45 protein-coding genes, 1 pseudogene and 1 riboswitch (1 of these 47 cut by a window edge) are annotated in these 57,553 nt (G+C 72.6%); of the genes and pseudogenes, 24 read left to right on the top strand and 22 right to left on the bottom strand.

All coding sequences use genetic code 11. From position 1 onward, the window contains the following. The 3 genes from GAK38_RS07425 to GAK38_RS07415 all read right to left on the bottom strand — a co-directional run. A protein-coding gene (locus GAK38_RS07425) for a DUF481 domain-containing protein (RefSeq protein ID WP_325342825.1) crosses the window boundary here: on the bottom strand, positions 1–603 show its 5' portion. It extends 171 nt beyond the left edge of the window; only the first 603 of its 774 coding nucleotides appear in the window; its start codon is at positions 601–603; the stop codon falls past the left edge of the window. 102 nt (positions 604–705) lie between these two features. Beyond that, positions 706–1,275, bottom strand: a complete 570-nt coding sequence (locus GAK38_RS07420; RefSeq protein ID WP_325342823.1) for a phosphatase PAP2 family protein — start codon at positions 1,273–1,275, stop codon at positions 706–708. Next, positions 1,262–1,987 carry a phosphatase PAP2 family protein gene (locus GAK38_RS07415; protein ID WP_325342821.1) on the bottom strand — a complete coding sequence of 242 codons (726 nt, stop codon included), beginning with the start codon at positions 1,985–1,987 and terminating at the stop codon, positions 1,262–1,264. The genes GAK38_RS07420 and GAK38_RS07415 overlap by 14 nt, the downstream gene beginning before the upstream one ends. Positions 1,988–2,086: 99 nt before the next feature. Here GAK38_RS07415 and GAK38_RS07410 point away from each other — a divergent pair, with 99 nt between their 5' ends. From GAK38_RS07410 to GAK38_RS07395, 4 genes are all read left to right on the top strand, one after another. Then, positions 2,087–2,767, top strand: a complete 681-nt coding sequence (locus GAK38_RS07410; protein ID WP_325342819.1) for a response regulator — start codon at positions 2,087–2,089, stop codon at positions 2,765–2,767. 2 nt (positions 2,768–2,769) lie between these two features. Further along, a complete protein-coding gene (locus GAK38_RS07405; protein WP_325342817.1) occupies positions 2,770–4,209 on the top strand; it encodes a histidine kinase dimerization/phospho-acceptor domain-containing protein in 1,440 nt (479 codons plus the stop codon). A 115-nt stretch (positions 4,210–4,324) separates the two neighbouring features. Further along, positions 4,325–5,218 carry a fructose bisphosphate aldolase gene (locus GAK38_RS07400; RefSeq protein WP_325342815.1) on the top strand — a complete coding sequence of 298 codons (894 nt, stop codon included), beginning with the start codon at positions 4,325–4,327 and terminating at the stop codon, positions 5,216–5,218. A gap of 97 nt (positions 5,219–5,315) precedes the next feature. Next, the gene (locus tag GAK38_RS07395; RefSeq protein WP_325342812.1) at positions 5,316–6,221 is read left to right on the top strand and encodes a phosphoribosylaminoimidazolesuccinocarboxamide synthase; all 906 of its coding nucleotides are present in this window, start codon (positions 5,316–5,318) and stop codon (positions 6,219–6,221) included. Between the two features lie 66 nt (positions 6,222–6,287). On the opposite strand, the gene GAK38_RS07390 is transcribed toward GAK38_RS07395, so the two are convergent. Genes GAK38_RS07390 through trxA form a run of 3 tightly spaced genes read right to left on the bottom strand, consistent with a single transcriptional unit; the run spans position 6,288 to position 8,393 of the window. Continuing rightward, the gene (locus tag GAK38_RS07390) at positions 6,288–6,575 is read right to left on the bottom strand and encodes a hypothetical protein (protein WP_325342810.1); all 288 of its coding nucleotides are present in this window, start codon (positions 6,573–6,575) and stop codon (positions 6,288–6,290) included. 35 nt (positions 6,576–6,610) lie between these two features. Next, positions 6,611–7,462, bottom strand: coding sequence for an META domain-containing protein (locus tag GAK38_RS07385; protein WP_325342808.1), 852 nt, complete (start codon positions 7,460–7,462; stop codon positions 6,611–6,613). A gap of 4 nt (positions 7,463–7,466) precedes the next feature. Next, a complete protein-coding gene (trxA, locus tag GAK38_RS07380) occupies positions 7,467–8,393 on the bottom strand; it encodes a thioredoxin (protein WP_325342806.1) in 927 nt (308 codons plus the stop codon). Positions 8,394–8,477: 84 nt separating this feature from the next. Here trxA and purE point away from each other — a divergent pair, with 84 nt between their 5' ends. From purE to GAK38_RS07360, 4 genes are all read left to right on the top strand, one after another. Further along, a complete protein-coding gene (gene purE / locus GAK38_RS07375) occupies positions 8,478–8,972 on the top strand; it encodes a 5-(carboxyamino)imidazole ribonucleotide mutase (protein WP_325342804.1) in 495 nt (164 codons plus the stop codon). A 56-nt stretch (positions 8,973–9,028) separates the two neighbouring features. Beyond that, complete coding sequence (locus GAK38_RS07370) at positions 9,029–10,195, top strand: 5-(carboxyamino)imidazole ribonucleotide synthase (RefSeq protein WP_325342802.1); 1,167 nt, start codon at positions 9,029–9,031, stop codon at positions 10,193–10,195. Between the two features lie 2 nt (positions 10,196–10,197). Then, complete coding sequence (locus GAK38_RS07365) at positions 10,198–11,199, top strand: L-threonylcarbamoyladenylate synthase (RefSeq protein ID WP_325342800.1); 1,002 nt, start codon at positions 10,198–10,200, stop codon at positions 11,197–11,199. A gap of 82 nt (positions 11,200–11,281) precedes the next feature. Further along, positions 11,282–12,244 (top strand): SGNH/GDSL hydrolase family protein, encoded by a 963-nt coding sequence (locus GAK38_RS07360; RefSeq protein ID WP_325342798.1) that lies wholly within the window; start codon positions 11,282–11,284, stop codon positions 12,242–12,244. A gap of 107 nt (positions 12,245–12,351) precedes the next feature. Here the strand turns inward: GAK38_RS07360 and GAK38_RS07355 are convergent, their stop codons facing one another. The 7 genes from GAK38_RS07355 to GAK38_RS07325 form a co-directional block, all read right to left on the bottom strand. Next, positions 12,352–13,401, bottom strand: a complete 1,050-nt coding sequence (locus GAK38_RS07355; protein ID WP_325342796.1) for an ABC transporter ATP-binding protein — start codon at positions 13,399–13,401, stop codon at positions 12,352–12,354. Between the two features lie 7 nt (positions 13,402–13,408). Next, positions 13,409–14,314, bottom strand: coding sequence for a formylglycine-generating enzyme family protein (locus GAK38_RS07350; protein WP_325342794.1), 906 nt, complete (start codon positions 14,312–14,314; stop codon positions 13,409–13,411). Then, the gene (locus tag GAK38_RS07345; protein WP_325342792.1) at positions 14,311–15,162 is read right to left on the bottom strand and encodes a carbohydrate ABC transporter permease; all 852 of its coding nucleotides are present in this window, start codon (positions 15,160–15,162) and stop codon (positions 14,311–14,313) included. The genes GAK38_RS07350 and GAK38_RS07345 overlap by 4 nt, the downstream gene beginning before the upstream one ends. Continuing rightward, positions 15,159–16,100, bottom strand: coding sequence for a carbohydrate ABC transporter permease (locus tag GAK38_RS07340; RefSeq protein WP_325342790.1), 942 nt, complete (start codon positions 16,098–16,100; stop codon positions 15,159–15,161). The genes GAK38_RS07345 and GAK38_RS07340 overlap by 4 nt, the downstream gene beginning before the upstream one ends. Then, positions 16,097–17,341 carry an ABC transporter substrate-binding protein gene (locus GAK38_RS07335; RefSeq protein ID WP_325342788.1) on the bottom strand — a complete coding sequence of 415 codons (1,245 nt, stop codon included), beginning with the start codon at positions 17,339–17,341 and terminating at the stop codon, positions 16,097–16,099. Before GAK38_RS07335 ends, GAK38_RS07340 begins: the two co-directional genes overlap by 4 nt. Positions 17,342–17,398: 57 nt before the next feature. Further along, positions 17,399–18,694, bottom strand: a complete 1,296-nt coding sequence (locus GAK38_RS07330) for a sulfatase family protein (RefSeq protein ID WP_325342786.1) — start codon at positions 18,692–18,694, stop codon at positions 17,399–17,401. A gap of 65 nt (positions 18,695–18,759) precedes the next feature. Continuing rightward, entirely contained in the window at positions 18,760–21,174 is a 2,415-nt protein-coding gene (locus GAK38_RS07325; RefSeq protein ID WP_325342784.1) for a TonB-dependent receptor, read from the bottom strand. A gap of 240 nt (positions 21,175–21,414) precedes the next feature. Between GAK38_RS07325 and GAK38_RS07320 the strand changes: the two genes are divergently transcribed. Then, on the top strand, positions 21,415–22,437 hold the full coding sequence (locus GAK38_RS07320) for a substrate-binding domain-containing protein (RefSeq protein ID WP_325342782.1): 1,023 nt from the start codon (positions 21,415–21,417) through the stop codon (positions 22,435–22,437). Between the two features lie 102 nt (positions 22,438–22,539). On the opposite strand, the gene GAK38_RS07315 is transcribed toward GAK38_RS07320, so the two are convergent. The 3 genes from GAK38_RS07315 to mltA all read right to left on the bottom strand — a co-directional run bounded on the left by GAK38_RS07315 (position 22,540) and on the right by mltA (position 27,209). Continuing rightward, positions 22,540–24,582 (bottom strand): PhoX family protein, encoded by a 2,043-nt coding sequence (locus GAK38_RS07315; RefSeq protein ID WP_325342780.1) that lies wholly within the window; start codon positions 24,580–24,582, stop codon positions 22,540–22,542. Between the two features lie 145 nt (positions 24,583–24,727). Beyond that, on the bottom strand, positions 24,728–25,678 hold the full coding sequence (locus GAK38_RS07310; protein WP_325342778.1) for a hypothetical protein: 951 nt from the start codon (positions 25,676–25,678) through the stop codon (positions 24,728–24,730). Between the two features lie 433 nt (positions 25,679–26,111). Continuing rightward, positions 26,112–27,209, bottom strand: coding sequence for a murein transglycosylase A (gene mltA / locus GAK38_RS07305; RefSeq protein ID WP_325342776.1), 1,098 nt, complete (start codon positions 27,207–27,209; stop codon positions 26,112–26,114). A 37-nt stretch (positions 27,210–27,246) separates the two neighbouring features. On the opposite strand from mltA, the gene GAK38_RS07300 reads away from it, so the two are divergent. Then, positions 27,247–27,375: a hypothetical protein gene (locus GAK38_RS07300; protein WP_325342774.1), complete on the top strand. Its 129-nt coding sequence runs from the start codon at positions 27,247–27,249 to the stop codon at positions 27,373–27,375. 78 nt (positions 27,376–27,453) lie between these two features. Continuing rightward, the gene (locus GAK38_RS07295) at positions 27,454–28,116 is read left to right on the top strand and encodes an OmpA family protein (protein WP_325342772.1); all 663 of its coding nucleotides are present in this window, start codon (positions 27,454–27,456) and stop codon (positions 28,114–28,116) included. Positions 28,117–28,241: 125 nt separating this feature from the next. Here GAK38_RS07295 and GAK38_RS07290 read toward each other — a convergent pair whose 3' ends face one another. The 4 genes from GAK38_RS07290 to GAK38_RS07275 are packed head-to-tail and all read right to left on the bottom strand — an operon-like array spanning position 28,242 to position 35,857. Beyond that, the gene (locus tag GAK38_RS07290; RefSeq protein WP_325342770.1) at positions 28,242–28,871 is read right to left on the bottom strand and encodes a response regulator transcription factor; all 630 of its coding nucleotides are present in this window, start codon (positions 28,869–28,871) and stop codon (positions 28,242–28,244) included. 13 nt (positions 28,872–28,884) lie between these two features. Further along, entirely contained in the window at positions 28,885–30,903 is a 2,019-nt protein-coding gene (locus GAK38_RS07285) for a two-component system sensor histidine kinase NtrB (protein ID WP_325342884.1), read from the bottom strand. 56 nt (positions 30,904–30,959) lie between these two features. Next, positions 30,960–31,784, bottom strand: a complete 825-nt coding sequence (locus GAK38_RS07280) for a carbon-nitrogen hydrolase family protein (protein ID WP_325342769.1) — start codon at positions 31,782–31,784, stop codon at positions 30,960–30,962. An 8-nt stretch (positions 31,785–31,792) separates the two neighbouring features. Then, positions 31,793–35,857, bottom strand: coding sequence for a YhdP family protein (locus tag GAK38_RS07275; RefSeq protein WP_325342767.1), 4,065 nt, complete (start codon positions 35,855–35,857; stop codon positions 31,793–31,795). A 146-nt stretch (positions 35,858–36,003) separates the two neighbouring features. Between GAK38_RS07275 and glnE the strand changes: the two genes are divergently transcribed. From glnE to GAK38_RS07215, 12 genes are all read left to right on the top strand, one after another. Continuing rightward, positions 36,004–38,781, top strand: a complete 2,778-nt coding sequence (glnE, locus tag GAK38_RS07270) for a bifunctional [glutamate--ammonia ligase]-adenylyl-L-tyrosine phosphorylase/[glutamate--ammonia-ligase] adenylyltransferase (protein ID WP_325342764.1) — start codon at positions 36,004–36,006, stop codon at positions 38,779–38,781. Next, positions 38,778–39,956 (top strand): septal ring lytic transglycosylase RlpA family protein, encoded by a 1,179-nt coding sequence (locus GAK38_RS07265; RefSeq protein ID WP_325342762.1) that lies wholly within the window; start codon positions 38,778–38,780, stop codon positions 39,954–39,956. Before glnE ends, GAK38_RS07265 begins: the two co-directional genes overlap by 4 nt. Positions 39,957–40,255: 299 nt before the next feature. Continuing rightward, positions 40,256–40,486 carry a hypothetical protein gene (locus GAK38_RS07260; RefSeq protein ID WP_325342760.1) on the top strand — a complete coding sequence of 77 codons (231 nt, stop codon included), beginning with the start codon at positions 40,256–40,258 and terminating at the stop codon, positions 40,484–40,486. 9 nt (positions 40,487–40,495) lie between these two features. After that, on the top strand, positions 40,496–41,251 hold the full coding sequence (locus tag GAK38_RS07255) for a CerR family C-terminal domain-containing protein (protein ID WP_325342758.1): 756 nt from the start codon (positions 40,496–40,498) through the stop codon (positions 41,249–41,251). After that, complete coding sequence (locus GAK38_RS07250) at positions 41,248–42,687, top strand: efflux transporter outer membrane subunit (RefSeq protein ID WP_325342756.1); 1,440 nt, start codon at positions 41,248–41,250, stop codon at positions 42,685–42,687. Before GAK38_RS07255 ends, GAK38_RS07250 begins: the two co-directional genes overlap by 4 nt. 103 nt (positions 42,688–42,790) lie before the next feature. Then, positions 42,791–43,942 carry an efflux RND transporter periplasmic adaptor subunit gene (locus GAK38_RS07245; RefSeq protein ID WP_325342754.1) on the top strand — a complete coding sequence of 384 codons (1,152 nt, stop codon included), beginning with the start codon at positions 42,791–42,793 and terminating at the stop codon, positions 43,940–43,942. Positions 43,943–43,953: 11 nt separating this feature from the next. Continuing rightward, positions 43,954–47,043: an efflux RND transporter permease subunit gene (locus GAK38_RS07240; RefSeq protein ID WP_325342752.1), complete on the top strand. Its 3,090-nt coding sequence runs from the start codon at positions 43,954–43,956 to the stop codon at positions 47,041–47,043. A gap of 28 nt (positions 47,044–47,071) precedes the next feature. Continuing rightward, the gene (locus GAK38_RS07235; RefSeq protein WP_325342750.1) at positions 47,072–47,662 is read left to right on the top strand and encodes a Uma2 family endonuclease; all 591 of its coding nucleotides are present in this window, start codon (positions 47,072–47,074) and stop codon (positions 47,660–47,662) included. A gap of 146 nt (positions 47,663–47,808) precedes the next feature. Beyond that, complete coding sequence (locus tag GAK38_RS07230; protein ID WP_325342748.1) at positions 47,809–51,195, top strand: DEAD/DEAH box helicase; 3,387 nt, start codon at positions 47,809–47,811, stop codon at positions 51,193–51,195. A gap of 110 nt (positions 51,196–51,305) precedes the next feature. Beyond that, complete coding sequence (locus tag GAK38_RS07225) at positions 51,306–54,680, top strand: DEAD/DEAH box helicase (RefSeq protein ID WP_325342746.1); 3,375 nt, start codon at positions 51,306–51,308, stop codon at positions 54,678–54,680. After that, positions 54,677–54,964, top strand: a complete 288-nt coding sequence (locus GAK38_RS07220) for a hypothetical protein (protein WP_325342744.1) — start codon at positions 54,677–54,679, stop codon at positions 54,962–54,964. Before GAK38_RS07225 ends, GAK38_RS07220 begins: the two co-directional genes overlap by 4 nt. Continuing rightward, positions 54,952–55,203, top strand: a complete 252-nt coding sequence (locus GAK38_RS07215) for a hypothetical protein (protein WP_325342742.1) — start codon at positions 54,952–54,954, stop codon at positions 55,201–55,203. The genes GAK38_RS07220 and GAK38_RS07215 overlap by 13 nt, the downstream gene beginning before the upstream one ends. Positions 55,204–55,221: 18 nt before the next feature. Here the strand turns inward: GAK38_RS07215 and GAK38_RS07210 are convergent, their stop codons facing one another. Beyond that, positions 55,222–55,725: a 6,7-dimethyl-8-ribityllumazine synthase gene (locus GAK38_RS07210; RefSeq protein WP_325342740.1), complete on the bottom strand. Its 504-nt coding sequence runs from the start codon at positions 55,723–55,725 to the stop codon at positions 55,222–55,224. A 99-nt stretch (positions 55,726–55,824) separates the two neighbouring features. Beyond that, a riboswitch (FMN riboswitch) is annotated at positions 55,825–55,993 on the bottom strand. A 159-nt stretch (positions 55,994–56,152) separates the two neighbouring features. Here GAK38_RS07210 and GAK38_RS07205 point away from each other — a divergent pair. Further along, positions 56,153–57,007, top strand: coding sequence for a PPK2 family polyphosphate kinase (locus GAK38_RS07205; protein ID WP_325342738.1), 855 nt, complete (start codon positions 56,153–56,155; stop codon positions 57,005–57,007). Between the two features lie 65 nt (positions 57,008–57,072). On the opposite strand, the pseudogene GAK38_RS07200 reads toward GAK38_RS07205, so the two are convergent. After that, positions 57,073–57,423 (bottom strand): annotated as a pseudogene (locus tag GAK38_RS07200) (YebC/PmpR family DNA-binding transcriptional regulator); the annotation flags it as partial. Positions 57,424–57,553 lie beyond the last annotated feature (130 nt).

Raw genomic sequence — 57,553 nt, 5'->3', positions numbered from 1 at the left:
CAGGTTGGGATAGACCGTGACCTTCTGCCGCAGGCTGGTGGTGGAGGTGACCTTGTGGTTCGACTCCTCGGCCAGCACCAGCTCCAGGCGGCCGTAGTGGTCGCGCGTCTGGCCGATCACCTCGGTCGGCGTGACGTAGGAGTCGCGGCTGTAGCCCAGGCCGGTGGAGATGTCGAAGTTGTTCTGGTCGGTGCGCACGATGTGGCGGCCCACGCCGAACGCCGTCGAATAGCGGCTCGCAATGTTCGACGGCTTGTCGCGCAGCGCGTCGGCCGAGGCGAAGCTGAACGAGCGCGGCGAGATGTCGCGGTTGTACTGGGTGCCGAGCGACGCGCGCTGCGTGGTCGTCACGCCATCGGCGCTGCCGTAGGCGATCTGGCCGAGGAAGGTGAGCTTGTCGTGGTCGGTCATGCGCACGCCCTCGCCGCGGGCGGTGGCGTTGACCGTGTCGCTGTTGCCGGCCGTGGCGTTGGCGCCGGCGCTCACCAGGTAGCGCCACTGGCCGTCGGGCTTGAGCGTGATCTGGGACCAGCCGGCCACCGGCAGCAGCGCGGCGGCGGTCAGGGCGGCTGAGGCCAGAAGGTGGAGGCGGGGAGATGGCAAGCGGAACTCCTTTCCGAGGAACAGATTGGGGTAAACCTTAGCCGATAGTTCTCCCGGGTCTGCAACGGTTCCCTACTGTTGTGCTGGGTCTGTTTCCGATCGTCAACGGCCGGGCTGGGCCCGCCAGCGCCGCACCGCCGTCCCGCGCGCCGGCCGCCAGGCGGTGGCGGTCGACGCCAGCGCCGCCCCGGCCGCGCCGCAGAGGGCGCCAGCTGCCACGTCGGTCGGACAGTGCAGCCCCAGGCAGACCCGGCTCCAGGCCATGGCCGTGGCAACGGCGAACGCCACCCACAGCGCGCGCCGCGGCAGGGCGCGGCTCAGGCCCAGGCCGGTGGCCAGCGCGAAGGCGCCGGTCGCATGCATGCTGGGCAGCGCCGGGCCGCCCCGGTGGGCCAGCCACTGCCAGCCCAGCTCCAGCTCGGCCGGACGCGGCAGGTGGACCACGGCACGGATGCCGCGCACCATCAGCCAGGCCATGCCCGCGCCGGCCAGCGCCTGCAGGATCGCCACCCGCTGCGCCCGGCTCGGCGTGGCCAGCAGCCAGGCACCCAGCGCCACGGCCGCGCCGTGCGGCAGCACGTTGGAGATCCAGGCGGCCAGCGGCACCACCCAGGACGGGCTGTCCGGCGTGGCGTTGAGCAGCGTGAACAGGGCGGTCTCAAAGCCGCGCATGGTCCGCGGCCTCCACCGCCGCGCGGTGCGGGCCGGTGCGGCGCAGCGCGGCGTCGCAGGCCCAGGCGGTGGCCCAGCAGAGCCAGCCGGTCCACAGCGTGTGGCTCATGAAGTGGGCGCCGCGCGCCTGCTGGGCCAGCCCCAGCACCAGGCCGCCGGCCAGCGCCGCGGCCAGCCACCGGCGCGCGGCCTGTGGCGCCGCCTGGCGCAGGGCGAACCAGCCGCCCGCGAACGCGAAGGCGGCCGACGCATGGCCGGCCGGGAAGCAGCGCCCGCCGCCGCCGTCGACCTGGCCCCAGGACCAGTGCGACACATGGCGCGCCAGGCCGCCGAACTCGGCCAAGTCCCAGGGGCAGCTGGTGGCGCTGCTGGCCTTGGCCAGCGCGACGACGGCCAGCGCCAGCAGCGGTGTGGCGGCCAGCTGCATGCGGCGGCGGGCGTCGATGCGGCGCAGCACGCCCCAGGGCCACCAGACGCCGATGCACAACGCCACGGCCAGCGCCCAGGCCAGCCGGCGGGCGCCCTCGTGCAGCACCTGCACGAAGAACCAGTGGTCGCGCAGCGCGAAGCCGTGGGCGTCGCCGAATCCGCGCGCGGCGGCCAGGTCCAGTCCGCTGGCGTCCCAGGCCACCACGGCCAGCAGGGCCGCGGCCGTCCAGGCGGCCACGGCGCGGTCGCCGGGCGGTGCGGCGGGGCGTGTCGTCGTTGTCATGGGCGCGCACCGTAGCCGCCGAAGATGAACGGGCAATGAAGGACCGCCGCGGTCGTGTACCGGCCCCGCGCGGCGCGGGCGCGCCCACAATGCGCCTTCATGCGAATCCTCGTGGTGGAAGACGATGCCGGCATCGCCGAGGGCCTGCGCGCCAACCTGCGCCAGCGCGGCTATGCGGTCGACGTGTGCGACGGCGTGGCGCCCGCCTGGGCGGCGCTGCGCGCCGATGCGTTCGACGCCGTGCTGCTGGACCTGGGCCTGGCCGACGGCGACGGCGCCACGCTGCTGCGCCGCCTGCGCGAGAGCCCCGAGGGCGCGCGGCCCGACGCGCTGCTGCCGGTGCTGCTCCTCACGGCGCGCGACCAGGTGCGCGACCGCGTCTCGGGCCTGGACCAGGGCGCCGACGACTACCTCGTCAAGCCGTTCGATGTCGACGAGCTCGACGCCCGCCTGCGCGCCCTGCTGCGGCGCGCGGCCGGCCGCTCGCAGCCGCTGGCGCGCCACGGCGACGTGGAGCTGGACCCGGCCGCGCGCACCGTGCGCCGCGCCGGAGCGCCGGTGGAGGTGTCGCCGCGCGAGTTCGCCATCCTGCGGCTGCTGCTCGACGCCCGCGGCCGGGTGCTGTCGCGCGCGCAGATCGAGGAACACCTCTACGACTGGCAGTCGGCCGGCGCCGAGAGCAACACGCTCGAAGGCCACATCCACCGCCTGCGCCGCAAGCTCGGCAGTTCGCTGATCCAGACCATGCGCGGCGTCGGCTATTTCATCCCGAGAGAGTGAACATGGCAGAAAACGAGGGGGTATATGGCTCTGTCGGGCAGAAAGAGACCGCTGAGGGAGCTAAGGCCGGGGAGTATCAAAATCCGACGCGACGCCCGCCGTCGCTCACCAACCGTCTGCTGCTGTGGGTGCTGGGCGCGCTGCTGGCCGTCTGGGGCAGCTTCGTCGCGCTGGGCTACCAGACCGGCGTGCACGAGGCCGACGAGCTGACCGACGGCCACCTGGCCAGCGTCGCCGCGCTGCTGCTCAACCTCGACGCCACCGGCTTTCGCGCGCCGGCCGAAACCACGCCGCGGGTCGACATGCCGCTGCTGCGCGCCCACGACTACCAGCAGTCGTTCAGCGTCTTCCTCTGGGACGCGCAGGGCCGGCTGGTCGGCCGCCGGGGCGACGCGCCGGCGCCGGCCTTCGCGCCCGACGCCGGCTTCGCCGACCAGCGCCTGGGCCCCGGAGGCGAGCGTTGGCGCAGCTTCGCCCAGTGGAGCACCGCCCGGGACCGCCGCATCATGGTGCTGGTCGAGCGCGAGGAGCGCGACAGCCTGGCCGAGGACATCGCCGGCCAGATGATCGAGCCGGGCCTGTGGCTGCTGCCGGTCGTGGCGCTCGCGCTGGGCCTGGCGATCTGGCGCGGGCTGCGGCCGCTCTACGTGCTGTCCGACGACGTGGCCGCGCTCGACGTGGCCCGCGCCGGGCGGCTACCGGCGCGCTATCCGCTGCACGAGTTCAGCTCGGTCGTCGGATCGATCAACGCGCTGCTCGACCGCCAGCAGGCCGCGCTGGCGCGCGAACGGCGCCTGGCCAGCGAGGTGGCGCACGAGCTGCGCACGCCGCTGGCCTCCATCGTGCTGCAGGCCCGCGCGCTCGGCGGCCCGCTGGCCGAGGCCGAGCGCGGCGCCGCGCTCGCGCGCATCGGCGCCGACGCGCTGCGCGCCGGCCACGTGCTCGACCAGCTGCTGGCCCTGGCCCGCGCCAGCCGGGCGCAGATGCACGATGCCGCCGCGGCCGTCGATCTGGCGGCCATCGCCCGCACGGCCGCGGCCGACTATGCCCAGGCGGCCTGGCGGCACGGCAGCGCCATCGCCGTGGCCGGGCCGCACGCGCTGCCCTGGCACGGCCATGCGGTGCTGCTCGACATCGCGCTGCGCAACCTGATCGAGAACGCGCTGCGCCACACGCCGCAGGGCACGGTCATCGAGATCGCCTGCGGCAGCGAAGGCGGCGGCACCGCCTGGATCGAGGTGCGCGACGACGGCCGCCGCCTTGGCCCCGACGGCCGTGCCGCCGTGCCGCCGCCCGCGCCCGTGGACAGCCTGCACCTGGGCCACGAGATCGTCGCCCGCGTGGCTCAGGCCCACGGCGGGCGCTTCGCCGCCGCGCCGGCCGGCGCGCCATGGACGACCGCCTGGCGCATCGAGCTGGCGCGGCCGCCGGCCGGCGCGTGAACACGTTCTGAGACCAGGCAGGCGCGCGCTGTCCCTACAATCGACCACGGTTCCAAGCCTTCCACCCATTCCCGTGCCGCCCTGCGCGGCCAAGACTCACGAAGAGAGAGATGCCATGAGTGCTCATCAAGAACAGCTGGACAAGATCGCCAGGGGCAACGGCTTCATCGCCGCCCTGGACCAGAGCGGCGGCAGCACGCCCAAGGCCCTGAAGCTCTACGGCATCGAGGAAAGCGCCTACCAGAGCGACGCCGAGATGTTCGACCTGGTGCACGCTTTCCGCACCCGCATCGTCACCAGCCCCGCCTTCGACGGCCGCCGCGTGCTCGGCGCCATCCTGTTCGAAGCCACGCTGGAGCGCCAGTTCGACGGCCTGCCCGCAGCCCAGTACCTGTGGGAGAAGAAGCAGGTCGTGCCGTTCCTGAAGATCGACAAGGGCCTGGCCGACGAGGCCGACGGCGTGCAGCTGTTGAAGCCCATCCCCGGCCTGGACGACCTGCTGGCCCGCGCCAAGGCCCAGGGCGTGTTCGGCACCAAGGAGCGCTCGGTCATCCATGCCGTCAACGCCAAGGGCATCGCCGCCGCGCTCGACCAGCAGTTCGCGCTCGGCGCCCAGGTGCTGGCCGCCGGCCTGGTGCCGATCATCGAGCCCGAAGTCTCGATCAAGATCGCCGACAAGGCCGAGGCCGAGACGCTGCTCAAGCAGGGCTTCATCGAGCGCCTGAACGCGCTGCCCGAGGGCCGGCGCGTGATCCTCAAGCTCACGCTGCCGACCGTCGACGGCTTCTACCGCGAGCTGGTCGACCATCCGAAGGTGCTGCGCCTGGTGGCGCTGTCGGGCGGCTACAGCCGCGACGAGGCCAACGCCCGCCTGGCCAGGAACCCCGGCATCATCGCCAGCTTTAGCCGCGCGCTGACCGAGGGCCTGTCGGCCCAGCAGTCCGACGAGCAGTTCAACGGCGCGCTGGACGCGTCGATCGAGTCGATCTACCGCGCCTCGATCGTCTGAGCCTCTTCCCGGGCGTCAAAGCCACCGCAGGGCGGTGGCTTTTTTCTGGCCGCGCCACAATGCCGGCTCCCCCCGCTTTCGCACTCCTTTCGCCGCCATGACCACCGTCCACACCTCCTCCATCCAGAGCCTGCCCCTGCTCGCGCGCGGCAAGGTGCGCGACAACTACGCCGTGGGCGACGACCGCATCCTCATGGTCGCCAGCGACCGGCTGTCGGCCTTCGACGTCATCATGGGCGAGCCGATTCCGGGCAAGGGCGAGCTGCTCACGCGGATGGCGCTGTTCTGGTTCGACCGGCTCGGCCACCTGAGCCCCAACCACCTGACCGGCGAGGACCCGGAGAGCGTTGTCACGCCGGCCGAGGCGCCGCAGGTGCGCGGCCGCTCGATGCTGGTCAAGCGCCTGAAGCCCGTGCCGATCGAGGCCGTGGTGCGCGGCTACCTGGCCGGCAGCGGCTGGCAGGAATACCAGGCCGGCCAGGCCGTCTGCGGCGTGCCGCTGCCCGCCGGTCTGAAGAACGCGAGCAAGCTGCCCGAGCCGAGCTACACGCCCGCGGCCAAGGCGGCCGTCGGCGAGCACGATGAGAACATCGACTATGCCCGCACCGTCGAGATCGTCGGCCCCGAACTGGCCGCGCAGATCCGCGACACCAGCATCGCGCTGTACCAGGCGGCCGCCGGCATCGCGCTGGCCAAGGGGCTCATCATCGCCGACACCAAGTTCGAGTTCGGCCTCGACACCGACGGCACGCTGGTGCTGATGGACGAGGTGCTCACGCCCGACAGCTCGCGCTACTGGCCGGTCGAAGGCTACGAGGCCGCGTTCGCCGCCGGCGCCAACCCGCCGAGCTACGACAAGCAGTTCGTGCGCGACTGGCTCGAAGCCGTGCGCATCAACGGCCAGCCCTGGCCCAAGACCGCGCCGGCGCCGCGCCTGCCGCAGGACGTGGTCGAGAAGACGGCGGCCAAGTACCGCGAGGCGCTGGAGCGGCTGACGGGCTGATACCCCGGGGAGGAGGGGGCTGTGGCGGGCGGCTGGCGCCCGCTGCGGGGCTATACCCCCTTGGACTCAGTGCCAGAGCTTGGTCAGGGTGGCGAACAGGCCCACGGCGACGAACATGGTGCCGATGGTCCATTTGATGAGTTCGGCCTGGGTCTGTGCGAGCCTGGCTTCGAGGCTGCCGCGCAATTCCTGGAGGTCGCCGCGCACTTCCTGGAGATCGCCGCGCGTGGCCAGTTGCTGCGCATGCAGGTTGTAGCGCCGGTCGATCTCCCGGTTGAGGGATTCGACCACCGCCTTCGCATCCGTTTCGGACACGCCGGCCTTGATGAACGCGTTGTAGATCTCGAGCTCCATGGTTCGCACATGGTACCGGCGTCCGCGCCGCGGCGCTACTTCGCGGCCGCCGCCTCGAACTGCGCCACCGTCACGCCCGCGGCATCGGTCAGGTCCAGCCGCCGGCCCTGGATGCGCCAGCCGGCCACGCGCTCCAGCGCCTGGAGGAAGGCGTTCTCCTGCTCCATGCCCTGCGGACAGGCCAGCCGCGTCGCGGCGATCGGCGGAAAGCGCAGCGCGGCGCCGTTGCGCTCGTAGCTGCCGAGCAGGCGGTTGCAGCCGCCGGAGCCCGACAGGCGCGCATCCTTGGCATGCAGCACGAGGTGGGCCTCGCGCTGGCCGTTGGTCGGCACGGCCACCGGCTGGCCGCCGAGCGTCACCAGCCGCCAGGTCGTGTCTTCGAGCGGCGCGCCGGTGGCGGCGATCTGCTCGGCGCGCTCGGCCTCCTGCAGGGAGGTGAAGGCGTTGGCCCGCTCCAGCGTGTAGTTGAGGTTGCTGGCGATCGCATGGCCCTCGCGGTCCAGCGCGGTCAGCAGCGAGCCGGTGGCGTCCATGCGGAACAGGCGGCGCTGGTCGCCGCTGCCCACGGTCAGCGTGGCGCCGTCGCCCGACAGCCGCCAGGCGCCGCGCTCCACCCGGGGCCGGCCGCCCTTGGCGCCGAGATAGCGCAGCCGCAGCTCGTAGCGGCCGTGGTCGGTCGCATACGGCGGCGTGCGCTCGGGCAGCAGGTTGAGGTGGTGCACGATGCCCGGGCAGTCGGCGCAGGGCAGGGTGCCGGTGAAGCTGGCCGGCAGCGGCAGCGTGGGCTGCGCTGCCGGCTGCGGCGCCTGCTGGGCCGAGGCCGGCAGCAGCCAGGCGCCCAGCGCCATCGCCACCCCCGGCAGCGCAAAGCGGCGGCGGCTGGGCATCGGCTCAGCTGAGGATGAGGGAGCTGAGGCGGCGCCGGTAGGTCGCCACCACCGGGTCCTGCGGCGGGATCTGGCCCTCGGCCACCTTGGGCGCCGGCGGCTCGATGAGTTCGAGGATGGCGATGTAGGTCTTGCGGGCGAGGTCGTCGTTCCAGGTGCGGTCGCGCATGAGGATTTCCAGCAGCTCGTCGAGCGCCGCGGTCCACTGCTGCTGCACGACGAGCAGCTGCGCGCGGCCGAAGCGGGCGTCGAAGTCGCGCTTGTTGGCGGCGATCTTCGCGTCGTACGCGCCGATGTCCGGCTGCGCCTGGGCCGCGTCGAAGGCGGCGATCCAGCGCTGGAGCGCATCGATGCGGCGCAGCGAGGCGGTCACGGTGCCGGCGGCTTCGGCCTGCGCCTTGGCGGCAAACGGCTCGAACGCGAGGCGGGCCTCGTCGAGGTAGCCCAGCTGCAGCAGCAGCTTGACGTAGTCGCAGCGCACGTCGTCGTTGGCCGGGTCGGTGGCCACGGCATGCTGGAGGCGTTCCAGCGCGCCTTCGACGTCGCCGTCGGCCAGCGCGTCGAGCGCGGCTTCTTCCTCGGCCACCGCCTCGGTCTCGGCGGCGCTGGGCACGTGCTTGTCGAGGAACTCGCGCACCTTGCCCTCGGGCAGGGCGCCGGCGAAGCCGTCGACCGGCTGGCCGTTCTTGAGCAGGATCACCGTCGGGATGCTGCGGATGCCGAAGGCCGCGGCCAGTTGCTGCTCGGTGTCGGAGTCGATCTTCACGAGCTTGCAGCGGCCCTCGTAGGCCGTCTCCAGCTTTTCCAGGATCGGGCCGAGCGTCTTGCACGGGCCGCACCACGGCGCCCAGAAGTCCACGAGCACGGGCACGGTCTGCGAGGCGGCGATGACCTCGGCTTCGAAATTCTCTACGGTGACGTCGATCGACATGGTGTGTGTGGCGCGAATGTGTCTGCGGGAAGAAGGGGTGAAGGCCGAACCGTAAAATCCGCGGTTACCCAACCGACGACAACTATGACAGCCATCCCCATCGGCGTGGTCATGGGCTCCAGCAGCGACTGGGAGACCATGCAGCATGCAGTGCAGATTCTGCAGCAATTCGGCATCCCCCACGAGGCGCGTGTCGTCTCGGCGCACCGCATGCCCGACGACATGTTCGCTTATGCCGAAGCCGCCGAGGGGCGGGGCCTGAAGGCCATCATCGCCGGCGCCGGCGGCGCGGCCCACCTGCCGGGCATGCTCGCGGCCAAGACCACGGTGCCGGTGCTCGGCGTGCCGGTGGCCAGCCGCCATCTCCAGGGCGTCGATTCGCTGCACAGCATCGTGCAGATGCCCAAGGGCGTTCCGGTGGCGACCTTCGCCATCGGCGCGGCCGGGGCGGCCAACGCGGCGCTGTTCGCCGTGGCCCTGCTCGCCAACGAAGACGCGCGCCTGCGCACCCAGCTGCAGACCTGGCGCGCACAGCAGACCGAACTCGCCCGCGGCATGGCGCTGCCGCCCGCGGCATGAGCGCCGCCCGGCCGCCCGAAGGCGCTCGCACCGCAGCCGCTGGCGGAGGTGTCGCAGTGAACCTTGCACCGATCCTTCCCGGCGGCACGCTCGGCGTGCTCGGCGGCGGCCAGCTGGGCCGCATGTTCGTGCACGCGGCCCAGCGCCTGGGCTACTTCACTGCGGTGCTCGATCCGGACGCGGCCAGCCCCGCAGGCCGCGTGAGCCACCACCACATCCAGACCCCGTACCTCGACGCGCAGGGGCTCGAACGTCTCGCGGCCACGGCCGACGCGATCACCACCGAATTCGAGAACGTGCCGGCCGCCGCGCTGGAGGCACTGGCCGCGCACCGCCCGGTCGCGCCCGCGGCGGCCGCCGTCGCCATCGCCCAGGACCGCGCCCGCGAGAAGGCGCACTTCGCCTCGGTCGGCGTGGCCTGCGCGCCGCATGCGGTGATCGAGACGGCCGAGGACCTGGCCGCCGTCTCCGACGACCTGCTGCCGGGCATCCTCAAGACCGCGCGCCTGGGCTACGACGGCAAGGGCCAGGAGCGCGTGACCAACCGGGCCGAGCTGGTCGACGCCTGGGGCCGGCTGGGCCAGGTCGGCTGCGTGCTCGAGAAGCTGCTGCCGCTGTCGTTCGAATGCTCGGTCATCGTGGCCCGCGGCGCCGACGGCAACGTCGTGCACTTCGCGCCGCAGCGCAACCTGCACCGCCACGGCATCCTGGCCGTCACCGAGGCCAACGACAGCATCCTCCCGACGGTATTGGCCCGGCGCGCCGTTGCCGCGGCCACTGCGATAGCCAACGGCCCGGAGTATGTGGGCGTGCTGTGCGTGGAGTTCTTCGTGCTGCACGACGGCGTGCTCGTGGTCAACGAGATCGCGCCGCGCCCGCACAACAGCGGCCACTACACGATCGACGCCTGCGACGTCTCGCAGTTCGAGCTGCAGGTGCGCACCCTGGCCGGCCTGCCGCTCGTCGCGCCGCGCCAGCACAGCCCCTCGGTCATGCTCAACCTGCTGGGCGACCTGTGGTTCGACCCGGCCGACGGCCACGAGCGCACGCCCGCATGGGACGCGGTGCTGGCCCTGCCGGGCGCGCACCTGCACCTCTACGGCAAAGAGGATGCCAAGCCCGGCCGCAAGATGGGCCACCTGACCTTCACCGGTCCGACGGTCGGCGCCGTGCGCACCACCGCCCTGCAGGCCGCAACCCTGCTGGGTATCGAGCCCTTCTGACCATGATCCTCGACGGCACCCGTCCGGACGCCATCGCCGAAGCCGCCCGCGCCCTGCGCGCCGGCGAACTGCTGGGCCTGCCGACCGAAACGGTCTACGGCCTCGCGGCCGATGCCGGCAGCGAGGCGGCCGTCGGCAGGATCTTCACCGCCAAGGGGCGGCCTGCGGACCATCCGCTGATCGTCCACGTGCCCGACGCGCACGGCATCGACGCCTTCGCGCGCGACGTGCCGGCCTTCGCCCGCGCGCTCGCCGCCGCCTTCTGGCCCGGCCCGCTCACGCTGATCCTGCCGCGCCGCGAGGGCGTGGCCGCAGCGGCGGCGGCCGGGCAGGACTCGGTCGGCCTGCGCTGCCCGTCGCACCCGGTCGCCCAGGCCGTGCTGCGCGCCGCCGCTGCGCCCGGCGCCGGCGGCGCGCCGGTGCGGGGCGTGGCCGCGCCCAGCGCCAACCGCTTCGGCCGCGTGAGCCCGACCACGGCGCAGCACGTGGCCGGCGAGTTCGGCGACGCGCTGCTGGTGCTCGACGGCGGCGCCTGCGACGTGGGCATCGAATCCACCATCGTCGACTGCACCCGCGGCGCGCCGGTGCTGCTGCGCCCCGGCGCCGTCACCCGTGAATCGATCGAGGCCGCGGCCGGCCAGCCGCTGCGCGACCGGGACAGCCTGGGCGCGCCCGACCCGCGCGCCTCGGGCACGCTCGAATCGCACTACGCGCCCACGGCCCGGGTGCGGCTCATGGACGCCAAGGCCCTGCAGACCGCGCTCGACGTGCTGGGCGCCGATGCGGCCCACCTCGCGGTCTATGCCCGCGCGCCGCTCAGGCAGCATTCCTCGCGCGTGGTCGTGCGCCGCATGCCCGAGGACGCGGCGGCCACGGCGCAGCAGCTCTTCGCTGCGCTGCGCGGCTTCGACGACGAGGGCGTCAAGCTCATCTGGGTGGAGACGCCGCCCGACACGCCCGAGTGGGAGGGCGTGCGGGACCGCCTGCGCAGGGCCGCGGCCTGAGCGCTTCTGGTGACACGGGGGTTACATCGCGCCGTTAAACTCGCCGATTCCGTTCGTTCCATCACCCGGAGAACCCCCAACAATGGCAAACGTCAATCGCACGCGCCGCAGCCTGCTGGCCGCCGCGGGCGCCTCGGTCTCGGCAGCCGTGCTGTCGGCCTGCGGCTCGAGCACCGTCGAATCGGCTATCACGCCTTCGCGTTTCATCTCGTTCGGCGACGGCTTCAGCGACGTCGGCCAGAGCGGCACGCGCTACACCGTCAACGACGACACCGTCAACATCTGGGCCCAGGAGGTCGCGTCGAGCTACGGCGGCACGCTGACGGCGGTGTCGGCCGGCGGCTACGGCTATGCCGTGGCCCATGCCCGCGTGACCAACACGACCAACGCCATCGGCACGGCCAACGCGGGGTCGATCACCACCCAGATCGATACCTTCCTCGCATCGAACACGCCCACGTCGAACGACCTGTACCTCGTGGAGGGCGGCTACGGCGACATCGTGGCCGAGTATGCGAGCTACGCGGCCGGCACCACGACGCAGGCGCAGGCGCAGACCAACCTGGCCACCGCGGGTACTGAACTGGCCGCGCAGGTCAAGCGCCTCATCACGGCCGGCGCCAAATACGTGCTGGTCACCGGCGTATACGACCTCAGCGTGTCGCCGTGGGCCGAGAGCCTGTCGCTGACCAGCCTGTTCTCCAGCCTGTCGAGCAGCTTCAACAACGCGCTGCTGGTGGCCCTGAACGACCTGACCGGCACCAACGTGCTGTACGTGGACGCGGCCTACTACTTCAACCTCTTCCACAACTCCGGCTCCAGCTACGGCTTCTCCGACGTGGACACGCCGGTCTGCATCTCGACCGATGCGGGCTCCGGCATCGGCGCGGGCGAAGTCAACTCCGGCCTGTGCACGACCAGCACGCTGATCAGCGGCGTGACCGACTACTCGGTCTACCTCTTCGCCGACAAGCTCTACCCGACGCCGTCGGCCCACCGCCAGTACGGCGTCTACGTCTACGACCGCCTGCGCGCGCGCTGGTGAGCGGCGCAGACACGGTTTCCGTCCGGCCATGACTGGGGTATGCGCCCCGCGCACTGGCAGTTCGGGCATATAGGGGGCATACCCCCCGCCACCAGGGCGGGGCTAGGTCAGAGGCGCCGGCCGCTGCGCGCGTCGAACCAGTGCAGCGCGCCCGGCTGCGGAGCGAGCCGCACCGTCTCGCCCGGGCGCAGCGCGCTGCGCCCGCGCAGCAGCGCCACCAGCGTCTCGCCGCCCGCGGTGCGCGCGAGCAGCTGCGCGTCGGCGCCGGTCTGCTCCACCGCGACCACCTCGGCCGCGATGCCGCCCTCGTATGCGAGCGACAGATGCTCGGGCCGCACGCCGAGCGTCGCCGCGCCGGGCGGCAGCGCGCCGGCGAGCGGCAGCCGCAGCCCGCCCGCGCTCTCGAATGCCGCCCCGTCGATGCGGCCAGGCAGGAGGTTCATCGCCGGCGCGCCGATGAACTGCGCGACGAAGCTGTTGGCCGGCCGGTCGTAGAGATCGAGCGGCGCGCCGGCCTGCTCCACACGCCCGGCGCGCAGCACGACGATGCGGTCGGCCAGCGTCATCGCCTCGACCTGGTCGTGCGTCACGTAGACCATGGTCGCGCCCAGGCGCCGGTGCAGCGCGCGGATCTCCTGGCGCACCGCGCCGCGCAGCTGCGCGTCGAGGTTGGAGAGCGGCTCGTCGAACAAAAAGACCGCCGGGTCGCGCACGATCGCGCGGCCCATCGCCACGCGCTGGCGCTGCCCGCCGGAGAGCGCGCCCGGCAGCCGCGCGAGCAGCGTCTCCAGCCCGAGGATCTCCGCGGCCGCGGCCACCTTGCGGTCGATCTCGGCGCGCGGCACCCGGGCGAGTTCGAGCGCGAAGCCCATGTTCTGCGCCACCGTCATCTGCGGATAGAGCGCGTAGCTCTGGAACACCATGGCCACGTCGCGCGCCTTCGGCGGCAGGCCGCCCACGTCGCGCCCGCCGATGCGGATCGTGCCGGCGCTCGCGTCGTCGAGCCCCGCGATGAGCCGCAGCAGCGTGGACTTGCCGCAGCCCGAGGGGCCGACCAGCGTGACGAATTCGCCGTCGGCGACCGCGAGGTCGATGCCGTGCAGGATCGTGGCCGCGCCGTGGCGCTTGCTGAGGCCGGTGAGTTCGAGGGTCGCCATCGCAGGATCAGGATCGGACCACGCGAAAGCCGATGTTGGCCGTCGCGCTGTCGGGCGTGTTGGAGGACCGCGCCGCGACGCGGTAGCGGTTGCAGTAGCTCGCGTGGCAGAGGAAGGAGCCGCCGCGCATCGCGCGCGCATCGTCCCGGGGCGCGAAGCGGTCGGCGCACCATTCCCAGACGTTGCCGGCCACGTCGAAGAGACCGTAGCCGTTGGGCGGATAGGCGCCCACCGGCGAGGTGCCCGCAAAACCGTCCTCGCCGGTGTCGTACTCGGGAAAGCGGCCCTGCCACGTATTGCACATCCAGCGCCCGCCGGGCGTGAAATCGTCGCCCCAGGCGTAGCGCTGCTGCACGAGGCCGCCGCGCGCGGCGTATTCCCATTCGGCCTCGGTCGGCAGCCGCGCGCCGGCCCAGGCGCAGAACGCCTGCGCGTCGTGCCACGACACCTGCACGACCGGATGGTCGGCGCGCGCCGCAAGGTCCGAGCCCGGCCCTTCGGGATGGCGCCAGCAGGCGCCGTCCACCAGTGCCCACCACGGCGTGCCGGCCACGCGGCCCGCGCCGAGCGCGGCCCGGCGCGCGGGCGGCAGGTGGCCGAGGAAGACGAAGGCGCTGCCCCAGCGCTCGGCCTCGGTCGTGTAGCCGGCCGCGTCGGCGAAGCGGGCGAACTGCGCGTTCGTGATTGGGTGCGCGGCGATCGAAAACGGCGCGACCTCCACCGCGCGCACCGGCCCCTCGCCGTCGCCGGGAAAGCCCTCGGCATCGTCCGTGCCCATGAGGAAGCGCCCGCCCGGCAGGTCGATGAACGGCCCGGCCGCATCCGTGCCGCCGCGCGATGCGGGCAGCGCCGGCGCGGGCTGGGCGGCGGCCGTGCGCCGCGCGGCGCAGCAGGGGCGCTCTCCGCCCGTCATCCCTTCACCGCCCCGGCCATGAGGCCCGCGACCAGCCGGCGCTGGAACACGAAGACGAGGCCCAGCACCGGCAGCGTGACGATCACCGCCGCGGCCATGATCGTGCCCCAGGGCACCTGGAAGTCGGCCACGCCCGCGATCATCGCGATCGCCACCGTGGCCGTGCGCTCGGGCTCGCGGCTGGTGAAGCTCAGCGCGAACAGGAACTCGTTCCAGGTCGCCACGAAGGCCATGAGCCCGGTGGTCACCAGCGCCGGCCGCAGCAGCGGCAAGTAGATGCGCCGCACGATGGTGGCGTAGCCCGCGCCGTCGATGCGCGCGGCGTCCTCCAGTTCCTGCGGCACAGCGCGCAGGTAGGCCGTGAGCGTCCAGACGGTGAAGGGCAGCGTGAACAGCGTGTAGCTGAACGCGAGCCAGGTCAGCGACCACGGCCGCGTCCATGCGATGCCGAACTGGTCCTGAAGGAACTCGCGTGCCGCGATGAACATCTGGTAGAGCCCCGAGAGCACCGCGACCTGCGGGAACATCGAGACCGCGAGGATCGCCAGCAGCAGCGCGCGCCGGCCGCGGAACTCCACCCGCCCCAGCGCCCAGGCCGCGAAGACGCCGGCGGCGAGCGATATACCCACGACAGTAATCGCCAGCAGTGCAGAATTGGCGATGTTCGCCGGGAAATACTCCCGCAAGAAAAGCGCGCGGTAGTTGCCGAGCGTGGCCGCCTTCGGCAGCAGCGCAGGCTCGAACAGCGCGGTGCCCGTTTGCAGCGAGGTGACCACCGCGTAGTGGAACGGAAACACCATCCACAGCACGACGACCGCGAGCCAGAGGGCGAACGCGATGCGCTTCATCGCCCACCCTCCGCGCGGTCGATCACGCGCGTGACGCGGATCCAGGCGATGGCGATGCCGCCAACCACGGCGAACAGCAGCACCGAGGCGGCCGAGCCCTCGCCGAAGCGGCCGTACTCGAACAGCAGCCGGCGCGCGTACACCGACATCGACGCCACGTCCTCGCCGGCGGGGTTGACGATGTAGATCAGGTCGAACACGCGCAGCGCGTCGAGCAGGCGGAACACCACGGCCACCGCCACGGCCGGGAAGATCGTTGGCAGCACCACGCGCCGCAGCGCCTGCCAGGGCGTGGCGCCGTCGATGCGCGCGGCGTCGCGCAGTTCGCCGGGCACGGTCTGCAGGGCCGCGAGCAGCATCAGCGCCATGAAGGGTGTGGACTTCCAGGCGTCGATCACCACGATAGCCGCGAGCGCGGTCGAGGGCTGGGCGAGCCAGGGGATGCCGTCCTCGATCGCGCCCAGGCCGCGCAGCATCCAGTTCACGATGCCGTACTGGTCGTGCAGCATCCAGCCCCACATCTGTGCCGAGACGATGGTCGGCAGCGCCCAGGGCACGAGCACCGCGGTGCGCACCAGCGCCCGGCCGGGGAAGGGCCGGTCCAGGCTCAGCGCCACGGCCATGCCGACCACGAGTTCGAGCGCCACCGAGGCCACGGCGAAGACCACCGTGTTGCGCACCGCCTGCCACCAGCGCGCGTCGCCGAGCACGCCGCCATAGACTCCACCGCCGCAGCGGCCGCCGATGCAGGACAGGTAGTTGGCCAGGCCGACGAAGGCCGCGCGGGAAGGATCGTCCGCGCTCGCGTCGGTCAGGCTCAGCCACACGGTGCGCGCCAGCGGCAGCGCGGCCGCGAGCAGCAGCAGCGCGCAGGCCGGCAGCGCGAAGCGCCACGCGGCGCGCACCCGTTGGGCATGCAGCGGCCGCCGCGCGTTCACCAGCCCGCTCCCCGCACGCGCTCCAGCCGGCGCTGGAGCTTTTCCACGGCCCCGGCGGCGTCGTCGCGGCCTTCGAGCACGCGGTGCACGGCCGATTGGAACTCCGCGCTCACCTCCGGGTAGCGCCGTCCGGTCGGCGCCGCCGGGCGCGCGACCAGCGTGGGCAGCGCGGCTTTCAGCGCCGGCAGCAGCGGCGCGGCGCGCGCGAGGTCGGCATCGTCATACAGCGCCGCATAGGTCGGCGGCAGGCTGCGCGCGGCCGACAGGCGCTGCGCCTCCTCGCTGGAGAGGAAGACCGCGAGCGCGGCGGCCGCGTCGCGCTGCGGCGAGTGCTTCGACACCACGTAGCCCCAGCCGCCGAGCGTCGCGGCCGGCTGGCCGCCGTCGCCCGCGGGCAGCGGCGCGATGCCGGTGCGCCCGGCCACGGCGCTGCCGGCCTCGCCGTCGAGCAGCGCCCAGGCCGCGGGCCAGTGGCGCATGAAGGCCGCGTTGCCGGTCTGGAACACGCCGCGCGCGTCGTCCTCCTTGTAGCCGAGCACGCCGCGCGGCGCGATCGCGCCGACCCAGCCGGCCGCGCGCGCGAGCGCCCGTGCGGCGCGCGGGTTGCCGATGCTGATGCGGCCATCGTCCTCCACGATGCGCCCGCCACCGCTCGATGCCACCCATTCGAGCGCGTTGGCCGCGAGCCCTTCGTAGACCGCGCCCTGGAACACGTAGCCCCAGAAGCCGCGCCGGCCGGCCGCGCGCTCGCCCTGCTGGATCAGGCGGGCGGTGTCGGTGAGTTCCGCCCAGGTGCGCGGCACCGGGCGGCCGTACTTCTCCAGCAGGTCGCGCCGGTAGAAAAGCTGCGGCACGCCCACGGTGTAGGGCAGGCCCAGCAGCGCGCCGCCGCGCCCGCGCCAGGCGGCCACGACCTGCGGCAGCATGCGTTCGTGCTGCTGCGTGTAGGGCCGCAGGTGCACGAGGTGGGCCTGCAGCTGGCCGGCCCACTGGCTGTCGAACTTGTAGACGTCGATCTCGCGGTTCTTCGACGCGAGCCAGGTGCGGTACTGCACGAACACGTCGCCGCTCGCGTTGGTGAGCTTGACGACCTCGACCGTGTGGCCGGTGCGCTGCTGCCAGAGCACGAGCTGCTGCTGGAGCACGGACAGCTGGGAGTCCGACGGCGCGGCGATGCGCAGGTGGGCGGCGTGGGCATGCAGGGCCATCGAAAGCAGCGCGGCGCAGGCAAGGCGCGGCATTGCTCCCTCGTCCAGAGGGAGAGGGAGGAAGACCGCAAGGCCGCGCCAGGGCATGGCTCAGTCTCCCTCGGGCCGCACCGAGGTGCGCGGCACCACGTGGATCTGCGCCGGCGGCTGCCAGTCCGGGTCGAGCAGCGGGTCGCCGGTCTGCTCCATCCAGTCGGCCAGCCGCGCGCGCAGGTCGGCCAGCACCTGCGCATGGTCGGGCCGCGCGGCGAGGTTCACATGTTCGCCCGGGTCGAGCACCAGGTCGTGCAGGCTCTCGGTCTCGGGCAGCCAGCGCCGCCAGCCGTGCTCGATGAACAGCGTCTTGGCCGCGCCCGCGTCCACGTTGGCGAGCACCCGCAGGTCGCTGCCGTCGAAGCGGCGGATGTAGCGCCAGCGCGGCGTGCGGATGCTGCGCATCGGCTCGGCCGCGGCATGGCAGGTGACCTCGGCGAACAGCGCCTCGTGCAGCGCATCGGCCGAGCCGTCCACCAGCGGCACAAGGCTCCGGCCGCGCAGCCAGGGCGGGCGCGGCAGGCCCGCGAGCGCGCAGACCGTCGGGAAGATGTCGAGCTGCGAGACCATCGCGTCCACCACCTTGCCGCCGGTGAAGCCGCCGGGGCCGCGCACCAGCAGCATCACGCCGGTGCCGGCATCGCCCACGGTGCACTTGGCGCCGGGCCAGGGCAGGCCGTGGTCGGTGGTGAGGACGACGAGCGTGTCGTCGGCGGCACCGGTCTCGCGCAGCGCGTCGAGCACCGCGCCGAAGGCCGCGTCGGCCGCGCGCGCCATGCGGCGCAGGCCGGCCACCTCGGCGCGGATCGCGGGCGTGTCGGGCATGCCGGGCGGCGGCGCGAGGTAGCGCGGGTCGTCTGCGGGCTCGCCGGGGTCGGGCGGCGGGTAGGGGCGGTGCGTCTCGTGCAGGCCGACCGACAGGAAGAACGACCGGCTGCGGTCGCGCTCGCGCAGCCAGCGCACGGCCGCCGGCGCCACGTCGGCCGCACGGGTGGAGGCCACCGGCGGCACATCGTGGTAGCCGAGCGCGGCCAGCCCCTCGGGTGGCGCGACATGCTGCTCGCCGACGAGCACGCACTGCCAGCCGGCATCGCCGAGCACGTTGGCCAAGTGCTGCGAGGCGTCGTTCAGGCGGCTGCCGCGGTGGGCCAGGCCGATCATGCCGTTCTCGTGCGGCCAGTTGCCGTGCAGCAGCGCCGCGCGGCTCGGGCTGCACACGGGCGCGGCCGAGAACGCCTGGCGGAACAGCACGCCCTCGCGCGCGAGCTGCGCGATGCGGGGCGTGGGCATGGCAAAGCCGTAGGGTGCGACGTGGCGGCCGGTGTCGTGGGTATGGAGGTAGAGGAAATTCATGCGGTCCGGAAATCGTAAGCGGCCGCGCCGTCGCAGCGACGGCGCGGCCGCTTGGGCGGGCGGCGTCAGAAGAAGTATTTCAGCGTCGCCTGCGCCGCGCGGCCGAACAGCGCGCGGCCGATGATCGCGCTGCTCGTGGCCGAGCCGGAGATGCGCGGGTTGCCCTCGGTCAGCGCCAGTTCGTTGGTCAGGTTGGTGCCGGTGAGCTGGAACTCCCAGTTGCCGCGGTTGAAGCGCACGCCGGCGTCGAGCGTGTCGTAGGAGGGCAGGCGCTGGAGGTTCTGGATGTCCGAGAAGCGCGTGCCCACGTGCGTCCAGGCGCCGAACAGCGTGACCGTCACGCCGTTGTCGAGCGCGAAGCGGTAGCTCGGCGCGAGGCGGAACTGGAAGGTCGGCTGGCGCTGGATGCGGTTGCCGTTCTTGATGTCGGCGTCGGTGCTCGACTGGATGTCGCGGTACTCGCCGTGGAACAGCGTGCCGCTGGCGCGCAGCTCCAGGCCGCGCAGCGGGCGCACCGCGCCTTCGAGCTCCAGGCCGTAGACGCGCGAGCTGGCCACGGCCGTGACGTTGGTGATCGCGCTGGTCGCCGGGTCCACCACCTGCTGGGTGTAGGTCTGGCCCTTGAAGTCGTTGGCAAAGAGGGTGGCGAAGGCGTCCCACGCGGGGCGGATCGTCTTGGCGCCGAGCTCGTACTGGCGCACCGCCTGCGTCACCGTCGTGCCGCCGCTCAGCTCGTCGAAGTGCGGAAAGCGGTAGCCGCCGTTGAGCCGCGCGAACACGGCGGTGTCGCTCGCCAGCAGGTAATTGGTGCCCAGCGTGTAGGAGGTCCTGCTGCCGCTGTAGCGCACGTCGCGCGTGGCGCCGGTCAGGTAGGTTCCGCTGTTGTCGTAGAGCGTGAGCGGGTTGCCGTCGAAGTCGGCCGTGTCCGTGAGGCCCACGGTGCCGCGCGCGCGGTAGTGCTCGAAGCGCAGGCCGCCGTCCACGCGCCAGCGCGGGTCGAGCTGCCATTCGTCGGCCGCGAAGACGGCGGCGTTGTCGGCGCGCCAGTCGTTGCGCGTCTGGCTGGTGGTCGCGCTCACCAGGCCATTGGTGCTGGCGGCCACGCCGTTGTCCAGCGCCACGTCGATGCGCCGCGCGTTCGGCTCGGCCGCGAGCAGCACGGTGCTGCCCTGGAGCCAGTAGTCGTTGACCGTGTAGTGGGCCAGGTAGCTGCCGAGCGTGACCGTGTGCGCGCCGAAGGTGCGGCTCACGCGCAGGTCGTTGGTGAGGGACTCGATGTCCTTGTCGATGGACCACAGGCCCGCGGCGATCACCTGCTGGTTCGGGTCGGTGATGGTCTGGCCGGTGGTCACCCAGCGCGCCGTGCCCGCCGTGGCCACCCGGCCGGCCGCCGCGACCGTGGCGGCGCTCGCGTTGGCCGCGCTCACGCGCCCGGCGATGTAGCTCGACAGCGTCTGCGGCGCAGCGCTCGTGAACAGGCCGCGCACGTCGGCCGAGCCCTTGAGGTAGTGGGCCCGGTCGCTGATCTGCCAGCCGCCGCGGTTGAGGTCGAGCGACAGGCCCAGCTGCGTCAGGTCGATCGTGCGCCCGTCGGAGAAGTCGGCCGACGTCGTGGCGCCGCCCGGGCCGGTCAGCAGGTTGGCATAGCGCGTCTCGTTGCCGATCAGCGTGTCCTTGCGCTGGTCGAAGCCGGGGAACGTGGTGACGCTGCCGTCGGCGTTGGCCACGAGCGGCGCGCCCGAGAAGAAGGCGTTGCTGTCGTGCACCTTGCGCGCCGAGAAGGTGATCGCGTCGCCGCCGCCGAGTTTGCGGGTGAGCGTGCCGCTGATCTGGCCGCCCTCGTCGGCGGTGAACTGGGTGTTGCGCACACCGTCGCTGGTGCGCCAGAAGCCGCCGACGGTGGCATAGGTGTCCTCGGCGATCCGGCCGCCCCAGAAGCCGTCCACGCGCTTCAAGCCGCCGGTGCCGGCGGTCACGCTCAGGCTGCCCTCGGGCGTGTCGCCGCCCTTCTTCTGGATGAAGTTGGCGGTGATGCCGGGCTGGCCGTTGGAGAAGATCGGGCTCGGGCCGCCGCGCAGCACCTCCACGCGCTCGACCGTGTCGTCGAGGCGGAACAGGCTAAAGCCTTCGAGGAACGACAGCGTCGGCGGCGCGAAGATGGTCGCGCCGTCGATCTGCACCGTGGCGAAGGCGCCGCCGCCGTTCTGCGGAAAGCCGCGCACCCCGATGTGCAGGCCGGCCACGCCGCCGCTGGACTCCACGAAGATGCCGGGCACGCTGCGCAGTACGTCGGCCGAAGACAGCGGCGTCTGCTTCGCGATCTCGTCGTCGCCGATGGTGCTGACAGAGAAGCCCGTCTCCAGCGTCTTCACGCCGCTGGCGCGCGCGGTGCCGGTCACGACGATGGAGCCGAGCTGGGCCGGGGCTTCGTCCTCGGCCGCCCGGGCGGCGCCAGCTGCCAGGACAATGGAGGCCGCCACGGCGGCAGCCAGCGCGCTACGCCGGTGCGGGCGGACGCAAGAGAAAGGAGGGTGGGCCATGGACCGCGAGCCTTTTCTGAAGGTTTGGAATGCAGGGGCAGACGAGAAAGCGCTATTTGCCGTAAGAAAACGGATTCAAAGCGCTTTGAATACGATTTTGAGAGGCGACGGTGGAACTTTGTAACGAACGAAAACGGATTTGCTCATGACTTTTTTGGCATCCCGCAGGGCGGCGCGGCCATGTCGCTGAAGCGCATCGCCGAGGAACTCGGCCTGTCGCTCACCACGGTGAGCCGGGCGCTCAACGGCTATCCCGAGGTGGCGGCGGCCACGCGCGAGGCGGTGCGCGAGGCCGCGGCGCGGCTCGACTACCAGCCCAACGCGACCGCGCGCGGGCTCGCGCTGGGCCGCGCCAACGCGGTGGGCTTGGTGTTTCCGGTCACGCCGGGCGACCTCGGCGACAGCCTGTTCCTGGAGGTGGCGGCGGCCATGGGCGGGCGCTTTGCGCGCGAGAACATCGACCTGCTCATCATCTCGGCGCAGCCGGACGCGGAGATGGCGGCCTACGAGCGCGCGATCCGCGCGCGCCGCGTCGATGCCTTCGTCGTCGCCCGCACGCGCGTGGAGGACGCGCGGCTCGCGCTGCTGCAGGAGCGCGGCGTGCCCTTCGTCGCCTACGGCCGCAGCGACGGGTTGCGCACGCCCTACGCATGGTTCGACTTCGACAACGAGCGCGGCGCGCGGCTCGCGGCCGAGCGTCTGCTCGGGCTCGGCCACCGGCGCATCGGCTACCTCGGCGCGCCGCAGGAATACAACTTCGCTGCGCAGCGCTTTGCCGGCTTCGGGGCCGCGCTCAGCGCGGCCGGGCTCGCGCCGGCGGCGGTGCAGCGCGTGGGCCTCGACCGGGCCTCGGGCTTCGCGGCCATGCAGGGGCTGCTCGCGCTCGACGCGCCGCCCACGGCCGTGCTCGTGGACAACCACCTGGCCGGCGTCGGCGCGGTGCATGCGGTGCTGTCGGCCGGCCTCGCGCCGGGGCGCGACGTCTCGCTGATCGTCTACGGCGGCCTCGACGCCGATGCGCTGGTGCCGAGCGCCGTGACCGCGGTGCGTCCGCCGACGCCCGCGGCCACCGGCCTGGCGCTCGCCGAGCTGGTGCTCGGCCGGCTGCGCGGCGAGCCGGTCGAAGGACTGCAGGTGCTGCGCCAGCCGGCGCTGGAGATCGGCGCGAGCGACGGGCCGCCGGCAGCCGGCGCGCGCCGTTGATGTGCCGGTCGGGGCGGGAATTACCCCCTAGTGTACGCTGCTGAAGCGACCAATATAAGCCGGCTTCAGGCGCATACTCTGCATGATGCGCGTGCCGCGCGCTCAGCCCAGCTTCAGGCTGCCGGTGATGTAGCCGACGGAGGCTGCCAGCTTGTTCTTGTAGTTGGCGTTGATGGCGGCATCGACGGCCGTGCCGGCCTTGATGTCCGCCGTCCAGGCGGAGCCGTATTCGCCGGCATGCTGGAAACTGCTGAGGATGTAGGTCCAGCCGTTCAAGTCGTCCACGCCGTGCAGGCCGGTGGACTCGGCGCCGGCCGGCGTGGACAGCACGCGCGCGAGCGACTGGGTGTCGACGTTGTAGGCCCACAGGTAGTTGTTGACGTGCTGGCCGCTGTCCTCGCCGATAAAGAGCGTGCGCAGCTTTTCGGAGAACTTGAGGTTGTCCGGCTGCGAGATCCTGTTCGGGTCGTCGGTGTTGCCGAGCTTGAGCGGATCGTCCGCAGCCTTGATCTGCGCGCCGGCGAGCAGCACGCTGGTCTCGGTGGGCACCCATTCGCTGTCGATGGCCGCACCCGTGTCGTCCTTCTGGCCGCTGCCCAGCTTGTGCGCCAGTACGTAGCCGGCGGTGTTGGCGGCGAAGCCGGCGAGGCTTGCGACCGGCGTGCTGCCGGCCGGCGCGTTCAGCGGCAGCTCCTTGTTGTGGGTGCTGCCCGCGACGAACGACGCCGTGTTGCCCGACACCGCCGAGTAGGCGATCTTGTCCCGGGCGTTGACGGTCGTGCCTTCGAGCTTGTTGAACACCAGGCTGCCGCCCTTGAGCGCGGCGTAGCGGTGGGTTTCGAGGAAGGCGGCGGCCTTCTCCTGGCCGGCCTTGAGCTTGACCCAGGCGCTCTTGCCGTTGAGCTTGATCTCGGTGAACGTGGCGTCGTTCGGGTTCGCCGTGGTCGACGCGAAGATGCCGTTTTCCTTGATGCCGGCGCTGTTGGTGGCGACCGTGGTCAGGGCCGTGTCGTTGACCAGCGCCTTGATCTCGTCGCTGGTGGCCTTGCCGAGCCTGATCCACTGGATCCTGCCGGCGCTGCTCTCGTTGAGCGCCGAGGTGTACTTGGCCACGTAGAGCGTGCCCGAGGACAGGTCGGCCGCCTTGTCGGCGACGCACAGGAACAGGCCGCCGTTGGTCGAATCGTCGCCGCCCAGCACCGTCTTCTGGTCGGGGAACACCTGCACCAGCTCGCGCGAGTAGCGGCCGAGGTTGTAATACTTGCGGAAGCCGGCCGTGCCGTCGGGCTTGACCGTCACCTCGGGCAGGTGGCCGTACCAGTAGGGGCTGGCGTCCGCGTTGCCGAAGGCGTTCTGGCTGAAGGCCTTGAGCGTGGCCAGCGACTGGTTGTCGCCCTGGTCGAAGGCGTCGGGGTGGTATTCCTCGCTCGACAGGTGGGTGCCCCAGGGCGACAGGCTGCCGCCGCACGGGATCCACAGGCCCTTGGCGTCGTTCTGGAAGGTGTCGACGTGGTGGTAGCTCTTGAGCGTGAGCCGGCCGGTGGCGCCGTCCTGGTCGAGCGTCAGCACGGCGATGGGCGAGGGCAGGCGGCCGTAGGCGTTGGAGTTGTACTCGAACTGCACCACGGCATAGACCGTGTTGGCGGGCGCGCCGCTCACGTTGAACAGCGAGGAGCCGTCCACGCAGTCGGAGAAGACCTGGCCCGCGGCGGCCCAGCCGGCCAGGGCCGCGCTCTTGCTGTAGCCGTCCAGCACGGCCGCCGTGCCGTCGGCCGCCTTGATAGTGGTGATGGCGTTGCCCTGGGAATCGAAGTAGCCGCCGCCGACGATCTCGCCGCCGCCGATCCTGGGCACCTTGTCGCCAGTGTTGAAGAAGACCTGGTAGCCCAGGGCGAAGGTCCGGGTGTTGCCGTTGCCGTAGGTGACCTTGAGCGACGACTTGACGGTCGTGGTCGCCACCTCGGCGGGGGTGCTCAGGCTCGGCGCGTCGAAGTGGGCGAACTCGGCCGCGGAGAAGACGGCCGCGCGACCGCCGCGTGCGGCGGGCGAGGCGGCGTGGGCGAGCGTGCCGCCGATCGGCCGCAGCGGGGCGCCGGCGAGTATCTTCAGCGCCTGGCGGCGCGAGGTTTGGGCGTCGTGGGGCATACGGGTTCCCGATGTCGTATGGATCTTGAAACCTGATGACAACCCGTGGGCCGGATTGCCACGGTTGGCCGCGATCCTAGGAACGCCGTATGACGGTTTGGTGACCCCGCACCGTCGCGCGGGGCTTTCGCGGCGCAGCCGCGGCCTACCTGACCCAGCCCAGGTACCTGGCCCGGGCCATCAGTCCGCTGGGTATTGCCTTGCCGCTGCGGACCTTGACGCCGATGGCGTTGGCGAGCTTGTCCCAGCCGATCACCAGGCCCTGCTCGAAGTAACGCACCTCGTTGGCCGTGACATTCCTTCCGAACGGCGCCAGGCCCAGCGGCTCCATGCGGTGCCGATTGATGTGGTTGATGACGCGCTGGCTGGCCGCGAGGAAGGTGTGCTTTTCCTTGATGTACTGGCCGAAGTTGGCTTTCCACCAATCGATATTCGTTCCGAACAGCAGCTTCTCCAGCGTGCTCGAGGGATCGACGGCGTCGTATCCCAGGGCATGCGTGATATTGCCGCTGGAATCGCGGGAGAAGATGAGGTTGCCGAAGTTGGTGACCTCCCAGCTTTCGAACGCGATGCGGTCGTAGTTGCCGATCAGGTTGTCGGCGATGACGACCTGGCCGAGCGTCTGCCAGGCCCTCACGTTGGCCCGCAGCCCGTTCAGAAGGTGCGTGGCCTTGGCCCTGTCGTTCTCGTCCATCGCATAGGGCTTGTCATCGACCGGCTTGTTGCTGCCGGCATAGAACCGGGGATCGAACTTCATCTTCAGGAGCAGGCGGGTGCCCTCCCACGCCTGCCTGGCCGCCCGGGACAGGTTGTCCGGCCTCCCCGAAAAGGTATCGAGGGCGAGGTTTTCCGTGGGTTCCAGAACCTCCATGACGGCGGTCGGACTGACGGTCGTCATGACATAGTTCATCGCATCAATATTGCCGCGGGCAAAGGCGCCGATGTGTTTGCCGGCGGCATTGACGAACTGCTTTTCCTCCTTCACGACCAGCCGGTCGTGCTGGTCGGCCGCATCCTTGCTGGTGAGGGTGACGATCCAGACCGGGCTCGCGCCGTTGCCGCTCGCGTCGTCGATTGACTGGATGTTGCCGGCCACGATCTGCTTGAGCAGCCTGGGCTTGGCGATCGGCACGGGCGGCTTCGGCGCCGTCCGGTGCGCTCCGATGATCGTCGATCCGGGAGCCCGGCGGTGTCCGCCGATGAATGGAGGAGGTGTCATGAAGATTCTCAAGCTCCGTGGAGTGCAGGTTCAAAGGACGGAATGCGCGGCAACTGCCGTGCGGGCGTCCCTGCCGGCGGCGAGAGACCCGATGTCCCTTGGGAACAGGCACGCCGTGCGGTGAACGCTGCACGGCCAGGCTCGGTGATTGCCGTGCCGCGGGCGCGCCACAGCCGCGATGGAACATTGCAGCGTCCGGAGGCCGGAACGGATCCGGCTGGAAAGCGGCGAGACCGGCAACGGACAATGTATCGGCATCTTTCTTGCGGCGATATACCCAGAATAGGGGATCGATGCAGCGCCGCCGCGGCTACTTCGGCCAGAGCGCCCACAACCGCAGGGGCTGCTTGAGCCGCCCGGCGATCTCGCCGGCGTCCGGGCCCCAGCCGGCGAAGTAGTCGGCCCGCACCGCGCCGACGATGGCCGAGCCGGTGTCCTGCGCCAGCACCAGGCGCTGCAGCGACACCTGCGGGCCGCTGGAGGCCAGCCAGACCGGCGTGCCGTAGGGGATGCTGTTGCGGTCCACGGCGATCGAGCGGCCCGGCGTGAGTTCCACGCCCTGGGCGCCGCGCGGGCCCCAGGCCGCGTCGGCCGGGCTGAGCGGCTCCTCGCGGAAGAACACGTAGCGCGGGTTGCTCCACATCAGCTCGTTGACGCGCTGCGGGTTGGCCGCGAGCCACGCGCGAATGCCGGGCCAGGTCGCGTCGCGCACCAGGCCCTGGTCGAGCAGCCAGCGGCCGATGCTGCCGTAGGGCTGGTCGTTGGTGCCGGCATAGGCCAGCCGCACCAGCCGGACGCTGCCATCGGGCTCGGCGATGCGCAGCCGGCCCGAGCCCTGGATGTGCAGCACCATCGCCTCGACCGGGTCGGCCAGCCAGGCGATCTCGCGGCCGCGCAGCGCGGCCTGGGCCTCGGGCAGCGTCTCGATCTGCTGGCGGGTGTACCAGGGCCTGCGCGTGCCCAGGCCGGCCGGCGCGGCATAGAGCGGTACGCTGTAGCCGGTGCCGGGGCGCCGCGCGGCCGGTATCACCGGTTCGTAGTAGGCGGTCAGCAGCCCGTCGGCGCGGCCGTCGGCGGCCTCGATGCGGTAGGGCCGCAGCCGCGCGACCATCCAGGCGCGCTGCTCGGCCGGCTCGGCGATCGACAGGCGGCGCACGTCGCCACAGAGCGCGGCGAAGGCCGGGCCGGGGCGGGCGCAGCTCTTGATCCAGGCGTTCCAGGCCTCGAACAGGTCGTCGTCGGCGAAGCCCGGCAGTTCGCTCCAGTCCACCGGCACCCAGCGGCTGCTGCCTGCGCCCGGCGGCGCTGCGGATGCCGCCGGCGGCGTGGCGGGGGGCGGCGCGTTGGCCGGGGATTCGGGCGGCAGCGGCGGCGGGCTGCTGCAGGCCGCCAGTATTCCTACAATCATTGCGCACACGACGTGCCGCAGGAGACTCTTTCTCGACATGGGCCTGATTCTGCTTGAAGCCTTGCTCGCACTGGCCGTGCTGGCGCTGATCGTTTGGTGGACGATGTTCTCGGGCCGCCGGGGCGGAGAGCTCCCCCGCAGCGAGGACGACGCCCCACCCGGGTGACGCTTTACATTCGGTCGCACTGCGCCGGCCGATCCTTCGAACAATGGCGCCGTCCCTGTTTCGAAGAAAGGAGCATCCATGCCGCTGCAACGCAACAACCACAAGCTCGCTGCCGGTGCGCTGGCCGCGTCCCTGCTCGTCCTCGCCGGCTGCGCCGACCTGAACGACACCCAGCGCCGCACGGCGACCGGCGCCGGCGTGGGCGCGCTGGCGGGTGCCGGCGTCGGCGCGATCGCCGGCGGCCATGCCGGCGAAGGTGCCGTGATCGGCGCCGGCGTGGGCGCCCTGGGCACCTACATCTGGTCGCAGCGCCTGGAGCGCCAGAAGCAGGAACTGGCCCAGGCCACCCGGGGCACCGGCGTGGCCGTGACGCAGACTTCGGACAACCGCCTGAAGCTCGACATCCCGAGCGACATCTCGTTCGACACCAACAGCGCCGCGGTGAAGAGCAACTTCGCGCCGATCCTCGACCGGTTCGCAGCCGGCCTGCGCGACAACCCGAATGCCGAGGTGCGCATCATCGGCCATACCGACAGCACCGGTTCGGCCGCCATCAACGATCCGCTGTCGGTCAACCGCGCCACCAGCGTGCGCGACTACCTGACGGCGCGCGGCATCGGTTTCTCGCGCATCGCGGTGGAAGGCCAGGGCGCGCGCCAGCCGATCGCCAGCAACGACACGGCCGAGGGCCGCGCGCGCAACCGGCGCGTCGAGATCTACGTGGGCGAAAGACAAGGCTAACAACCCCCCGGCGGCTTTGCCGCTCCCCCCTTCTCTCTACGCGCTTCGCGCTCCGGGAAGGGGGGCGACGCCGGCGCTGCGGGGCGGCCCTTGCACGGCGTCTGTTGGCCTGAGCCGCGCCAGGTTCAGGCCTGCCGCAACAGGTTGGCCAGTTCGACGGCCGATTTGACTCGCATCTTGTCGAACACGCGCGCGCGGTGGACCTCGACCGTGCGCACGCTGATGTCGAGCTGGTCGGCGATCAGCTTGTTGGGCAGGCCCTCGACCACCAGGCGCATCACGTCGCGCTCGCGGTCGGTCAACTCGTCCAGGCGCGCCTGCAGGCCGTGGCGCTGCCGCTGGCCGTCGAGCCAGGCCGAGGATTGGGCCAGCGCCTGCTCCACGCGATCGACCAGGGCGTTGTCGGAGAACGGCTTCTCGCAGAAGTCGAAGGCGCCGCGCTTGACCGCGTCTACCGCCGTCGGCACATCCGCATGGCCGATCAGGAAGATGACGGGCAGCGCCTTCTGGTAGCCGCGCTCGACCAGCGTCTCGAACAGCGCCAGACCGCTCACGCCGGGCATGCGCACGTCCAGCAGCAGGCAGCCGGCCTGCGTGGTGACGCCGGGGCGGCTGCGCAGCATCTGCTCGAAGGCCTCGGCGCTGTCGAAGCTCTCGCTGAGAAGGCGGCGCGAGCGCAGCAGCCAGGCCAGCGCCTCGCGCACGCCATCGTCGTCGTCCACGATGTACACGGTGGCGTCGAAGGAGGGTTCCATGCGGTGTCTCTTGCTATACGGAAATGGCCACCTTGGGCCGGTAGGCCGGCAGCGTGAATCGGAATACCGTACCACGCGGCACGTTGGGCACGAACTCGAACAGGCCGCCGTGCTGCTCGACCACCGTGCGGCACAGGCTCAGGCCCAGGCCCATGCCCTCGGCCTTGGTGGTGAAAAAGGGCGTGCCCATGCGGTCGGCCACCTCGGGCGTGATGCCCACGCCGAGGTCGGCCACCGAGAACAGGATCCAGCCGCCGCTGTCGTTCGACGCGGCGCGGGCCGCGGTGATGCGCACCACGCGGTCGCGGACGGACGGATCGTCCATGGCCTGCATGGCGTTGCGCGCCAGGTTGAGCAGCACCTGCTCGACCATGGTGCGGTCGCACACCACCGAGGGCAGGTGGGGCTCGACCTCGGTCAGCAGCCGCATGCCGAGCTTGTGGGCCTGCATGCCGGCCAGCGGCATGATGGCGTCGAGCAGGTCCTGCGCGCGCATGGCCTCGCGCATCGACTCGCGCCGCCGCACGAAGCTGTGCACGCTCTTGATGACCTTGCCCGCGCGGGCGGCCTGCCGGGCGATGCGCTCCAGCGCCATCTGCACGTCGGCCACCACCGTCGGCCCGGGCGCGGCGCCGTCGGGCGGCGCCAGCAGGTTGAGCGAACCGGTGGCGTAGCTCGCGATGGCCGCGAGCGGCTGGTTGAGCTCGTGGCTCAGCAGCGAGGCCATCTCGCCCACGGTGGCCAAGCGGGCCGTGGCCTGCAGCCGCTCCTGGCTGGCGCGGGTGATCTCCTCGGCGCGGCGCTGCTCGCGCAGATCGAGGAAGACGCCCATCCAGCCCGACTGGCGGCCGTGCGCGTCGATCAGCGGCGCCTCGATGACGAGCACCGGAAAGCGCGTGCCGTTCTTGTGCATGAAGACCGATTCGAAGCCCTCGCGCGGCGGCAGCTTGCCGGCGAAGCGGATCGCCTGGCGCTGCTGGTATTCGTCGTGGTGCTCGGGCGGCCAGTAGGGCAGCGGCGAAGCCTGGCCCAGCAGCTCCTCGGGCGCGAAGCCCACGAGCTTGGAGAACGCCGGGTTCACATAGGTGATGCGGCCGTCCAGGCCGCGCGCGCGCAGGCCGGTCACCAGCGAGTCCTCCATCGCCTTGCGGAAGGCCAGCGCGTCGGCCAGGTCGTGCTCGGCCTGGAGGCGCCGGCGCATGTCGCGCGCCAGCAGCACCAGGACCGAAATCAGCGCGATCGACATCGCCGTGACCACCGCGGCCAGCACGTTGGGGAACACCGAGGGCGGGCTGTGCCAGTTCTCGATGCGCAGCACCAGCGTCGTGCCCGGCAGGTCCAGCAACTGCTGCGCGGTGAACATGCGGGTGCCGCGGCGGGCCGAGCCGTGCAGCGCCAGCCGGGTGCCGTCGACCTCAGTGAACGACACCTCCTGGCTGCGCGTGAGGTTCCTGCCGATCAGGTTGGACAGGATCTCGCGCAGCGAATAGGTGGCCACCAGGTAGCCGGTGATGCTGCCGTCGGCGGTGAGCGGCATGCACAGGTCGATCACCTCCACGCCCAGGCCGTCCACGCGCGGCAGGAAGTAGGTGGACGAATAGGCCGGGCCGTTGAAGCGCCGCGCCGTGGCGCAGGCCAGCGTGGTGTCGAAATGCTGGTCTTCGCGGTGCATGCGGTCGAACAGCGGCGGGCGAAACGGTGTGTCCGCATGCTCCTGCAGCGCAAGCCCCGGGCTGCGCCGCTCAATGCGCAGCAGCTCGCGGCGCTCGCGCAGCAACTGGGCCGCGCGCGCGCCCCAGGGGGCGGCGCGGTCGGGCGCCTGCAGCGCCTGCAGGCTCTGCGCATTGAGGGCCAGCGCGCTGCGGATGTCGGTCACGGCCTCGGCGGCGTCGCGCTCGAGCTTGCTCTGCACCTGGCTGGCTTCGTAGCGGCCGGCCAGCCAGACCAGCGTGACCAGCACCGAGACGACCAGTGCCGCCAGCAGAACCCAGAGCGACCAGCGGCGCCAGGCCAGCAGGGCTGCTTGCAGCAGCGGTACGGCGCGCGCCGGCGGGTCCGTGCCGGCCGCAGCGGTGGTGGCGACGGTGCTCACGACGGCAGCACGGTGTGTCGCAGCGCCGGCAGCTGCGTGCGCACCTCGGCCAGGCGGGCCGCATCGAGCGTGCCCGCGACCAGGCCGGCGCCGTCTTCCGCGCGCACCGCCAGCACCGTGCCCCAGGGATCGACCAGCATGCTGTGGCCCCAGGTGTGCCGGTTGCTCTCGTGCAGGCCGCCCTGTGCGGGCGCGAGTACGTAGGCTTGGTTCTCGATGGCGCGGGCGCGCAGCAGCACCTCCCAGTGCGCGGCGCCGGTGGTGTAGGTGAAGGCGCTGGGCACCAGCAGCAGTTCGGCGCCGGCGTGCGCATGCGCGCGGTACAACTCGGGAAAGCGCAGGTCGTAGCAGACCGACAGGCCCACGCGCCAGGTGCGGCCGCTGCGCGAGGGCAGGTCGAAGGTGACGGGCTCGCTGCCGGGCTCGATCACGCGGCCCTCCTCGTAGCGCTCGCGGCCGTTGTCGTAGTGGAACAGGTGGATCTTGTCGTAGCGTGCCGCCAGCGCGCCGTCGGGTGCGTAGACCAGGGTGGTGTTGCGCACGCGCTGCGGGTCGCGGCCGGCCAGCGGCAGCGTGCCGCCGGCAATCCACAGGCCCAGCTCGCGCGCGCTGGCGGCCAGGAAGTCCTGCAGCGGACCGCTGCCCTGCGTCTCGCGCAGCGCGAGCTTGTCGGTGTCGCGCCAGCCCAGCGCGCAGAAGTATTCGGGCAGCACGGCCAGTTCCACGCCAGCGGCCGCGGCCTCTTCGAGCAGCGCGCGCGCGGTGGCGAGGTTGGCGGCCGGATCGGTGGCGCTGACCAGTTGGAGGGCGGCGACTTTCATGGCGGATCTCAGTGGGTGGACGTGGACTGCGAGGGCCGCGATGAGGCCGCAGCCTCTCCGCCGGCAGAGGAACGGGACGCGGCGCCGCGCTGCACCCGCGTGACCTGCGGATCGCTCCAGGTTCCCTGGATGCGGAATTCGCGCGTGGTGGCGGCGATCAGCGGACCGCGCAGCACCAGCTGCGCGAGGAAGGTGCCCAGGCCCACGGCCGGGTTGACCACGCTGGCCACGAGCGATGCGGTGCCGGCATTGATCTCGGGCACCACGACCACGCGCAGGTCCTGCGTCTCGCGGCCCAGGTCGGCCTGGCCTTCCATCAGGACGGCGGCGCTCACGCCCTTCATCTGCAGGTTGTCGCTGGCGACGATGCCGCGCTCGATGCGCGCGTCGCCGCGCACGTAGTCGAAGGCGAAGCCCTCGCTGAAGACGTCGCGGAAGTCCAGCGTCAGCCGCCGCGGCAGCGACTGCAGGCTCAGCACGCCGAGCAGCTTGGCCAGGCCGGGCTCGGCCTTGAGGAACTGGCCGGCGGCCATGTCCAGGTGCAGCCGGCCCGCCAACGAAGGATAGTCCAGCGAGATCGGCGAGCCGTGCCAGGCCAGCGACCCTTCCAGGCTGCCGCGGCCGCCGCGCACCGTGCCGGCCCACCCCATGCGGGCGAGCAGCGCACCGGCGTCGCGCACGTCGAGCTTCAGGTCCAGCGCGGTGCGCCGCGCGGCCCAGCTGCCGCTGGCGCTGAGGTGCGAGTCGGCATTGGAGACGTCGAGTTTCGACAGCGTCCATTCGCGCTGGGAAGACGCGGTGCCGCCACGCTGCTGCGCCTCGATCTGCAGCCGCCCCAGGCTGAGCCCGCGCAGCGAGAAGTCGTCGACCACCACGTCCAGGCTGGGCAGGCTGGCGGGCTGCCGGCCGCGCTCGTCCACCAGGCTCTCGACCTCGCCGGTGGCAGCCTGCGGTATCGCCAGGCGCTTGAGGCGCGCATGCACATGGGTGGCATCGTTGCCGGCCATGCGGTATTCGATGTCGCCGGCCAGCTCCCGCGCATCGGCATTCACGCGCCAGGCGCCGCCGTCGTGGGTGCCGCGGGCGGCAACGTCATGCAGCGTGCGGCCGTGGAAGCGCAGCTGGCCGGCGCGCAGGGCGAAACGCGTGGGCAGGTACCCGGCCGCGTCGGCCCCACCCTGGGACGCGGCCGGCGCCGCGCCGGACGTCGCGGGCGAGAAAGCCTCCTGCCAGGCGTCGAGGTCGGCCTCGCCCAGGCGCACGTCGGCCTGCACGCCCGCAGCCGGCGGGGCGACCGTCTCGCCGGCCGGCAGGCCGACGGCGATGCTGCCGCGCAGCACGCGCGGCGTGTCGTCCGCCAGGTCGCGCTCGTAGGCCACCGTGGCCACGCCGTCCAAGTCCAGCCGGATCTGGTCGCGCAGCGGGCCGCTGTACGCGGCCTCGCGCAGCAGCGCCTTGTCGAAGCGCAGCGCCAGGCTGGTGTCGGCCGGCTTGCCGAAGGGCGCGGGGAGGTCCAGCGCCAGGCCGGCGAGGTTGCTTGTGGCCTGGACCTCGGGCTCGCCGCGGCGCATGCTGATGGTCGCCGCATAGGCGGCGCCGCCGCGGGCCGACCGGGCCAGCCGCGCCACGGCGCCCAGTTCGCTCGCCTGCCGCAGGCCCTCGGCCGTGGCCGTGCCCTGGGCACGCAGCAGCAGGCCGGGCTCGCCGGCGGGCGGCGCGTGGCGCAGGCCGCCTTCGATGCGCACGTCGCCGCCATAGGCGCGCGCCTGCACGCCAGCCAGTGTGAAGCCGGCGTCGTTGAAATCGAGCCGGCCGCGGGTGCGCCCGAGCAGCGGCGATGCCGGCGTGATGCGCAGGTCGTTGCCGGCGAAGACCACGCTGCCGTTCACCTTGGTGTCCTGTGCGTGCGCGAACGGCACCGACAGCTGCAGCCGGTAGCCGGCGGCGCCGGTGGCCGTGGCCCGGTCGAGCGCATGCCCGGTCAGGCGGCTGACCGGCGAATGCGCGAGCATGGCCAGCAGCTGCCCGGCCGGGCCCTGGGCCTGCGCGTCGACCGACAGCACCGAGGCATGGAGGTCGGGGATGCGCGCATCGGCCCGCACCACGCGCAACTCCGGCATATCGGCGAAGTGGCCGCTGGCGCCGTTGACGCGCATGCCGTTGTGCTCGAAGACCAGCTCGGCGTCGAGCTGCGCGAGCGCCGGCCACGGCGGCTCGTCGGCACGCTGTCGGCCCGGCGGCAGGTAGGCGAAGTCCACGCCGTGCAGCTGCGCGGCGATGCGGAACTCGCCCTTGTGCGGCGCCCGGAAAGGCACCTCGTCGAGTTCGCCCCTGACGCGGAAGCTGACATTGCCCGAGCGCCCCGCGCGCACCGCGTCGCGCACGTAGTGCCGTACCTCGTCGTGGATGTGCAGCGGCAGGTAGCGGTGCACGCGCGTGGCCTCGGCATGGCTCAGCGTACCCGTCAGGTCCAGCACGCCGGGAAAGCGCCCGCGCGGCGAGCCGGGGTCGGAGGTGTGCCAGGTGGCGCGCGCGGTGCCGGCGGCATCGGCATTGGCGAAGGACAGCTGCGGAACCTGCACGCGGATGCGAGGGCCGTCCAGCTGCCATTGCAGGGAGGCGGCCAGCCGGTCGAGCGGAACCTCGGCCTCCTCGAACACGCCGGGGAAGGTCATCGATCCCCGGGCGATGCGCAGCTCGGCCGTGCCGCCGGCCTGGGTCAGGTCGAAGTCCACCGCCGCGCCGCGCAGGCCCGGCGTGCCCGCACGGTCCGGCGGGCTGCCGTCCGGGGCTGGCACGGCCGCCAGCGACAGGCCGGTGGCGCGGCCCTTGGCCTGGTACTTCGTCAGCGCGTCGAGCGGGCCCTGCCAGCGGGCGTGCACCTCCTCGATGCGGCCGGCCGGCGCATGGATGCGCAGGGCGTCGTGCAAGGCGTCGCCCAGCGGCAGCCGCGCGGCGATGCCGGCCAGCGCGCCCAGGTCCAGCCGGTCGGCCTTGAGCTCGCCCAGCGCCTCGCCGTGCGGGCCGCCGTCGGTGTAGCGCACCGACAGGTTGCCGCCGGGCCAGTGCACACCGTCGCCGGTGATGAACTGCAGTCCCGTGGTCGAGAACTCGAAGCCGCCGTCATGCCGCCGCCCGCCCGCGCGGCCCGACACGGATTGCAGCGCCAGCGGCTCCAGCGTGGCGCCCAGGCGGGCTTGCACGCCGGCCAGGGACACGTCGGCCGCGCCGCCGACGATGGTGCCCTGGCGCAGGTCGGCCCATGCGCGCACCGCGCCATGGCCCTGCATCACCTCCACCTGGCCCAGGTCGGCATGGCGGCGCAGCTGCGACACGTCGACCTGCGCGCACTCGGCATAGAGCTGGCCGCTCCAGTCGCGCCAGCGGCCGGCATGCGTGGTCAGCAGCGGCTGGCGCAGGCGGCCCATGATGGTGAAGCGCCGCCCCCAGTCGGCCGGGGGCGTCGCGTCGATGCGCAGCTCGTGGCGCCAGCCGCGGCGGCGCACCAGGATGTCCACGTCGGAGAGCGCCAGCGGCACGGCGCCGCGCTGCTCGTCGGTCCAGCGCAGCGCGCCGCCGCGCACGACGACCTCGGTCTGGGCGAACAGCCAGTCGGCGAAGGCGCTGTCCTCGCCATGCCGGTCGCCCAGCGTGAGGCCGGCCACGACGAGTTCGCCGGCGGCGGTGCGGCGCACGTCGAGCACCGGGGCTTCGAGGTACAGCTGCTCGAAGCCGCGGTGCCACAGCGAGCGGGGCGACAGCGAGGCCACCACGCGCGGCAGCCGCAAGGCCTCGCGGCCGGAAGGGTCGGACAGCACCACGTCGCTGAACTCGAAGGTCGGCACGAAGGACTCGGTGCGCGCATGCACCGCGCCGATGCGCACGGGTATCCCCAACAGCCGCGCGGCCTGCGCCTCGATGCGCGGGCGGAACTCGTCGATACGCGGCACAATCCAGCCGTGGATCGCCCCCCAGGCGGCGAACAGCACCAGCCATGCGGTCAATAACAACCACCAGGCCCACCGCACCACGGTCGCTGTTGCGCGCAGCAGACGCGTGGGGGCTGGGGACATTTCATTCATTGGACGGGCTTGCAAGTGGCAGAAATTATGACCCCGGGGGAATCCCGCGGGTTCGGCGCAAATGGTGAGGCTTTGTCAGGCATGCGACCCTGTGGCGCAGGGTTGCGACCGGGCCGGCGCACCGATGGTTCCCCTCCATGACGCGCTGCGCTGAGGCCGCCGCCGCGGCAGCCGGCCTGCCGTCCCCGCTGTCGCTGCACTCGCGCTTCATGCAGCGCCTGCAGCGCCGCTATGCCGACCTGGCCGGCCTGCTGCCGCCCGGTGCCCCGGTGCGCCCGGTGCTCGAAGCCGGCCTGGCCGCCCTGCGCGGGCGCGGCCATGCGACCGGCGAGGCCCTGCGCATTCTGCGCCAGCTGGCGATGCAGCGCCTCATCGAGCGCGACTGCGACGGCCAGGCGCCGCTGGCCGAGGTGATCCGCTCGGTCACCGAGCTGGCCGAGATCGCGCTTGACGCCGCCTGCGTCGATGCCTTCGCCGAGCTCGATGCGCGCCACGGTGCACCGCTCGCGCCCGACGGCACGCGGGCGCAGCTCTGGGTCGTGGGCATGGGCAAGCTCGGCGCGCGCGAGCTCAACGTGTCGAGCGACATCGACCTCATCTACATCTACGACGCCGACGGCGAGACGGCCGGCAACGCCGCGGGCCGCAACCGCATCACCAACCACGAGTACTTCGGCCACGCGGTCAAGGCCGTGCACGCGCTGGTCGGCGATCCGACCGAGCACGGCTGCGTGTTCCGGATCGACCTCGCGCTGCGGCCGAACGGCAACTCCGGCCTGCCGGCGGTGTCGCTCGCGGCGCTGGAGGAATACTTCCAGGCCCAGGGCCGCGAGTGGGAGCGCTTCGCCTGGCTCAAGAGCCGCGTCGTCGCGCCGCGCGCCGCGCTGCAAGGGGCCGGGGTGCAGGCGCTCGGCACCGTCGTGCTGCCCTTCGTGTTCCGCCGCTACCTCGACTACGGCGTGTTCGACGCGCTGCGCGGGCTGCACCGACAGATCCGCGAGCATGCGGCGCGCCGCAGCGCCGGGCGGCCCGAGCGGGCCAACGACGTCAAGCTCTCGCGCGGCGGCATCCGCGAGATCGAGTTCACCGTGCAGCTGCTGCAGGTGGTGCGCGGCGGCCAGTTCCCCGAGCTGCGCTGCCGGCCCACGCTCGACGCGCTCCAGCGCCTCGCGCGCGCCGGCCTGATGCCGGCCGAGGCGGCCGACGCGCTGGCCGCGGCCTACACCTTCCTGCGCCGCGTCGAGCACCGCATCCAGTACCTGGACGACCAGCAGACCCATATGCTGCCCACGCGCGACGACGACCTGGCCTGGATCGCGCGCACGCTGGGTTACGACGACGTCTGCCCGTTCCTGCACGACCTCGATGCGCACCGCGAGTTCGTCGCGCAGGAGTTCGACACCCTGCTCGGCGGCGCCGGCGGCGGCGACGGCTGCCCCAGCGGCACCTGCGCGGGGCCGAAGGCGCCGCTCACGGCGCCGCAGGCGACCGACCTCGACGCGCTGGCCGAGCAGCTGCCCGGCGCGCTGCGCGAGCGCGTGCTGGAATGGCGCGCCCATCCGCGCGTGCTGGCGCTGCGCGACGAGGGGCGCGCGCGGCTGCTGCGGCTGGTGCAGCGCACCGCGCGCTGGCTGGCCGACGGCCAGGTCACCGAGGCCGCGGCGCTGGCTTTCGCCCGCTGGATCGAGCCGCTGCTGCGCCGCGAGAGCTACCTCGCGCTGCTGGTGGAGCGCCCCGCGGTGCACGAGCGCCTGCTGCACCTGCTGGGCGCGGCCCAATGGCCGGCGCGCTACCTGCTCCAGCACCCGGGCGTGATCGACGAGCTGGCCGGCGAGGCGCTCTTCGCCGAGCGCTTCGATGCCGAGGCTTTCGAGCGCGAGCTGGAGCACCGCCTCGCCTCGCTCGCCCGCACCAGCGAGGACGACGACGAGAACCTGCTCAACCTGCTGCGCCGCGCCACCCATGCCGAGACCTTCCGCACGCTGGCGCGCGACGTCGAGGGGCGCCTGACCGTCGAGCAGGTCGCCGACGACCTCAGCGCGCTGGCCGACGCCGTGCTGCGCGTGACCGCGCGCTGGACCTGGGCGCGGCTGAAGAACCGCCACCGCGATGCGCCGCGCTTCGCCGTCATCGGCTACGGCAAGCTCGGCGGCAAGGAACTGGGCTACGGCAGCGACCTCGACATCGTGTTCGTCTACGATGACGAGGACGAGCGCGCGCCCGAGGTCTACGCGGCCTTCGTGCGCAAGCTCATCAACTGGCTCACGACCAAGACCGGCGAGGGCGACCTCTACGAGATCGACACCGCCCTGCGGCCCAACGGCAGCTCCGGCCTGCTGGTCACCAGCTTCGACGCCTACGCCAACTACCAGCAGCGCCGCGGCAGCAACACTGCCTGGACCTGGGAGCACCAGGCCATGACGCGCGCGCGCTGCGTGCTCGACGGCGTCGACGGCGAGCGCCCGCTGGCCGCACGCTTCGAGGCGGTGCGCGAGGCCGTCATCACCGCGCCGCGCGATCTGGCCGCGCTGCGCGACGAGGTCGTGTCCATGCGCGAGAAGGTGCGCGCCGCCCATCCGGCGCGCGGCGACGGCTTCGACGTGAAGCATGGCGTGGGCGGCATGGTCGACGTGGAATTCGCGTTGCAGTACCTGGTGCTGGCCCGTTCTGCCGAACACCCCTCGCTGCGCGAGAACCGCGGCAACATCACCCTGCTGCGCCGTGCCGAGGAGGCCGGCCTGCTGCCCGAAGGCGTGGGCGAGCGCGCCGGCAACGCCTACCGCGTGCTGCGCCGCATGCAGCACCGCGCGCGGCTCGACGAGGTGCCGACCACGGTGGCGCCCGCGTCCGTCGAATCCGAGCGCGCCGCGGTGCATGCGCTGTGGACGGCAGTGTTCGGCGGGCGACCCGCGTGAGGCCGGCGGCGCGCACGGCGGCCTGCCGCACCGCGCTGGCCTGCGCGCCGGTGCTGGCCGCGCTGCTGGCCGGCTGCGCCAGCCGCACCGGCGGCGGCCGCGACGGCCCGCCGGCCAACCCGCCGCCCAACCTCGCCAGCGTGCCCGACGCCGAGCCCCGCATCGAAGCCATCCGCAGCGGCGGCCCCAACAAGCCCTATGCGGTGCTCGGCCGCAGCTACGTGCCGCTGACCGACGACCGGCCCTACAGCGAAAGCGGCCTGGCCTCGTGGTACGGCCGCGCCTTCCACGGCAGGCCCACCTCCAGCGGCGAGCCCTACGACATGTACGCGATGACGGCCGCCCACACCACGCTGCCGATCCCGAGCTACGCGCGGGTCAGCAACCCGGCCAACGGCCGCTCGGTCATCGTGCGGGTCAACGACCACGGGCCCTTCCACGACGGCCGCGTGATCGACCTGAGCTACACCGCCGCGCTCAAGCTCGACCTGCTGCGCGGCGTGGCGCCGGTGACGGTGGAGCGCATCACGCAGCAGGACATCCGCGCCGGCCTCTGGCGCCGCGGCGGCGATGCCGGCACGGCGGTCGCGCGCACGGCGCCCGCCGTCGTGGTGCCGGCGGCCGCGGTGCAGCCGGTGGCATTGGCGTCAAATACTCCCCCCATCACGCCTCCAGTGCGATTGGTGCAGGCTGACAATTGGACGATACCCCTGGCAGTTTCCGGTGTCCCGCCGGCGGCGCCGACACCGGCGCCGGTCGCGGCGGCCGCGGTGCTGGCGCCGTCGGCACCGCCGGCCGAGCCGGTGCAGACCCAGCCGGTGCAGGCCGCGCCGGCGGCGATCGCCGCGCAGGAACTGCCGCCGCTGGAGCCGGCCGCCACCGTGCCGGCCGCGCCACCGCCACCGCCACCGCCACCGCCACCGGCCGAGCCGGCGACCTCCGCGGGCTTCTGGCTGCAGTTCGGCGCGTTCGGCCGGCCCGAGGGCGCCGAGCAGCTGCGCCGGCAGATCGCGCCGGCCGTGCAGCCGCTCGCACCGCGGCTCGCAGTGTTCGCCGACGGCGGCCTGCACCGCCTGCAGGCCGGGCCGTTCGACTCGCGCGATGCGGCGCTGCGCGCGGCGGCCCAGCTGCGCGGCAGCCTGCCGGCCGCGCCGGTGCTCATCGAGCGGCGCTGAGGCAGGCAGCGGCCGCGGGGCTGCCGCCCGCCGTGCCTGCTGCGTACTGGCGTGCACGGGATTCCCGTGGTTCGCCTCCCCATGCGAACCGTCACCGAACTCCCATCCTCCCAGCGGCAGGCGGCCGGTATCTGGCGCACAGACGAATTGCATGCCTTCATCGACCGGATTGCGGCCCATCCTCCGGCGGGAACGTGATTCCCGGTGGGAAGGTTCATCGCGCTGTTCGCCGTGTACGTGAAAGCAGGGCAAGAAAACATGCCTGCCGGCCACATCCAACGCAACCGGAGAACCGAGCCATGAAGCGCAGCTTCGACATCGAAACAGGGGCCCGGGCCATCGACGCCGGCATGGGCGAGGTATTGCCCGCCATCGCCAGGCGCTGGCCGAAGCGAAGGCCCGCTGCGCCTGATGGTCAAGTACCCCGAACCGGCGAACGAACCGGCGGCGGCCTGGCCCCCCGGCCGCTGCGCGGTGCGGCCGTCGCGCAGCCTGTACGATTCAATCATTCGATTGAATCCATGCTGTAATGCGGGGCCATGCCCGCCCCGCCCGCCGCCTCCGCGCCGCCGCGCTGCCCGAGCCTGCTGCATGCGGACCGTACCGATCCGCGCAGCCGCCTGCTGCTCGCGGCGCTGCGCCTGTTCTCCGAGCAGGGCTTCGCCCGCACCTCCACGCGCGACCTGGCGCAGGCCGCCGGGGTCAACCTGGCTGCCATCCGCTACTACTTCGGCGACAAGGAGGGCCTGTACCGGGCCACCTTCACCGAGGCCGTCGGCAGCCTGAGCGAACTGGTTCCGCTGTTCACGCCGCCCGCACTCAGCCTGCGCGCCGCGCTCGCGGCCTACTTCGGCGGCTTCACCACGCTCTTCAAGCAGGCCGAAGGCGCCACGCTGGCGCGCCAGTACATGCGCCTGTACATGCGCGAGGCGCTGGATCCGACCACGTTCTGGGCCGAGGAGATCGAGCACGACCAGGTCGGCCCGCACCAGGCCCTGGTGGGCGTGCTGCGGCGCCACCTGCGGCTGGAGGCGGACGACGACGCCCTGCACCGCCTGGCATTCTCCTTCGCCGGCCTGGCCTGCAGCCTGCTGTTGCAGCAGCAACTGATCGGCCGACTGCGTCCCGGCCTGCTCGATACGCCCGAGGCGGTCGATGCCTGGACGGCACAGCTCGTCGATGGCGGCGCCGCCCTCGTGGCGGCCGAGCGCCGCCGACGGGTCGCCGCCGCGCGGGCCCGTCCGCTGCGCCCGCCCCGGCGCTCCACCCGTTCCACCGCCCACGACGCCGCATGACGACGACGATGCCGCTGCCTTTCCGATCCGCCTGCCACGCCGCGGGCCTGCTCCTCGTGCCGCTCGCGCTGGCCGGCTGCGCGCTGCCGCGCCCGACGCCCACGCCCGAGGTGGCCGTGCCTGCGGCCTGGAACGCGCCCCGTCCGGCCGAAGAACCCGCGGTCGATCCGTCGCTGCCGCATGGCGGCACGCAGGCCGGCCTCGCGCAGTGGTGGCGGCGGCTCGACGACCCGGTGCTGGCCGAACTGATCGATGCGGCCGAGCGCGCGAGCCCCACGGTGGCCCAGGCCGCCTCGCGCATCGCCCAGGCACGGGCCAGCCGCGTGTCGGCCGGCGCCGCGCTCGGCCCCACGGCCGATGCCACGGCCAACGCCAATCGCGGCTTCCAGACCTCGCTGTTCGCGGTCGCCACGATCGCGCAGGGCACGCTCCAGGCGTCATGGGAGCCCGACGTGTTCGGCGGCAACCGCGCGGCGCGCGACGCGGCCCAGGCGCGGCTCGAAGGCTCGCAGGCCGGCTGGCACGACGCCCGCGTCTCGGTCGCGGCCGAGACGGCCAACCAGCTCGCCGCCTGGCGCGCCTGCCGCGACCAGCTCGCGGTCAGCGAGACCGACGCCGCCTCGCGCCGCGAGAGCGCGCGCCTGTCGGGCCTGAGCACCCGGGCCGGTTTCACCGCGCCGGCCGACGATGCGCTGGCCCGCGCCAGCGCGGCCGACGCGGGCAACCGCCTGTCGCAGCAGCGCGCGCAGTGCGAGGTCGCGGTCAAAGGCCTGGCCGCGCTCACCGGGCTGGAGGAGGGCGCGCTGCGCGAGCGGCTCGCGCGGCCGGCCGGCCCGGTGCCCGACCAGCTGTTCGCCATCGACGCGCTGCCGGCCCGGGTGCTGGCCCAGCGGCCGGACGTGCAGTCGGCCGCGCGCGACGTGGTCGCCGCCAGCGCCGACGTGGCCAATGCCGAGGCGCAGCGCTATCCGCGGCTGACCATCGGCGGCAACATCGGCCGCATGTACGTCGATGAGCCGAGCCTCTCGGGCAGCATCAACACCTGGTCGTTCGGCCCGGTCCAGCTCCAGCTGCCGCTGTTCGACGGCGGCAAGCGCCGCGCCAACACCGAGGCGGCCCGCGCCAAGTACGACGAGGCCGTCGCCGTCTACCGCGGCAAGGTGCGCCAGGCGGTGCGCGAGGTGGAGGAGGCGCTGGTCAACCTGCAGTCCACCGCCGACCGCACCGGCGATGCCGAGGCCGCCGTGGCCGGCTACCGCGCCGCCTTCCAGGGCGCGCAGGCCCGCTTCGACGCCGGCCTGGCCAGCCGCATCGAGCTGGAGGACGCGCGCCGCACGCTGCTCAACGCCGACACCACGCAGGTCAACCTGCGCCGCGAGCGCATGGCCGCCTGGATCGCCTTGTACAAGGCCGCCGGCGGAGGCTGGAACGAATGAGAACAGCCCCCGGGGCGGGGCGGCCCTTGCGCGGCGTCTGCTGGCCTGGGCCGCGCTGATGCGACCGCTCCAATTTCTGTTTTTTGAACCTGGGATCCCTGCCATGCGCCGACCCGATGCCGCTTCCTTCCTGCGCGACCGCCGCGCCACCGTCACCGCCGCGGCGGCGGTACTGATCGTCTTGGCCGGCCTGGGCCTTGCCGCGCTGCGCGCCACGGCGGCCGACCCGGCGCCCGCCGCGGCGCGTCCGGCGCTCACCGTCACCACCGCGTTGCCGCAGCGCGGCGCGCTGCCGCTGACGCTGGTGGCCAACGGCAGCATCGCCGCCTGGCAGGAGGCCAGCATCGGCGCGCAGGTCGGCGGCCTGCGGCTGGCCGACGTGCGGGTGAACGTGGGCGACACGGTCAAGGCCGGCCAGGTGCTCGCCACCTTCGCGCCCGAGACGGTGCAAGCCAGCCTCGCGCAGGCCCGCGCCAGCCTGCTCGAAGCCGAGGCCAGCGCCGCCGACGCGCGCGCCAACAACGAGCGCGCCCGCACCCTGGCCAACTCGGGCGCGCTCAGCGCCTCGCAGATCGCGCAGTACGCCACCAGCGCGCAGACGGCCGACGCCCGCGTGGCCGCGGCGCGCGCGCAGGTCCAGGCGCAGCAGCTGCAGGTGGGCTTCACCGAGGTGCGCGCGCCCGACAGCGGCGTGATCTCGTCGCGCACGGCCACCGTCGGTGCCGTCGTGGGCGCGGGCACCGAGCTGTTCCGCATGGTGCGCAAGGGGAGGCTCGAATGGCGGGCCGAGGTCACTTCGGCCGAGCTGGGCCGCATCCGGCCCGGCGCCCGGGTGCAGGTCACCGCGGCCAGCGGCGCCATCCTCGACGGCGCGGTGCGCACCATCGGCCCCACGGTCGATTCGCAGACGCGCAATGCGCTGGTCTACGTGGACCTTCCCGCGCAGAGCCGCAACGGCCTGCCCGCCAAGGCCGGCATGTTCGCCAGCGGCGCCTTCGCGCTCGGCGAGAGCGAGGCGCTGACCGTGCCGCAGTCCGCAGTGGTGGTGCGCGAGGCCTTCAGCTACGTCTTCGTGCCGGCGCCGGCCGAAGGCCAGCAGCGCGTGGCGCAGCGCAAGGTGCAGACCGGCCGGCGCGTCGGCGACCGGGTGGAAATCACCGGCGGCCTCGCCGCGGACCAGCCGGTCGTCGTGACCGGCGCGGGCTTCCTCAACGACCGCGATATCGTGCGCGTCGCGCAGTCCCCGGTGAAGTAAGCGAGCGCGCCATGAACGTTTCCTCCTGGTCGATCAGGAACCCCATTCCCGCGGTGATGCTCTTCGTGCTGCTCACCTTCGCGGGCACGCTGGCCTTCCAGGCCATGAAGGTGCAGAACTTCCCCGACATGGACCTGCCGATGGTCAACGTCACCGCCCAGCTGCCCGGCGCCTCGCCGGGCCAGCTGGAGACCGACGTGGCCCGCAAGATCGAGAACTCGATCGCCACGGTGCAGGGCCTGAAGCACATCACCACCACCGTGCAGGACGGCGTGGTGACGATCCTGGCCGAGTTCCGGCTGGAGAAGCCGGTGCAGGAGGCGGTGGACGACGTGCGATCGGCCGTGAGCCGCGTGCGCGCCGACATGCCGGCCGACCTGCGCGACCCGATCATCACCAAGGTGGACCTCGCCGGCCAGCCGGTGCTGGCCTACACCATCTCGTCGAACCGGCTCGACGAGGAGGGCCTGTCGTGGTTCGTCGACGACACGGTGCAGCGCCGGCTGCTGGCCGTGCCCGGCGTGGGCGCGGTCAACCGCGTGGGCGGCGCGCTGCGCGAGGTGCGCGTGGCGCTCGACGCGCAGCGCATGCAGGCGCTCGGCGCGACCGCGGCCGACGTGTCGCGCCAGCTCAAGCAGGTGCAGAACGAGAGCGCCGGCGGCCGCGCCGACCTCGGCGACGCCGAGCAGCCGGTGCGCACGCTGGCCACGGTGCAGTCGGCCGAGGAGCTCGGCAACCTCCAGCTCGCCATCGGCGGGCGCCGCGTCCGCCTGGCCGACGTGGCCACGGTGACCGACACCGTCGCCGAGAAGCGCGCGGCCGCGCTGCTCGACGGCAAGCCGGTCGTGGGCTTCGAGGTCGCGCGCAGCCGCGGCGCCAGCGAGGTCGAGGTCGGCGCCGCGGTGCAGAAGGCGCTCGACGAGCTCAAGGCCCAGCATCCCGACATCGTGCTGACCGAGGCGTTCAACTTCGTGCAGCCGGTGGCCGAGGAGTACCAGGGCTCGCTGCACCTGCTGTATGAAGGCGCCATCCTGGCGGTCGTCGTCGTCTGGCTCTTCCTGCGCGACTGGCGCGCGACCTTCGTCTCGGCCGTGGCGCTGCCGCTGTCGGTCATCCCGGCCTTCGTCGGCATGTACCTGCTGGGCTTCTCGATCAACGTGATCACGCTGCTGGCGCTGTCGCTCGTGGTCGGCATCCTGGTGGACGACGCGATCGTGGAGGTCGAGAACATCGTGCGCCACCTGCGCATGGGCAAGACGCCGTACCAGGCCGCGATGGAGGCGGCCGACGAGATCGGCCTCGCGGTGGTCGCCACCACCTTCACGCTGATCGCGGTGTTCCTGCCCACGGCCTTCATGAGCGGCGTCGCCGGGCGCGTCTTCAAGCAGTTCGGCTGGACAGCCGCGCTCGCGGTGTTCGCCTCGCTGGTCGTCGCGCGGCTGCTCACGCCGATGATGGCGGCCTACCTCCTCAAGCCCGTCGTCGCGGCCGAGCGCGAGCCGCGCTGGATGCAGTGGTACATGGGCGCGGCGGCCTGGAGCCTGAAGCACCGGCTGGCCACGATGCTCCTGGCGCTGGCCTTCTTCGCCGGCTCGATCGCGCTGATCCCGCTGCTGCCCACCGGCTTCATCCCGCCGGACGACAACTCGCAGACCCAGGTCTACCTGGAGCTGGCCCCGGGCAGCACGCTGGCCGAGACCACGGCCAGCGCCGAGGAGGCCCGCCGGCGGCTCATGAAGGTGGCGCACGTCAAGAGCGTCTACACGACCGTGGGCGCCGGCAGCGCCGGCAACGACGCGTTCTCGGGCGGCGGCGCGTCCGAGCCGCGCAAGGCCACGCTGACGGTGCAGCTCGACGCGCGCGGCGCGCGCCCGCGCAAGCAGGGCATCGAGTCGCAGATCCGCGCCGCGCTGGAGACGCTGCCAGGCGTGCGGCTCAAAGTCGGCCTGGGCGGCAGCAACGACAAGTACGTCCTGGTGCTCAGCGGCGACGACCCGCAGGCGCTGCTGGCCGCCTCGCGCGACGTGGAGCGCGAGCTGCGCACCATCGCCGGCCTGGGCAACATCGGTTCCAGCGCGAGCCTGGTGCGCCCCGAGATCGCCGTGCGCCCCGACTTCGCCCGCGCCGCCGACCTGGGCGTGACGAGTGCCGCCATCGGCGAGACGCTGCGCGTGGCCACCGTGGGCGACTACGACGTGTCGCTGCCCAAGCTCAACCTCGCGCAGCGCCAGGTGCCGATCATCGTGCGGCTCGACGATGCGGCGCGCGAGAACCTGGACACGCTGCGCCGCCTGGCCGTGCCCGGCACGCGCGGGCCGGTGATGCTCGGCGACGTGGCCACGCTGGAGGTGGCCGGCGGGCCGGCGGTCATCAACTGCTACGACCGCGCGCGCAACGTCAACTTCGAGATCGAGCTGGCCGGCATGCAACTGGGCGACGTGGTCCGCGCGGTGCACGACCTGCCCGCGGTGAAGAATCTGCCGCCCGGCGTGCGCGTGACCGAGGTCGGCGACGCCGAGGTCATGGGCGAGCTGTTCGCGAGCTTCGGCCTCGCGATGCTGACCGGCGTGCTGTGCATCTACATCGTGCTGGTGCTGCTGTTCAAGCACTTCCTGCACCCGGTCACCATCCTCGCGGCGCTGCCGCTGTCGCTCGGCGGCGCCTTCGTCGGCCTGCTGATCGCGCACAAGAGCTTCTCGATGCCCTCGCTCATCGGGCTCATCATGCTCATGGGCATCGCGACCAAGAACTCGATCCTGCTCGTGGAATACGCGATCCTCGCGCGCCGCGGCCAGAGCCGTGCGGGCGAGGACGCCGGCCACCACGAGCGCGAGCCGATGAGCCGCTGGGACGCGCTGCTCGACGCCTGCCACAAGCGCGCGCGGCCGATCATCATGACCACCATCGCCATGGGCGCCGGCATGCTGCCGATCGCCATCGGCACCGGCGCGGCCGACCCGAGCTTCCGCTCGCCGATGGCCGTGGCGGTGATCGGCGGGCTCATCACCTCGACCGTGCTGAGCCTGCTGGTGATACCGGCCGTGTTCACCTATGTGGACGACGTCGCCCAGTGGCTGCTGCGGCGCGTGCGCAGGGGATAATGGCGGCCTTTGCTCCGAAAGGACCGCCGTGGCCCGTGTTCTGCAGCAACCGTACCTGACCGCCGCCGACCACCTGGCCTGGGAAGAAACCCAGACCGAGCGCCACGAGTACATCGATGGCGAGATCGTCCACGCCATGGCCGGCGGCGAGGGCCGGCATGCGACGGCGGCCCTCAATTTCGCCGTCGTCCTGCGCGAACACCTGTGCGGCAGCCCCTGCCGGACCTACCTCAGCGGCGTGCGGCTGCACCTGGCCGCGTCCAGCGCCTACTTCTCTCCCGACCTCATGGTCACACCTGCCATGCAGCCGACCATGCCAATCGGCTGGCAAAATCCGAGCCCTCGCTCATCGCCGGGGTCCTTTCGCCCAGCACGGCCCACGACGACACCGGGGCCAGGTTCGCGCACTACCGCCGCATCGGCAGCCTGCGCGAGTAGGTGCTGGTCGACTCGACCGCCGCGCGGCCGACGTCTACCGCAAGGGCGACGACGGCCTGTGGGTGCTGCATCCCTTCGACCGCGGCGACGCGGCGACGCGGCGGTGCTGACCAGCGTGGACCTCACGCTGCCGCTGGCATCGCTGTTCGCCGACCTGGAGGCAGAGGCACCGGCTTTGTGATATACACCGGGGGGAATGCTTCCATGGCGGGTGAATGACGCCCGCTACAGACGTATACCCCAATGAAATGATGTGATTTTTTCCGCGCGCAACCACGGCCGCCGTTTCCTTGCGGCGCCTGCGGCGATGCGCCTTGTGCGTTTTTCATGGCTGCCACGCCCGACTTCACCCTCGACATCGATTCCATCGCCGACCGGCTGCCTTCCGCCGTCTACCAGCGCGGGCTCGGCATCTTCCAGAACCAGCAGGTCGTCTCCTGCGCCACCACCCGCGCCGAAGGCACCTGGCTGGTCCAGGGCCAGGTCAGCGGCGGCGGCGCCGCCCGGCCCTACGACACCTCGGTCGCCATGGAGGTGGACGACAACGGCCGCGTGCGCGCCTTCCGCAGCACCTGCAGCTGCCCCGGCGGCACCGACTGCCGCCATGCCGTCGCGCTCGCCCTGCAGGCCGCCAGCGGCGCCGACCTGGCCGCCGCCGCGGTGGAGGAAGAACCGGAGGAGGAAGACGAGGCGCCGCAGGCCGCCGGCAACTCCTGGGTCGACATGTCCTGGCTCGGCTCGCGCGCCGCCCCGGACGCGGCCGCCGCACGGCAAGGCCAGGACCTGCTCGTCTTCCTGCTGCACCTGCCGCGCCCCCGCAAGCCCGGCGCCGGCGGCCTGCCGCCCAGGCCCACGCTGTCCTGGGGCCTGTCGCGCCCGCGCCGCACCGGCGCGACCGGCTGGACCCGGGTGAAGACCCCCGTGCACTACGGCGGCCCGCCGACGCGCGACGCCACGGCCGACGAGCAGGAATGCGTGCGCCTGATCGCCGCGCTCGGCAGCCGCGGCTACGGCAGGAACAGCGCCGAGGGCCCGATCGACGGCCCTTCGGGCCTGCTCGCGCTGCAGCTGGCCGCCCAGGGTGGCCGCCTGTTCGTGGCCGATGAGCAGCAAATCGCCGGCGAGGCGCTCTCCTGGGGCCCGGCGCGCAGCGTGCAGTGGCGCTGGAGCGAGACCACCCGCCCGTCCGATCCGGAGCCCACCTGGGCGCTGGAGCCGTTCCTGAATGAGGGCGAAGGCCGCATCCTGCCGGGCCAGCCCACCCTCTACGTCGATGCTGCCGCCGGCCTGTGCGGCGAGGCCACGGTCGCCGGCGTGGATGCGGAGCACTTCGGAGCGCTGTTCGGCGCCGCCGCCATCGCCCAGTCGGCGCTGGGGGCGCCGCAGACCGCCGAACTGGCGCGCCTGGCCGGCCTCGCGTTGCCGGCCGCGGTCCCGCCGGCCGAACGGGTCGAAGGCGTCGTGCCGGTGCCGCACCTGCACATCGCCCCGGTGCCGCTGGCCGAGCGGGCCCGGCTCGGGCCGCTGCGCGCCGCGCTCACCTTCGACTACGCCGGCCTGCGCCGCTGGTGGCCGCACCGTCAGGCCCGCGTGCTCGACACCCACGACGGCCGGCGCCTGCTGCTGCAGCGCGACCTGGCGGCCGAGGCGGACATCGCCGCCACGCTGGAGCGCTTCGGCCTCGTCGGCGACAAGGACGGCCGCTACCACCTGCCGCCGCCGGCCGGCAGCGCCGTGTCGCCCTGGCTCGACTGGGCCTCGCACGGCTACGAGCCGCTGCGCGCCGCGGGCTTCGGCGTCACCGCCGACCCAGCGCTGCAGGGCTTCATCCGCAGCGCCGCCGCGCTCGACGTGCGCCTGACCGGCTCCGACGGCCAGCCCCTGGCCGGGGACGGCGAGCTCGGCGACAGCCGCTGGTTCGGCCTGTCGCTGGGCATCGAGATCGACGGCGTGCGCGAGAACATCCTGCCCTGGCTGCCCGAGCTGCTGGCGCAGCTGCAGGCCACCGCCGAGGGCGCGGCGCTGCCGCAGTGGATCTGGCGCCAGCGCGGCGACGGCGGCTTCGTGCGCATCCCGTCGGCGCCGCTGGCGCCCTGGCTGGCCGCGCTGCTCGACCTCGTGGGCGAGCGCGGCGGCGACTTCGACGGCGACCGGCTCCACCTCTCGCGCATGGAGGCCCTGCGCCTGGGCGCAGCCCTGGGCGCCGACGTGCCCTGGGCCGGCGCGGCAGGTCTGCGCGCGCTGCTGGCCAGCCTGGGCGGACAGGAGCAGCTGCCCGTGGTGCCGCTGCCCGCCGGCCTGAAGGCCGAACTGCGGCCCTACCAGCACCGGGGCTTCGACTGGCTGCAGTTTTTGCGGGTGCATGGCCTGGCCGGCATCCTGGCCGACGACATGGGCCTGGGCAAGACGCTGCAGACCCTGGCCCACATCCTGGCCGAGAAGGAATCGGGCCGCGCCGACCGGCCCTCGCTCGTGGTCGCGCCGGTCAGCCTGCTGGGCAACTGGCAGCGCGAGGCCGCGCGCTTCGCGCCGGGGCTCAGGACCCATGTCTGGCACGGCACCGGCCGCCATGAAGAGGCCGAGCGCATCGCGCGCAGCGACCTGGTCATCGTGCCGTACTCGCTGCTCCAGCGCGACCGTGCGCTCTGGCTCGGCCAGCCCTGGCACCTGGTCGTGCTCGACGAGGCCCAGCACATCAAGAACGCCACGAGCAACGCGGCGCAGGTCGCTTCGGAACTGGACGCACGCCACCGCCTCTGCCTGTCGGGCACGCCGCTGGAGAACCACCTGGGCGAGCTGTGGAGCCTGTTCCACTTCCTGATGCCCGGCTTCCTCGGCAGCCAGGGGCGGTTCAAGAGCCTGTTCCGCAATCCGATCGAGAAGTTCGGCGACCCGGACCGCCTGGGCCAGCTGCGCCGCCGCGTCACGCCCTTCCTGCTGCGCCGCACCAAGGCGGCTGTGGCGTCGGAGCTGCCGGCCAAGGTCGAGAACGTGACCAGCGTGGCGCTCAGCGGCGCGCAGGCCGACCTCTACGAGACCATCCGCCTGGCCACCGAGAAGTCGGTGCGCGAGGCCCTGCGCGAGAAGGGCCTGGCCCGCTCGCAGATCCTGGTGCTCGACGCGCTGCTCAAGCTGCGCCAGGTCTGCTGCGACCCGCGGCTGGTCGCCTCGGTGCCCGCGGCCCAGCGCGTGAAGGAATCGGCCAAGCTCGAACTGCTCATGGAAGTGCTGCCCGCCATGCTGGCCGAAGGCCGGCGCGTGCTGCTGTTCTCACAGTTCACCAGCATGCTGGCGCTGGTCGAGGAAGAGCTGAAGGCCCGCAACCTGCGCTGGGCCAAGCTCACCGGCCAGACGGGCAACCGCGACGCGGTGATCGACCGCTTCACCAACGGCGAGGTGCCGCTCTTCCTCATCAGCCTCAAGGCCGGCGGCACGGGGCTCAACCTGCCGCAGGCCGACACGGTGATCCACTACGACCCGTGGTGGAACCCGGCCGCCGAGGACCAGGCCACCGGCCGCGCCCACCGCATCGGGCAGAAGAACAAGGTCTTCGTCTACAAGCTCGTCGCCCAGGGCACGATCGAGGAACGCATCCTCGCGCTCCAGGCGCGCAAGGCCGAGCTGGCCGACACGCTCTACCGCGGCGCGGCCGCGCGGCGCGAGGCGCTGTTCACCGAAGAGGACGTGGCGGAACTGCTGCGGCCGCTGGAATAGCCTGCGATGCGCCTGCGCCGCCTCGTGGTCCTCCATGTATACCCCAAGGGTAATACAGTGGTGGTGCTTGATGCTGAAGCGCAGTCGGCCTATACCCCGGAAACCTGCGGATGACCGATTCACATCCCTTCCTGCTCGACCCGCAGACCCTGGCGGCCCATGTGAGCGCCGCCACCTACGAGCGCGGCCTGGCCGTCTACCGGGCGCAGCAGGTGCTCGACTACGGCATCGCGCCGGCCAGCCGCGGCGAATGGCATCTCGACGGCACGGTGCGGGGTTCGGCGCGCCAGCCCTACGAGGCCACGGTGGTGCTGGAAATCGACGGCGACGGCCGGGTGCTCGGCTTCCAGAGCGCCTGCACCTGCCCCGTCGGCCGCAACTGCAAGCATGCCGTGGCGATCGCCCTCAAGGCCGCCTACAAGTCGCGCCGCGCGCCGGCGGGGCCGGCCACGCTGGTTCCCGCCCCCGTGGAACCGCGCCAGCAGCAGCACGCGCGCGTGGCCCAGTGGCTGGACCTGTTCGCGCTCGAAGCGCCCGTCGCCGCGCCGCCCGCGCCGCCGGCCGACCAGTTGATCTTCCTGCTGCACCTGCCGCGCCCGCAGCAGCAGGGCGTGCAGCCCACGCTGTCCTGGGGCCTGTCGCGCCCGCGGCGCAGCGGCGGCGGCTGGACGCGCGTGAAGACGCCCTATGCCTACTACGGCGGCCCGCCCACGCGCGACGCCGGCGCCGACGACCTCGAATGCGTGCGCCTCATCGCCGCGCTGGGCGCGGGCGGCTACGGCGGCAGCGCGACCGAAGGCGCGCTCGACGGCCGCACCGGCCTGCTCGCGCTGCGGCTGGCCGCCGGCAGCGGCCGGCTCTTCCTGGCCGACGAACAGCGCCAGCCGGGCGGCGCGCCGCTCGCCTGGGGGCCGGAGCGCGCGCTGGCCTGGCGCTGGAACGAGATCACCCGCCCCGCCGACCCCGAGCCGGCCTGGAAGCTGCACGCCCATCTGCCCGGGGCGCCCGGCCGGCTGCTGCCCGGCAGCCCCGCGCTCTATGTCGATCCCGCCGCCGGCCTCTGCGGCGAGGCCGTCGCCCCCGGCGTGCCCGCGCAGCACCTGGGCCTGCTGCTGGCGGCGCCGCCGATCCCGCAGTCGGCCTTCGAGACCCAGCAGGCCGCGCTGCTCGCGCGCCTGGCGGGCCTGCCGCTGCCGCCCACGGTGCAGCCGGCCGAGCCGCTCGACGGCATCGCGCCCGTGGCGCATCTGCACATCGCGCCGGTGCCCGTGGACGAGCGCGCGCGCCTCGGGCCGCTGCGCGCCGCGCTCACGTTCGACTACGCCGGCCTGCGCCGCTGGTGGCCGCACCACCAGGGCCGCGTGCTCGAAGCGCACAGCGGCCGCCGCGTGCTGCTGCACCGCCAGCTTGCCGCCGAACTGGACGCCGAAGGCGCGTTGCAGCGGCTCGGCCTCGTCGCCGACGGACTCGGCCGCCACCACCTGCCGCCCGGCCCGCTGCCGGTGGCTTCGCCCTGGCTCGACTGGGCCGCGCACGGCTTCGCGCCGCTGCGCGACGCCGGCTTCGTGGTGACCGAGGACGCGGACCTCGCCGGCTTCATCCAGCAGGCCGGCGCGCTCGACGTGCACCTCACCGATGCCGAGGGCCGGCCCCTGGCCGAAGACGACAGCGGCGAGGGTGACCCCTGGCTCGGCCTGTCGCTGGGCATCGAGATCGACGGCGTGCGCCAGAACGTCGTGCCCTGGCTGCCCGACCTGCTCGCGCAGTTGCGCGCCACGCCCGAGGGCGCCGCGCTGCCCGCCTGGGTCTGGCGCCAGCGCGAGGACGGCGGCTTCGTGCGCATCCCCTCGGCGCCGCTCGCGCCCTGGCTGCAAGCCCTGCTCGACCTCGTGGACGACAGCCGCGCGCTCGACGGCGAGACGCTGCGCCTGTCGCGGCTGGAGGCGCTGCGCGTGGGCGCCGCCGTGGGCGAGGGCGTGCCCTGGGCCGGCGCGGCCGGCCTGCGCGCGCTGCTGGCCCGCCTGGGCGGCAGCGCGCAACTGCCCGCGGCGCCCGTGCCCCAGGGCCTGCGCGCCGAACTGCGGCCCTACCAGCGCCACGGCCTCGACTGGCTGCAGTTCCTGCGCGCCCACGGCCTCGCGGGCATCCTGGCCGACGACATGGGCCTGGGCAAGACCTTGCAGACGCTGGCCCACGTCCTCGCCGAAAAAGAAGCGGGCCGGCTCGACCGCCCCGCGCTGGTGATCGCGCCGGTGAGCCTGCTCGGCAACTGGCAGCGCGAGGCCGCGCGCTTCGCGCCCGCGCTCGCCACCTGCGTCTGGCACGGTGCCGGCCGCCACGGCGCCCAGGCGCGCATCGCGGCCAGCGACCTCGTCATCGCGCCCTATTCGCTGCTGCAACGCGACCGTGCGCTGTGGCTGGCACAGTCCTGGCACCTCGTCGTGCTCGACGAAGCCCAGCACGTCAAGAACGCCGGCACCCAGGCCGCCCAGGTCGTCGCCGGACTCGACGCGCGGCACCGGCTCTGCCTGTCGGGCACGCCGCTGGAAAACCATCTCGGCGAACTCTGGAGCCTGTTCCACTTCCTCATGCCGGGCTTCCTCGGCAGCGCGGCGCGGTTCAAGGAGCGGTTCCGCACGCCCATCGAGAAGCACGGCGACCCCGAGCGGCTGCACCAGCTGCGCCGCCGCATCACGCCCTTCCTGCTGCGCCGCCGCAAGGCCGAGGTGGCCGGCGAACTGCCCGAGAAGCTGGAGCACGTGACCACCGTCGCGCTCGGCGGCGCGCAGGCCGACCTGTACGAGACCATCCGCCTCGCCACCGAGAAGACCGTTCGCCAGGCGCTGGCCGACAAGGGGCTGGCGCGCTCGCAGATCGAATTCCTCGACGCGCTGCTCAAGCTGCGCCAGGTCTGCTGCGACCCGCGCCTGCTCGGCGAGCGCGTGCCGGCGGCGCAGAAGGTCAGGCAGTCGGCCAAGCTCGACCTGCTGATGGAACTGCTGCCCGAGATGCTGGCCGAAGGCCGGCGCGTGCTGCTGTTCTCGCAGTTCACCAGCATGCTCGCGCTGATCGAGGCCGAACTGACGGCGCGCGGCCTGCGCTGGACCAAGCTCACCGGCCAGACCCAGAAGCGCGACGCCGCCATCGAGCGCTTCACCGGCGGCGAGGTGCCGCTGTTCCTCATCAGCCTGAAGGCCGGCGGCACCGGCCTGAACCTGCCGCAGGCCGACACGGTGATCCACTACGACCCGTGGTGGAACCCGGCCGTGGAGGAGCAGGCCACCGCGCGCGCCCACCGCATCGGGCAGCGGAACCGTGTCTTCGTCTACAAGCTCGTCGCCCAGGGCACGATCGAGGAACGCATCCTTGCGCTCCAGGCGCGCAAGGCAGGGCTGGCCGACAGCCTCTACCAGGGCGCCGTCGCGCGGCGCGAGGCGCTGTTCACCGAGGACGACGTGGCCGAACTGCTGCGGCCGCTGGAATGACCGCCGCGCCTGTGGCCGCCCGCCCCCGCATCGGCCTCGCGCTGGGCAGCGGCTCGGCGCGCGGCCTCGCGCACGTCGGCGTGCTGCGCGCCGTACAGGGCGCCGGCGTCGGCGCGAGTGGAGGGCGAAAAGGACGGCACCGCGGATCCGATGTGCCGAACATCGGGCGCGGCGATGCGGTCCTGGAACGTGTTCTGAGCCGGCGAAAGGCCGGCCGTTGCGGCGATGGCGATCTGGTAGCCTTGGTCAACCCGATTGCGCGGAGGCGGACGTGTTCAAAGTGATCGCTGAATCAGAGCTGGACGGAATCTGGCCGAGTCATTTCCACGAAGCTCTCTTGGTGACCAGAAGCCGCTTCGACCAGGGCGTGCCGGTGTGGGGCGCCCCGGCGCCGGGCCATGTGGAAGGCGCCTGTCTTCTGATCGTCGTCGAAGACCCGAACGACGAGGCGACGATCGCGCGGGTGAAGCGAGCCCTTCTCGCACGGCACCGGGCGACGCCGCTGATAGAGCGCCGGGACTGATCGCGGGGCCGCGCGCGCTCAGGCCGTCAGCGCCTGCAGCCGCTGCAGCGCCGCCAGCGTCTGCACGCAGGCGTTCGCCACCTCCGTGCCCTTGACCACGAAGTGCGCGTTGAAGTACTTGCTGTGCTCCGCGTGCTCGTGGAAGTGGTGCGGCGTGAGCACGGCCGAGAACACGGGCACGTCGGTGTCGAGCTGCACGCGCATGAGGCCGTCGATGACCGCATGGGCGACGAACTCGTGGCGGTAGATGCCGCCGTCCACCACGAGCGCGCAGGCGACGATGGCGGCATAGCGGCCCGTCCTGGCCAGGCGCTGGGCGTGCAGCGGGATCTCGTAGGCGCCGGGTACGTCGAACACGTCGACGCTGTCCAGCGCAACGCCCTGGCGCGCGATCTCGGCCAGGAAGGCGTTGCGCGCCTGGTGGACGATGTCGCCATGCCACTGCGCCTCGACGAAGGCGATGCGGCGGCCGTTGCCGACAGCTGCGATGGCGGAGGAGGGAAGGTCGTTGATCTGACTCATGGTGGTTTCCAATCGGTGGATGACCTGAATCAGGGCGCACGAAAGCGTCGGTGCGGCCACCGCGCGGCGGAGCGCGCACAGGCCGGGAGCCAGCGGATTTCGCGCTCTCTTTCATCCGGACTGTGACCGTCGGCCCCGGGATCGCACCGGGTCTGCTGACCCCCGCGCCGTGCGGCGCGGGGCGCTCGCGGGCTCGTGCGGCTTCTTCCGCGGAAGAAAGGCCGCCATCACCGCCGGTGGGGAATCGCACCCCGCCCTGAGAACGCTGCGGCGGGCCGTGGAGCCCGCCGCGCCGTAGATTCTAGGGGCTAACCCGCAACTCTGCAGGCGCGCCGCCGCATTCCATAATCGGGGCCACCCGCTGCCAGCCGTATCGAGGGGTATAGGTCGTAGGCGGGCCTCTTGCAATCGCAACGAAGGGATCCCCATGGCAGTACACCGTCACTTCCCGCCCACGGCCCCGGCCGACGAGCGTTTGGCCGCCTGGCAGCCGGGCGGCCGCCGGGCGCTGTCGCTCGACGACTTCGACCCGGCGGCCCGGCCGTATTCCACCGGCGCCAAGCTCAGCGACCGGGCCGCGGTGGACAAGCTGGCCGAGGAAATCGACGCGCTGCAGAACCTGTTCCACGCCGACCGGCGCTACAAGCTGCTGGTCGTGCTGCAGGGGCTGGACACCTCGGGCAAGGACGGCACCATCCGCGGCGTCTTCGGCCGCACCAGCCCGCTGGGCGTGCGCGCCGTGGGCTGGCGCGCGCCGAGCGAGGAGGAGCGCGCCCACGACTTCCTCTGGCGCATCCACAAGCAGGTGCCGGGCGCGGGCGAGGTCGTCGTCTTCAACCGCAGCCACTACGAGGACGTGCTGGTGCCGGTGGTGGCCGGATCGATCGACGACGCCACCCGCCAGCGCCGCCTGGCACAGATCAACGACTTCGAGCGCATGCTGGCCGAGAACGGCACGGTGATCCGCAAGTTCATGCTGCACATCGGCTTCGAGGAGCAGCGCCAGCGCCTGCAGGCGCGGCTGGACGACCCGGCCAAGAACTGGAAGTTCAGCCCTGAGGACCTCACCGTGCGCCACCAGTGGACGGAATACCGCCACGCCTACGAGGCGCTGCTGGCCGCGACCCACACGTCCTGGGCGCCGTGGACCATCGTGCCGGCCGATTCGAAGACCCACCGCAACCTGATGATCGCCACCCTGGTGCGCGACACGCTGGCCGCACTCAATCTGCGCCCGCCGCCACCGGACCCGGCGCTCAAAGGTGTGCGGGTGGAGGCGTGAGGAGTATGCCTTTCAGCATGGCGTCAATCGCCGGCCAGTAAGGTGTATACTGGGGAGTATACCAGTCAACCACCCAGGCCGACGAACATCGCCTGCACGTCGTCGTGCGCGTCGATCGCTGCCAGGAAGCTCTCCACCTCCGCCAGTGCCTCGGCGCTGAGCGACGCCGGGTCGACCGGGTTCTTCGCCTGGTAGCCGAGCTTGGCCGACAGCACGGTGAAGCCCTGGGCCGGCAGCGCGCGGCTCACGAGGTCGAGGTCGGTCGGGTCGGTCAGGAAGAAGGTGGTGCCGTCTTCCGACGGTGGCTCGAAGTCCTGCGCACCGGCTTCGATCGCGGCCACTTCGGGGTCGGCATCGGGCTGGGACGGTTCGGCCTCGATCAGGCCCAGGTGGTCGAAGTCCCAGGCCACCATCCCCCCTTCCCACCCGGTTTCATCGAATCCCATTTCCTCAGGGAAATCAAGGGGTTACGCAAGAAACCTGTCCCACAGCGTCGCATTCGGTTCCGCCGAATCCCGGGGTTTTTGTTCCCTGGCGTGTTCCCTT

The sequence above is a fragment of the Xylophilus sp. genome (genome assembly GCA_009914555.1).
Classification (GTDB): domain Bacteria; phylum Pseudomonadota; class Gammaproteobacteria; order Burkholderiales; family Burkholderiaceae_C; genus WNDY01.
Note: the sequence above shows the minus strand (reverse complement) of the source record. Positions and strands in the feature narration are given on the sequence as shown.

Bases quoted from the DNA above. Each gene is read 5' to 3' on its own strand.
- GAK38_RS07420 (WP_325342823.1), bottom strand. From the start codon at position 1,275: ATGCGCGGCTTTGAGACCGCCCTGTTCACGCTGCTCAACGCCACGCCG.
- GAK38_RS07415 (WP_325342821.1), bottom strand. From the start codon at position 1,987: ATGACAACGACGACACGCCCCGCCGCACCGCCCGGCGACCGCGCCGTG.
- GAK38_RS07410 (WP_325342819.1), top strand. From the start codon at position 2,087: ATGCGAATCCTCGTGGTGGAAGACGATGCCGGCATCGCCGAGGGCCTG.
- GAK38_RS07405 (WP_325342817.1), top strand. From the start codon at position 2,770: ATGGCAGAAAACGAGGGGGTATATGGCTCTGTCGGGCAGAAAGAGACC.
- GAK38_RS07400 (WP_325342815.1), top strand. From the start codon at position 4,325: ATGAGTGCTCATCAAGAACAGCTGGACAAGATCGCCAGGGGCAACGGC.
- GAK38_RS07395 (WP_325342812.1), top strand. From the start codon at position 5,316: ATGACCACCGTCCACACCTCCTCCATCCAGAGCCTGCCCCTGCTCGCG.
- GAK38_RS07390 (WP_325342810.1), bottom strand. From the start codon at position 6,575: ATGGAGCTCGAGATCTACAACGCGTTCATCAAGGCCGGCGTGTCCGAA.
- GAK38_RS07385 (WP_325342808.1), bottom strand. From the start codon at position 7,462: ATGCCCAGCCGCCGCCGCTTTGCGCTGCCGGGGGTGGCGATGGCGCTG.
- trxA (WP_325342806.1), bottom strand. From the start codon at position 8,393: ATGTCGATCGACGTCACCGTAGAGAATTTCGAAGCCGAGGTCATCGCC.
- purE (WP_325342804.1), top strand. From the start codon at position 8,478: ATGACAGCCATCCCCATCGGCGTGGTCATGGGCTCCAGCAGCGACTGG.
- GAK38_RS07365 (WP_325342800.1), top strand. From the start codon at position 10,198: ATGATCCTCGACGGCACCCGTCCGGACGCCATCGCCGAAGCCGCCCGC.
- GAK38_RS07360 (WP_325342798.1), top strand. From the start codon at position 11,282: ATGGCAAACGTCAATCGCACGCGCCGCAGCCTGCTGGCCGCCGCGGGC.
- GAK38_RS07355 (WP_325342796.1), bottom strand. From the start codon at position 13,401: ATGGCGACCCTCGAACTCACCGGCCTCAGCAAGCGCCACGGCGCGGCC.
- GAK38_RS07350 (WP_325342794.1), bottom strand. From the start codon at position 14,314: ATGACGGGCGGAGAGCGCCCCTGCTGCGCCGCGCGGCGCACGGCCGCC.
- GAK38_RS07345 (WP_325342792.1), bottom strand. From the start codon at position 15,162: ATGAAGCGCATCGCGTTCGCCCTCTGGCTCGCGGTCGTCGTGCTGTGG.
- GAK38_RS07335 (WP_325342788.1), bottom strand. From the start codon at position 17,341: ATGCCGCGCCTTGCCTGCGCCGCGCTGCTTTCGATGGCCCTGCATGCC.
- GAK38_RS07330 (WP_325342786.1), bottom strand. From the start codon at position 18,694: ATGAATTTCCTCTACCTCCATACCCACGACACCGGCCGCCACGTCGCA.
- GAK38_RS07320 (WP_325342782.1), top strand. From the start codon at position 21,415: ATGTCGCTGAAGCGCATCGCCGAGGAACTCGGCCTGTCGCTCACCACG.
- GAK38_RS07315 (WP_325342780.1), bottom strand. From the start codon at position 24,582: ATGCCCCACGACGCCCAAACCTCGCGCCGCCAGGCGCTGAAGATACTC.
- mltA (WP_325342776.1), bottom strand. From the start codon at position 27,209: ATGATTGTAGGAATACTGGCGGCCTGCAGCAGCCCGCCGCCGCTGCCG.
- GAK38_RS07300 (WP_325342774.1), top strand. From the start codon at position 27,247: ATGGGCCTGATTCTGCTTGAAGCCTTGCTCGCACTGGCCGTGCTGGCG.
- GAK38_RS07295 (WP_325342772.1), top strand. From the start codon at position 27,454: ATGCCGCTGCAACGCAACAACCACAAGCTCGCTGCCGGTGCGCTGGCC.
- GAK38_RS07290 (WP_325342770.1), bottom strand. From the start codon at position 28,871: ATGGAACCCTCCTTCGACGCCACCGTGTACATCGTGGACGACGACGAT.
- GAK38_RS07280 (WP_325342769.1), bottom strand. From the start codon at position 31,784: ATGAAAGTCGCCGCCCTCCAACTGGTCAGCGCCACCGATCCGGCCGCC.
- GAK38_RS07275 (WP_325342767.1), bottom strand. From the start codon at position 35,857: ATGTCCCCAGCCCCCACGCGTCTGCTGCGCGCAACAGCGACCGTGGTG.
- glnE (WP_325342764.1), top strand. From the start codon at position 36,004: ATGACGCGCTGCGCTGAGGCCGCCGCCGCGGCAGCCGGCCTGCCGTCC.
- GAK38_RS07260 (WP_325342760.1), top strand. From the start codon at position 40,256: ATGAAGCGCAGCTTCGACATCGAAACAGGGGCCCGGGCCATCGACGCC.
- GAK38_RS07255 (WP_325342758.1), top strand. From the start codon at position 40,496: ATGCCCGCCCCGCCCGCCGCCTCCGCGCCGCCGCGCTGCCCGAGCCTG.
- GAK38_RS07250 (WP_325342756.1), top strand. From the start codon at position 41,248: ATGACGACGACGATGCCGCTGCCTTTCCGATCCGCCTGCCACGCCGCG.
- GAK38_RS07245 (WP_325342754.1), top strand. From the start codon at position 42,791: ATGCGCCGACCCGATGCCGCTTCCTTCCTGCGCGACCGCCGCGCCACC.
- GAK38_RS07240 (WP_325342752.1), top strand. From the start codon at position 43,954: ATGAACGTTTCCTCCTGGTCGATCAGGAACCCCATTCCCGCGGTGATG.
- GAK38_RS07230 (WP_325342748.1), top strand. From the start codon at position 47,809: ATGGCTGCCACGCCCGACTTCACCCTCGACATCGATTCCATCGCCGAC.
- GAK38_RS07225 (WP_325342746.1), top strand. From the start codon at position 51,306: ATGACCGATTCACATCCCTTCCTGCTCGACCCGCAGACCCTGGCGGCC.
- GAK38_RS07220 (WP_325342744.1), top strand. From the start codon at position 54,677: ATGACCGCCGCGCCTGTGGCCGCCCGCCCCCGCATCGGCCTCGCGCTG.
- GAK38_RS07210 (WP_325342740.1), bottom strand. From the start codon at position 55,725: ATGAGTCAGATCAACGACCTTCCCTCCTCCGCCATCGCAGCTGTCGGC.
- GAK38_RS07205 (WP_325342738.1), top strand. From the start codon at position 56,153: ATGGCAGTACACCGTCACTTCCCGCCCACGGCCCCGGCCGACGAGCGT.